59 protein-coding genes (1 of these 59 cut by a window edge) are annotated in these 55915 nt (G+C 68.8%); 24 read left to right on the forward strand and 35 right to left on the reverse strand.

Going from position 1 to position 55915, the window contains the following annotated elements; genetic code table 11:
• On the forward strand, positions 1–963 hold a 963-nt coding region (locus tag ABZ193_RS20370), incomplete at its 5' end, for a type IV secretory system conjugative DNA transfer family protein (protein ID WP_354711000.1).
• Between the two features lie 107 nt (positions 964–1070).
• Here ABZ193_RS20370 and ABZ193_RS20375 read toward each other — a convergent pair.
• Entirely contained in the window at positions 1071–1484 is a 414-nt protein-coding gene (locus ABZ193_RS20375) for a hypothetical protein (protein WP_354711001.1), read from the reverse strand.
• 386 nt (positions 1485–1870) lie between these two features.
• Between ABZ193_RS20375 and ABZ193_RS20380 the strand changes: the two genes are divergently transcribed.
• Together ABZ193_RS20380 and ABZ193_RS20385 are read left to right on the forward strand one after the other, a co-directional pair.
• Positions 1871–2923, forward strand: coding sequence for a replication-relaxation family protein (locus ABZ193_RS20380; protein WP_354711002.1), 1053 nt, complete (start codon positions 1871–1873; stop codon positions 2921–2923).
• 33 nt (positions 2924–2956) lie between these two features.
• Positions 2957–3940 carry a C40 family peptidase gene (locus tag ABZ193_RS20385; RefSeq protein WP_354711003.1) on the forward strand — a complete coding sequence of 328 codons (984 nt, stop codon included), beginning with the start codon at positions 2957–2959 and terminating at the stop codon, positions 3938–3940.
• A 25-nt stretch (positions 3941–3965) separates the two neighbouring features.
• Here ABZ193_RS20385 and ABZ193_RS20390 read toward each other — a convergent pair whose 3' ends face one another.
• The gene (locus ABZ193_RS20390) at positions 3966–4703 is read right to left on the reverse strand and encodes a hypothetical protein (protein WP_354711004.1); all 738 of its coding nucleotides are present in this window, start codon (positions 4701–4703) and stop codon (positions 3966–3968) included.
• 375 nt (positions 4704–5078) lie between these two features.
• Here ABZ193_RS20390 and ABZ193_RS20395 point away from each other — a divergent pair, with 375 nt between their 5' ends.
• Positions 5079–5894: a hypothetical protein gene (locus tag ABZ193_RS20395; protein ID WP_354711006.1), complete on the forward strand. Its 816-nt coding sequence runs from the start codon at positions 5079–5081 to the stop codon at positions 5892–5894.
• Between the two features lie 111 nt (positions 5895–6005).
• Positions 6006–6746 carry a hypothetical protein gene (locus tag ABZ193_RS20400; protein ID WP_354711007.1) on the forward strand — a complete coding sequence of 247 codons (741 nt, stop codon included), beginning with the start codon at positions 6006–6008 and terminating at the stop codon, positions 6744–6746.
• A 221-nt stretch (positions 6747–6967) separates the two neighbouring features.
• Here the strand turns inward: ABZ193_RS20400 and ABZ193_RS20405 are convergent, their stop codons facing one another.
• From ABZ193_RS20405 to ABZ193_RS20425, 5 genes are all read right to left on the reverse strand, one after another.
• On the reverse strand, positions 6968–7285 hold the full coding sequence (locus ABZ193_RS20405) for a hypothetical protein (protein WP_354711008.1): 318 nt from the start codon (positions 7283–7285) through the stop codon (positions 6968–6970).
• Positions 7286–7311: 26 nt separating this feature from the next.
• Complete coding sequence (locus ABZ193_RS20410) at positions 7312–8667, reverse strand: hypothetical protein (protein WP_354711010.1); 1356 nt, start codon at positions 8665–8667, stop codon at positions 7312–7314.
• Positions 8668–8850: 183 nt separating this feature from the next.
• The gene (locus ABZ193_RS20415; protein ID WP_354711011.1) at positions 8851–9159 is read right to left on the reverse strand and encodes a hypothetical protein; all 309 of its coding nucleotides are present in this window, start codon (positions 9157–9159) and stop codon (positions 8851–8853) included.
• Between the two features lie 231 nt (positions 9160–9390).
• Positions 9391–9834, reverse strand: a complete 444-nt coding sequence (locus ABZ193_RS20420) for a hypothetical protein (RefSeq protein WP_354711013.1) — start codon at positions 9832–9834, stop codon at positions 9391–9393.
• A gap of 328 nt (positions 9835–10162) precedes the next feature.
• Positions 10163–10321 carry a hypothetical protein gene (locus ABZ193_RS20425; RefSeq protein ID WP_354711015.1) on the reverse strand — a complete coding sequence of 53 codons (159 nt, stop codon included), beginning with the start codon at positions 10319–10321 and terminating at the stop codon, positions 10163–10165.
• Positions 10322–10344: 23 nt separating this feature from the next.
• Between ABZ193_RS20425 and ABZ193_RS20430 the strand changes: the two genes are divergently transcribed.
• Entirely contained in the window at positions 10345–10731 is a 387-nt protein-coding gene (locus ABZ193_RS20430; RefSeq protein ID WP_354711016.1) for a hypothetical protein, read from the forward strand.
• Positions 10732–11357: 626 nt separating this feature from the next.
• On the opposite strand, the gene ABZ193_RS20435 is transcribed toward ABZ193_RS20430, so the two are convergent.
• From ABZ193_RS20435 to ABZ193_RS20515, 17 genes are all read right to left on the reverse strand, one after another.
• Positions 11358–11585 carry a hypothetical protein gene (locus tag ABZ193_RS20435; RefSeq protein WP_354711017.1) on the reverse strand — a complete coding sequence of 76 codons (228 nt, stop codon included), beginning with the start codon at positions 11583–11585 and terminating at the stop codon, positions 11358–11360.
• A gap of 18 nt (positions 11586–11603) precedes the next feature.
• On the reverse strand, positions 11604–12095 hold the full coding sequence (locus ABZ193_RS20440) for a hypothetical protein (protein WP_354711018.1): 492 nt from the start codon (positions 12093–12095) through the stop codon (positions 11604–11606).
• Between the two features lie 357 nt (positions 12096–12452).
• Positions 12453–13130, reverse strand: coding sequence for a hypothetical protein (locus ABZ193_RS20445; RefSeq protein WP_354711019.1), 678 nt, complete (start codon positions 13128–13130; stop codon positions 12453–12455).
• A gap of 132 nt (positions 13131–13262) precedes the next feature.
• Positions 13263–15020 carry a VWA domain-containing protein gene (locus ABZ193_RS20450; protein ID WP_354711020.1) on the reverse strand — a complete coding sequence of 586 codons (1758 nt, stop codon included), beginning with the start codon at positions 15018–15020 and terminating at the stop codon, positions 13263–13265.
• A gap of 24 nt (positions 15021–15044) precedes the next feature.
• A complete protein-coding gene (locus ABZ193_RS20455) occupies positions 15045–16193 on the reverse strand; it encodes an AAA family ATPase (protein ID WP_354711022.1) in 1149 nt (382 codons plus the stop codon).
• Between the two features lie 33 nt (positions 16194–16226).
• Positions 16227–16715, reverse strand: coding sequence for a hypothetical protein (locus ABZ193_RS20460; protein ID WP_354711024.1), 489 nt, complete (start codon positions 16713–16715; stop codon positions 16227–16229).
• Between the two features lie 990 nt (positions 16716–17705).
• Positions 17706–20276, reverse strand: coding sequence for a BTAD domain-containing putative transcriptional regulator (locus tag ABZ193_RS20465; RefSeq protein ID WP_354711025.1), 2571 nt, complete (start codon positions 20274–20276; stop codon positions 17706–17708).
• Positions 20276–20692 carry a hypothetical protein gene (locus ABZ193_RS20470; RefSeq protein WP_027932209.1) on the reverse strand — a complete coding sequence of 139 codons (417 nt, stop codon included), beginning with the start codon at positions 20690–20692 and terminating at the stop codon, positions 20276–20278. The genes ABZ193_RS20465 and ABZ193_RS20470 overlap by 1 nt, the downstream gene beginning before the upstream one ends.
• Positions 20693–20722: 30 nt before the next feature.
• On the reverse strand, positions 20723–21154 hold the full coding sequence (locus tag ABZ193_RS20475) for a pilus assembly protein TadG-related protein (protein ID WP_354711026.1): 432 nt from the start codon (positions 21152–21154) through the stop codon (positions 20723–20725).
• Positions 21151–21555, reverse strand: coding sequence for a TadE/TadG family type IV pilus assembly protein (locus tag ABZ193_RS20480; protein WP_354711027.1), 405 nt, complete (start codon positions 21553–21555; stop codon positions 21151–21153). The genes ABZ193_RS20475 and ABZ193_RS20480 overlap by 4 nt, the downstream gene beginning before the upstream one ends.
• A gap of 80 nt (positions 21556–21635) precedes the next feature.
• Positions 21636–22028: a TadE/TadG family type IV pilus assembly protein gene (locus ABZ193_RS20485; protein WP_354711028.1), complete on the reverse strand. Its 393-nt coding sequence runs from the start codon at positions 22026–22028 to the stop codon at positions 21636–21638.
• Positions 22029–22057: 29 nt separating this feature from the next.
• A complete protein-coding gene (locus ABZ193_RS20490) occupies positions 22058–22258 on the reverse strand; it encodes a hypothetical protein (RefSeq protein ID WP_027932213.1) in 201 nt (66 codons plus the stop codon).
• Positions 22259–22285: 27 nt separating this feature from the next.
• Complete coding sequence (locus ABZ193_RS20495) at positions 22286–23179, reverse strand: type II secretion system F family protein (RefSeq protein WP_354711030.1); 894 nt, start codon at positions 23177–23179, stop codon at positions 22286–22288.
• Complete coding sequence (locus ABZ193_RS20500) at positions 23176–24084, reverse strand: type II secretion system F family protein (RefSeq protein WP_354711031.1); 909 nt, start codon at positions 24082–24084, stop codon at positions 23176–23178. Before ABZ193_RS20500 ends, ABZ193_RS20495 begins: the two co-directional genes overlap by 4 nt.
• Positions 24081–25451, reverse strand: coding sequence for an ATPase, T2SS/T4P/T4SS family (locus ABZ193_RS20505; RefSeq protein ID WP_354711032.1), 1371 nt, complete (start codon positions 25449–25451; stop codon positions 24081–24083). The genes ABZ193_RS20500 and ABZ193_RS20505 overlap by 4 nt, the downstream gene beginning before the upstream one ends.
• A complete protein-coding gene (locus ABZ193_RS20510) occupies positions 25448–26359 on the reverse strand; it encodes a carbon monoxide dehydrogenase maturation protein (RefSeq protein WP_354711033.1) in 912 nt (303 codons plus the stop codon). The genes ABZ193_RS20505 and ABZ193_RS20510 overlap by 4 nt, the downstream gene beginning before the upstream one ends.
• Entirely contained in the window at positions 26359–27057 is a 699-nt protein-coding gene (locus tag ABZ193_RS20515; RefSeq protein ID WP_354711034.1) for an SAF domain-containing protein, read from the reverse strand. Before ABZ193_RS20515 ends, ABZ193_RS20510 begins: the two co-directional genes overlap by 1 nt.
• A gap of 151 nt (positions 27058–27208) precedes the next feature.
• Here ABZ193_RS20515 and ABZ193_RS20520 point away from each other — a divergent pair, with 151 nt between their 5' ends.
• A complete protein-coding gene (locus ABZ193_RS20520; RefSeq protein WP_354711035.1) occupies positions 27209–27715 on the forward strand; it encodes a hypothetical protein in 507 nt (168 codons plus the stop codon).
• A gap of 436 nt (positions 27716–28151) precedes the next feature.
• On the opposite strand, the gene ABZ193_RS20525 is transcribed toward ABZ193_RS20520, so the two are convergent.
• Positions 28152–28760: a hypothetical protein gene (locus ABZ193_RS20525; RefSeq protein ID WP_354711036.1), complete on the reverse strand. Its 609-nt coding sequence runs from the start codon at positions 28758–28760 to the stop codon at positions 28152–28154.
• Positions 28761–28901: 141 nt separating this feature from the next.
• Between ABZ193_RS20525 and ABZ193_RS20530 the strand changes: the two genes are divergently transcribed.
• Positions 28902–29552, forward strand: coding sequence for a prepilin peptidase (locus tag ABZ193_RS20530; protein WP_354711037.1), 651 nt, complete (start codon positions 28902–28904; stop codon positions 29550–29552).
• 28 nt (positions 29553–29580) lie between these two features.
• Here ABZ193_RS20530 and ABZ193_RS20535 read toward each other — a convergent pair whose 3' ends face one another.
• The 3 genes from ABZ193_RS20535 to ABZ193_RS20545 all read right to left on the reverse strand — a co-directional run bounded on the left by ABZ193_RS20535 (position 29581) and on the right by ABZ193_RS20545 (position 32954).
• Entirely contained in the window at positions 29581–29835 is a 255-nt protein-coding gene (locus ABZ193_RS20535; RefSeq protein WP_354711038.1) for a hypothetical protein, read from the reverse strand.
• Positions 29836–30112: 277 nt separating this feature from the next.
• The gene (locus ABZ193_RS20540) at positions 30113–32359 is read right to left on the reverse strand and encodes a helix-turn-helix transcriptional regulator (protein ID WP_354711039.1); all 2247 of its coding nucleotides are present in this window, start codon (positions 32357–32359) and stop codon (positions 30113–30115) included.
• 271 nt (positions 32360–32630) lie between these two features.
• Positions 32631–32954, reverse strand: coding sequence for a winged helix-turn-helix domain-containing protein (locus ABZ193_RS20545; protein WP_354711040.1), 324 nt, complete (start codon positions 32952–32954; stop codon positions 32631–32633).
• Between the two features lie 288 nt (positions 32955–33242).
• Between ABZ193_RS20545 and ABZ193_RS20550 the strand changes: the two genes are divergently transcribed.
• Together ABZ193_RS20550 and ABZ193_RS20555 are read left to right on the forward strand one after the other, a co-directional pair.
• Complete coding sequence (locus ABZ193_RS20550; protein WP_354711041.1) at positions 33243–34109, forward strand: helix-turn-helix transcriptional regulator; 867 nt, start codon at positions 33243–33245, stop codon at positions 34107–34109.
• 33 nt (positions 34110–34142) lie between these two features.
• Positions 34143–35006 (forward strand): pyridoxal-phosphate dependent enzyme, encoded by an 864-nt coding sequence (locus ABZ193_RS20555; RefSeq protein WP_354711042.1) that lies wholly within the window; start codon positions 34143–34145, stop codon positions 35004–35006.
• A 7-nt stretch (positions 35007–35013) separates the two neighbouring features.
• On the opposite strand, the gene ABZ193_RS20560 is transcribed toward ABZ193_RS20555, so the two are convergent.
• Positions 35014–36066 (reverse strand): hypothetical protein, encoded by a 1053-nt coding sequence (locus ABZ193_RS20560; RefSeq protein WP_354711043.1) that lies wholly within the window; start codon positions 36064–36066, stop codon positions 35014–35016.
• A gap of 224 nt (positions 36067–36290) precedes the next feature.
• Here ABZ193_RS20560 and ABZ193_RS20565 point away from each other — a divergent pair, with 224 nt between their 5' ends.
• The 5 genes from ABZ193_RS20565 (at position 36291) to ABZ193_RS20585 (ending at position 39639) form a co-directional block, all read left to right on the forward strand.
• On the forward strand, positions 36291–36563 hold the full coding sequence (locus ABZ193_RS20565; RefSeq protein WP_354711044.1) for a hypothetical protein: 273 nt from the start codon (positions 36291–36293) through the stop codon (positions 36561–36563).
• A 10-nt stretch (positions 36564–36573) separates the two neighbouring features.
• Positions 36574–37677 carry a radical SAM protein gene (locus ABZ193_RS20570; RefSeq protein ID WP_354711045.1) on the forward strand — a complete coding sequence of 368 codons (1104 nt, stop codon included), beginning with the start codon at positions 36574–36576 and terminating at the stop codon, positions 37675–37677.
• Between the two features lie 30 nt (positions 37678–37707).
• Complete coding sequence (locus tag ABZ193_RS20575; protein WP_354711047.1) at positions 37708–37839, forward strand: hypothetical protein; 132 nt, start codon at positions 37708–37710, stop codon at positions 37837–37839.
• A gap of 67 nt (positions 37840–37906) precedes the next feature.
• Positions 37907–38788, forward strand: a complete 882-nt coding sequence (locus tag ABZ193_RS20580) for a GNAT family N-acetyltransferase (protein WP_354711048.1) — start codon at positions 37907–37909, stop codon at positions 38786–38788.
• Positions 38785–39639, forward strand: coding sequence for a hypothetical protein (locus tag ABZ193_RS20585; protein ID WP_354711050.1), 855 nt, complete (start codon positions 38785–38787; stop codon positions 39637–39639). Before ABZ193_RS20580 ends, ABZ193_RS20585 begins: the two co-directional genes overlap by 4 nt.
• A 146-nt stretch (positions 39640–39785) precedes the next feature.
• Here the strand turns inward: ABZ193_RS20585 and ABZ193_RS20590 are convergent, their stop codons facing one another.
• Entirely contained in the window at positions 39786–40115 is a 330-nt protein-coding gene (locus ABZ193_RS20590) for a hypothetical protein (protein ID WP_354711051.1), read from the reverse strand.
• Positions 40116–41274: 1159 nt separating this feature from the next.
• On the opposite strand from ABZ193_RS20590, the gene ABZ193_RS20595 reads away from it, so the two are divergent.
• The 6 genes from ABZ193_RS20595 (at position 41275) to ABZ193_RS20620 (ending at position 48347) form a co-directional block, all read left to right on the forward strand.
• On the forward strand, positions 41275–42408 hold the full coding sequence (locus ABZ193_RS20595) for a hypothetical protein (RefSeq protein ID WP_354711052.1): 1134 nt from the start codon (positions 41275–41277) through the stop codon (positions 42406–42408).
• Between the two features lie 8 nt (positions 42409–42416).
• The gene (locus ABZ193_RS20600) at positions 42417–43070 is read left to right on the forward strand and encodes a hypothetical protein (protein ID WP_354711053.1); all 654 of its coding nucleotides are present in this window, start codon (positions 42417–42419) and stop codon (positions 43068–43070) included.
• 214 nt (positions 43071–43284) lie between these two features.
• Positions 43285–43686, forward strand: coding sequence for a hypothetical protein (locus tag ABZ193_RS20605; protein WP_354711054.1), 402 nt, complete (start codon positions 43285–43287; stop codon positions 43684–43686).
• 15 nt (positions 43687–43701) lie between these two features.
• Positions 43702–45321, forward strand: coding sequence for a hypothetical protein (locus ABZ193_RS20610; protein ID WP_354711055.1), 1620 nt, complete (start codon positions 43702–43704; stop codon positions 45319–45321).
• Between the two features lie 12 nt (positions 45322–45333).
• Positions 45334–46293 carry a polyprenyl synthetase family protein gene (locus ABZ193_RS20615; RefSeq protein WP_354711057.1) on the forward strand — a complete coding sequence of 320 codons (960 nt, stop codon included), beginning with the start codon at positions 45334–45336 and terminating at the stop codon, positions 46291–46293.
• On the forward strand, positions 46290–48347 hold the full coding sequence (locus ABZ193_RS20620; RefSeq protein ID WP_354711058.1) for a lycopene cyclase family protein: 2058 nt from the start codon (positions 46290–46292) through the stop codon (positions 48345–48347). Before ABZ193_RS20615 ends, ABZ193_RS20620 begins: the two co-directional genes overlap by 4 nt.
• 243 nt (positions 48348–48590) lie before the next feature.
• Here ABZ193_RS20620 and ABZ193_RS20625 read toward each other — a convergent pair whose 3' ends face one another.
• Positions 48591–49763, reverse strand: a complete 1173-nt coding sequence (locus ABZ193_RS20625) for a hypothetical protein (RefSeq protein WP_354711060.1) — start codon at positions 49761–49763, stop codon at positions 48591–48593.
• A gap of 438 nt (positions 49764–50201) precedes the next feature.
• Positions 50202–51065, reverse strand: coding sequence for a LysR substrate-binding domain-containing protein (locus ABZ193_RS20630; RefSeq protein ID WP_354711061.1), 864 nt, complete (start codon positions 51063–51065; stop codon positions 50202–50204).
• A gap of 142 nt (positions 51066–51207) precedes the next feature.
• On the opposite strand from ABZ193_RS20630, the gene ABZ193_RS20635 reads away from it, so the two are divergent.
• Positions 51208–52065 carry an NAD-dependent epimerase/dehydratase family protein gene (locus ABZ193_RS20635; RefSeq protein ID WP_354711063.1) on the forward strand — a complete coding sequence of 286 codons (858 nt, stop codon included), beginning with the start codon at positions 51208–51210 and terminating at the stop codon, positions 52063–52065.
• Positions 52066–52275: 210 nt separating this feature from the next.
• The gene (locus ABZ193_RS20640) at positions 52276–52482 is read left to right on the forward strand and encodes an RNA-binding S4 domain-containing protein (RefSeq protein ID WP_020418550.1); all 207 of its coding nucleotides are present in this window, start codon (positions 52276–52278) and stop codon (positions 52480–52482) included.
• An 84-nt stretch (positions 52483–52566) separates the two neighbouring features.
• On the opposite strand, the gene ABZ193_RS20645 is transcribed toward ABZ193_RS20640, so the two are convergent.
• From ABZ193_RS20645 to ABZ193_RS20655, 3 genes are all read right to left on the reverse strand, one after another.
• On the reverse strand, positions 52567–53511 hold the full coding sequence (locus ABZ193_RS20645; protein WP_354711065.1) for an NADP-dependent oxidoreductase: 945 nt from the start codon (positions 53509–53511) through the stop codon (positions 52567–52569).
• A 318-nt stretch (positions 53512–53829) separates the two neighbouring features.
• Positions 53830–54465 (reverse strand): response regulator transcription factor, encoded by a 636-nt coding sequence (locus ABZ193_RS20650; RefSeq protein ID WP_354711066.1) that lies wholly within the window; start codon positions 54463–54465, stop codon positions 53830–53832.
• Positions 54456–55661 carry a sensor domain-containing protein gene (locus ABZ193_RS20655; protein WP_354711067.1) on the reverse strand — a complete coding sequence of 402 codons (1206 nt, stop codon included), beginning with the start codon at positions 55659–55661 and terminating at the stop codon, positions 54456–54458. The genes ABZ193_RS20650 and ABZ193_RS20655 overlap by 10 nt, the downstream gene beginning before the upstream one ends.
• A gap of 151 nt (positions 55662–55812) precedes the next feature.
• Here ABZ193_RS20655 and ABZ193_RS20660 point away from each other — a divergent pair, with 151 nt between their 5' ends.
• Positions 55813–55915: the 5' portion of an ABC transporter ATP-binding protein gene (locus ABZ193_RS20660; protein WP_020418555.1), read on the forward strand. The gene runs 641 nt beyond the window's last position; 103 of the gene's 744 nt are visible here — the first part of the coding sequence; the start codon lies at positions 55813–55815; its stop codon lies off the right edge, out of view.

The following is a 55915-nucleotide window of genomic DNA, read 5'->3' on the forward strand; positions in this document are numbered from 1 at the left end:
TTCTGGGGACCACGCACCGACGACCTCATGCGCGCCGCCTGCCTCACCCTGCGGGCCCAGGACGGCGTGCCCACCCTGGCCGACCTGCCCAAGCTGCTGGCCAGCGAGGCGTTCCGGTCCCGCATCACCGCCGGCCTGACCGACCCTGTGCTCACCGGTTTCTGGCAGTGGTACGACGACCTCACCGACAGCTCCCGCAGCCAGGTGATTTCGCCACTGATGAACAAGCTGCGCGCGTTCCTGCTGCGCCCCTTCGTCAAAGAAGCGATCGCCGGCGGCCGCTCCAGCGTGGACATGGGCCAGGTCCTCGACGAGGGCGGCATCTGCCTCGTCCGCATCCCCAAAGGCTCACTCGGCGAGGAAACCACCCGCCTGGTCGGCTCCCTGGTGGTCGCCCGCACCTGGCAGGCCACCACCGCCCGCGCCCGCGTCCCGCAACGCCTGCGGCCCGACGCCAGCCTCGTGGTCGACGAATGCCACAACTTCCTCAACCTGCCCTACCCCCTGGAGGACATGCTGGCCGAAGCACGCGGGTTTCGTGTGGCGATGACCCTGGCGCACCAGCACCTCGGCCAGCTGCCCCGCGAACTCAAGGAAGGCATCTCCACCAACGCCCGCTCGAAGATCTTCTTCTCCGCCAGCCCCGAAGACGCCCGCGAACTCGCCCGCCACACCACACCCCGGCTCTCCGACCACGACCTGTCTCACCTCGGCGTCTACCACGCAGCCGCCCGCCTGGTCGTCCACGGCGAAGAAACTGAACCCTTCACCTTCACCACCACACCCCTGTCCGACCCGATCCCCGGACGAGCACGGGAAATCCGCTCCGCACTGCGCGCCCAACGCCGCGCACACAGCACCGGCGCACGCCCGCCCGCCACCATCACGCGACCCCGGCCGGCCACACGACCGGTCGCGCCGACCCGGGCACGCAAAACCGACCCGCGCCGCACCCGCCCCTGAGCGCCCAATGTCCCAGTCCCATGCTGATCCCGTCCAGGCGCGACGTCCGACCTCTCACAGGACCTACCAATCCGGCAAAGGAAGTTGGCGCCCCCATTGCGTAAACTTCATCCAGCGGCAGAGACAACACAGCAATGGTCCGACTGATCTTCCTCAACGGAAACCCATTCCTCCTGCCGTTGAAGACGCGCACCGCGCCGCTCCCAGCGAACACCCGCGACATCAGTAAAGACAGTCCGAAGACGGATGTTCTTGAAAGCAGTCTCGAACCCTGGCAAAAAGAGGACCTCATGATCACGCTCTTTCAGTGCTTCGAGACAGTGAGCGGCACCTTCTCGAATCCATTCACCGACGCCGTCCTCGCATCGAGGATTCAGGGTCGGCCCCACGTTCCCAAGCTCCCACTCACCTAACAGGCTTAGGCGCTCACCTTCCGGAACATCGGACAGTTCGCCGATAACGCCAGACCATGTCGCCGGATCAGGGAGGTGCCACGACAGGTAAACGTCGTAAACCGGCATGTTGCCCGCATTGTGGACCATCACAGCCCACGAATCACCGATCTCCTCAAGCCAGACGCAGAACTACAAGGTCTGCTCTCGCGCCCGAAGCTCCGTCGATTCTTGCCGTTGCACCTTGTGTAACTCGAAGCTACGCCACGCCGTGTGGACACCACGGAAAGCGAAGCCTGCAGCGATAACCGAAAGAAGCGTCGACGCCGAGGAAGCGAAAGCCGACAAAACCTCTGTCCACTTCACAAACATGCCTCTTACTCTAGCTGAGGACACACCCACTCAGGACAACCGCATCCAGCCTGGAAACCGCACCATTCTCCGCCCATTCCTTCGGTGAGGATTACGAATCCTCAGGCGCAGTTCATCTTCTTCTCTACCTTCCAGGAGCGCCCATGATCACGACGACCACACGTCAGCACACGTTGCGCGGACACCTGCCCGGCCGCCGCAGCCCCCGCGCCGCCGGCTCGGTCGAGCACCAGGCCATGCTCGCCGCCCGGCTCACCGCCCGCGACCGATGGATTCTCGCGCTGCTGCACGAACACCGGGTCCTGACCAGCAGCCAACTCCAGGACGCCGCATTCCCCTCCGGCCGCTCGGCCCGGCAACGGCTGCGCGATCTCTATCTGTGGCGGGCGGTGTCGCGGTTCCAGCCGTTCCGGCAACGCGGCTCCGCCCCGATGCACTACGTCCTCGGGCCCGCCGGCGCCGCCGTCCTCGCCGCCGAACACGGCCTGGAGGTCAAGGAACTGGGCTACCGCCACGACCGCGCCATGGGCATCGCCCACAACCAGCGCCTCGCCCACACCGTCGGCGTCAACGACTTCTTCACCTCCCTCATCGCCCAGACCCGCACCACCCGCGGCGAGGCGCTGGTGGCGTGGTGGTCCGAAACACGCTGCGCCCGCCACTTCGGCGACCTCGTCATCCCCGACGGCTACGGCCGCTGGCGCACCACCGACCGCGAGATCGAATGGTTCCTCGAATTCGACACCGGCACCGAAGCCCTCACCAAAGTCGGCCGCAAACTCATCGGCTACGCCCGGCTGGCCGAGGTCACCGGCATCGCCACCCCCGTACTTGTCTGGCTGCCCACCAGCCGCCGCGAAGCCGGCGCCCGCACCGCGCTGGCCCGCGTGCACGCCGACCTCGACAACCATCACGCCGTCCCGGTTGCCACCGCCGCGGCCGACCAGCTCAACCCGCGCACGGCGCACCCGAGCCCCGCCGAAGCCATGTGGCTGCCGCTGACCACCGCACGCGCCGACCGGCCCGGCCCCCGACACACCCTCACCGACCTGCCCGACGTTTGGCCCGACCTCCCACAACCGGCAGACCCCACCACCCCCGACGATGACGCCGACACCGCGGCCGCCGCGCCCTACCGGCTACCACCGCCCAGCCCGATTCCGCCGCGCGCGACGCCGAACCGGCTCGCCCGCTAACCCGCCGCCGCGGAAAGGAGCCCGAGCCGGATCATGGGAAGCAGACTCGCGGTCGGCGTCGCCGCGCTCGTCCTGGCCATCCCGCTGCTCCTCGCCGCCGGAATCGCCGGCGTCGTCAGCGCCCTCACCGGCAGCAGCGCCGCAGGCTCGCTGATCTGCACCCCCGACGGCACACCCACCGGGACGATGCCGGGCTTCACCGCCGAGCAGATGGGCAACGCGGCCGTCATCGTGGCCGTCGGCAAGCAAATGCGGGTGCCCGAGCAGGGCTGGATCGTCGCGATCGCCGCCGCCATCCAGGAATCCGGGCTGCGCAACCTCGACTACGGCGACCGCGACAGCCTCGGCCTGTTCCAGCAACGCCCCTCGATGGGCTGGGGCACACCCGCACAGATCACCACACCCACCTACGCCGCGACCCAGTTCTACGAACGCCTGCTCACCATCCCGAACTGGCAAGCCATGAGCATCAACGCCGCCGCCCAAGCGGTCCAGCGCTCCGGCTTCCCGCACGCCTACGGACCACACGAAACCGACGCCCGCCGCATCGTCGCCGCCGTCGCTGGCATCCGCTGCGAACCAGCACCCGCCCTCGTCGGCACCGGAGACTGCACCAACATCCAAGCACCCACGTCAGCGGCGCTGACCGCCATCAACTACGCCTGCGGCCAACGAGGACTGCCCTACATCTGGGGCGGCGACGGACCCGGCAGTGGCGATCGCGGATTCGACTGCTCGGGGCTGACCAAAGCCGCCTACGACGCCGCCGGAATCAGCCTCCCCCGCACCGCCCACGCCCAATTCCACACAGGAACCCGCGTCCCGGACGCCTCCCTACTACTGCCCGGCGACCTCGTCTTCTACGGCACACCAGCCGCCATCTCCCACGTCGCGCTCTACCTCGGCAACGGCAAGATGATCAACGCGCCCACCTTTGGCAGCCCCGTCCAGATCGACAACTACCGCCACCCGAACGACACCTACGTCGGCGCCACGCGGCCGTCATCAGACAACTAAGGAACGCAACAACGTTGCGTTGCGATCACTCGTTCTTGGTGGCGCGCTCCTGTAGCACGCTGAGAATGTTAGGCCGATAGCGCGCCTTGATGCGGTGCCGAATACCGTCCCGCATCTCCCTGATCAGCTTCGCAACCTTCGCAGCTTCCTCGAACTCGCCGCCTGCTGCAAAGAAGGCGCGCAGCCAAATCTCAGCATCGAGCGGATAGCCAGCGGCGGTGAACACGCGCAGTAACTGCACGACGGCACCCTTACCGTTGCCACTCGACAGCCCGTTGTACTGCTCACTAACCCAGCACTTCGCGGCCTCGAGTTGCACGGCGTCCGGGGCCTCAAGCACGGACCCGGTGTGCAGGTTTAGAGCACGGACGCCATCGAGCCAGGTACGGACCATGTCCCGCGGTGACCAAACGATGACGAACATCTTCGCGACCGAGTCCGCCGAAACAACTTCGCGAAGAAGATCGCAATCCCGCTCCTTGTAGGGATGCATGACGACCAGCGGAGCCGTAAGCTGTTTGTCGCTGCGTCGGAGCTCGTTGAGGTCTGACAGGTCGATGACGTGCCGCTCGTCGGCGCTAGGGGCAACGTATGTCATGAATTCCGCGTCAGCGCTCTGGTCCAGCTCGTGCGTCTTCCGATCGGCCGCAGCGAAGACGTATGGTGGCCTCCCAAGCCACTCTCGAATCACGGCACTCTGTTCTCCCATCGTGGTGCCGTACTGAGCCCAATCTTCACGAACCATGTATGCAAGGTCGGTCATAGGCCAAGTTTGCCGCACATCTCGAACTTGAGGTTCGTGACCCGCCCGGGGCGTCCTCATCAACTACATTTGACCTCCCGTCCCGCCCGGTGGTTCAGCTCTGCCTCGGCCCCTCGACATGACCCCGAGTGGAGCCAGTAATCGCCGAGTTGGGGCGACAGCGGCCCCGGCTCCAGGCCAGACATCGATCGCCTTCTCCAGCAATCGCACCAAGCTCCGACTGACAATGGTCTTTTTTGGACAATCGCTTGACATGGAGGCGGTGACGAAGCGTCCATAGTCGTGTAGCCCGAACCACCGGATGCACACCGGCGGGCCACCGCCCCCGGCCAGGCATGACCACCCAATTCCATCCCAGCACACCTGGAGTTTGTTATGTCCCGAAAGAACCGGACCACCTCCGACACCGCGGAGCACCACCTCCACGTCGTCGGCGACGGCCTCGATCAGCAGCCCACTGCAACGACCGCTGACGGCAAGGTCCGCGCCGCGTTGGCCGACGATCCCGGTGTCACCGCGGCCGAGCTGGCGCTAGCGGCCGGGGTCGGCCGTTCGACCGCAAGGAAGATCTTGGCCCGCTGGGACCGCGACGGTGTGGTGATCCGCACCGCTGGCGTCGGTCCGCGCGACCCCGACACGTGGTCTCTCGCACCGTCGGACATCGCCATCGCGCTAGACGTCGAGCAGCCCGTCACCTCGGAAACGGCGCCCACCACCGACTCGGGAACGGATAGCACCAACGCTGCCGGTGACCCTGCTGAGGCCGCCGACGCGCCCTACGACGCGGCGACCCCAGCAGCGAACGACAGCACACCCGGCGACGATGCTCCCGCAGCGTTGCCCGAACCGCCGTCGGCCTCTCCTGCAGAGAGTACGCACCCGACCGGGCCGTTGGCGGAAGTCTCCACTACGGACGCGGAAGCCGCCGACACCGCACCGACGGCCGAGAAGAGGTTGCCCAAGGGCGGGCTGCGTGCCCTGGTCGAGGAGTACCTCACCGAGCATGCGGGCCAGAGTTTCGGGCCCGCCAAGATCGGCAAGGACCTCGGCCGCTCTGGTGGTGCGGTCAACAACGCCCTGGAGAAGCTCACCGCCGACGGGTACGCGATCAAGACCTGCGAAGCGCCCAAGCGGTTCGCGATCAATTCGGCCAAGACCGACGTCCCGCAGGAGGCCCGGGACAGGGCGTAGGCCGAGCCCCATCCGGAACGCCGTGTGGGTCGTCGCCCCTGCAGGGCGACGACCACACACAAGGTTGTCGCTGGTTGGTTAGAGCAGCCAGAGCGCGACTAGCATGGTCGGATGGAACCAGCCTGGGTGGCTGCGATCGCGGCCGGAATCAGCTCAGTCGTTGCATCTGTCAGCGCAGGTGCTGCCGTATGGTCGGCGCGTAACGGCAAACGAACTCTGGCACGGGCCGATGCCGACAGCCGCGCTCGAACCAGACCGATGGTTGCTGCTGAGTTGCGAGACGAGCCGTATGCGCCCGCAACACAGCTGCTAGTGATCAAGAACTACGGGCCAACGATCGCGCGTAACGTCACAGTCACCTTCGACCCACCGCTCGGCGACCCTCCTCCAGGGCAAGAACACGAGAGCGTCGCCCCGTTCCTGAAGCGGCGCAACGCCAAACCGATTCCCGCCCTTGTTCCGGGTATGGAGCTGGACAACATCTACTACGATGGCACCACCGACGGGCGGGACAACCGGAACCCATTTCCCGATCAGGTGACTGTAACGATCGAACTGGACGCACCCGATGGTGAACACTACGTCGACCGGTTCGAGCTGGACGTGAGCGTCATCCGAAACCGGACATTCGTCACTTCATCCACACATCCTGAGCAGAGGATGAAGCAAGCGGTCGCGGCGCTGAAGAGGATCAACGGGTCGTTGTCTCGGATCGCTCGCGCGTTGCCCGCCGATCGCTATGCGGGAGCGCCACCGGAGTGGAGCGCTGAACTGGAGCGTCGCCTACTCGGCAAGCCGACAGAAGGCCCTCCGGCAGTCGACGAAGATCACGACGGTGCCACGAAGAGCTGACGCGGAGAGACTGGCTGATCCCCGCTCTATAGTCCGATCCCGCTCAGGGCGTTGTCGGCACTGGTCGGCCTACCGGAAGTAGCTGTGGAGCGCCGCACTGTTGGGCCGCCATCCGCCCTGCTGGGCGATGGTTTTCGCATCGTGCGCCGAGTCCCCGATGAGACGCACCTCGAACCCGGCCCGCGCGCCCACTCGCTAGATGACGTCGGCGACCGCCTGGCTCAACATGCCGCCCGAGGACGCTGCCGCAGGCCGACGACCGCACCGATGGTGCTCGGTGCCCGGCCGAGCTTCTCGAGGTACACCACGCACCCGAGGAGCGCGCCGAGGTTGGCCGAGGTCTCGGGGATCCCCAGCCCGGCAGCGGACTCCTGCCACACCCTCCAGTCGGCCTCGTAGGCGCATTTGGTGTTGCCGGCCGTTTCGCCTTCCATGTGCTCAGCCGGCAGCCGGTCCAGCTCGACGAAGCATTCGGTAGCGGTCGCCCGCTCGTGAGAGGCAGTGGTGTCGAGGGTGGATACAGCCTGTTCCCGGCTCACGATAGCCCCACGATCGTCAGCCAGGATCAGGCCGCCATAGCTCGAATGTGACCTCTCAGCTCGCGCAGATTCCGGAACACAACTGCCCCTGGCGTCGTCCTCGCCTCGCCAGTCGTGAGGTGGTGCGCTAGGTCCTTCTCGATCACCACGGCGTCCGCGTAACCCGCAGCGCATGCGAGATACATGATGTCGTTCAGGTCGTTCCGTTTCCATACACGCTGCGGATTTCGGAGACGCTGGTACGTGATCTCCATGATTCGACCGACGAACGGCAAGGCGGCGAACAGTTCAATCGTGCGCTCCGACTGGAGCCAAGCCGAGAACTGCTGACGCGTCAGGTTCGCAAGGTGTGCCTCTGCCGAAATTTCCTGCATCAGATCAGCGGCCGTTCGTGCCGCAGCAACGAGACGGATGTCCCTATCGGCAGGATGATCCCTCATGTACTCCGCAAGTTCCTGATACGAGGCCGCCCATCCGCCGATGAGTGCGTCGGCATGGTCTTGTTCGGCTGGGGTCATCGTCTCGGTCAAGAGAATGGCTGCCCACGCATCGCGCCAGGAGCGAATCTCAACTTGACGCCGGGCCCATCCAGGCAGGTCAGAATCCTCCGCCTTGTAGGGCACGTACTCCTCCGCGCGGAAGGGGGTGCCCGGCTTCTGACTGAAGACGTCATCTGCGCGGACAGCGTCGCTACTGGCTCCGCGAAGAGACCACGACAGCTCGGTCCGACGCACGTCGATCGGGTGGCGCATGTGCCACCCGTCGTACGCATCGAGCATGGCTTCCGCCAGCATCCTGCGTCGATTCGCTGCCCCCGCATGCGCGGTCTCCGCCAGGTGCGCACTCGACAACGGCAGTCTCACATAGCCCTGGCGCACATACCGCCACAGCGCGTCCGCCGCGGCAAGCTCATCTTTGTTCAAGATCTTCTCGGGGCTGAACATCGAACGCGCCATCGTAACCCAGTGACATTGATCGAGATACACCGTCAACGGAGTCACGACCGACCAGCCCTGCTGCAACCCGCAAACGTCCGATGTGGAACTGCACGTCTCCGGAATCGTGATCGAGGAGCACTGCGTTACGAGGCACGCACGATAGCGGGAAGGACGGCCAGACGGCCTGGAATGGCTCAAGTAGTCAGAGCCTCGCTCCTCCTTACAAAACGTCGACCAAAACGCCTGGTTCGCCTTGGTCCACACGCCCGAAGTCAGGTCGAAGGTGGTGGGCAGCGGCAAAGCCTGCTTGGACCGGTACACGCTGTACGACCCGCCCCCGCCGCCGTTCAGCAGCAGCTCGTTCCCGATGCCGCTTCCGGTCGACGAAGGTTTCAGCGAGGTCCGCTGGCACGCCTCGCCGAACTGGTGCGGCAGCAAAGCCACATCGTGGTCTCTACCCAATCCCCGGTGCTGCTCGCGCTACCTGACGCCCCAATGTACGAGATCGCCGAGAACGCCATCGTCGAGTTCGACGCCGCGATGCCGGTGCGGCTGCACGCGACTTTCTCGCCGCATGCAGCGGTGCCTGCAACACCTCGTCGCTGGCGATTGAGCGTCCACAGCCGATCAGTGAGTGCGGGCGAGCAGCTTTTCGAGGTTGTGCCGTGTCCTCGGTCCGGTCTTCGGGAAGGCGGTCAGATAGGTCAGCATCTCCGGCGTGGCGCGTGGCGGAGCGTCACCTGCCAAGATCGCACGCGCGGCCTGGTGGCGGCATCCGAGCGCGGTCGCCAGCGGCGGAGCGATCGGGAACCATACGTCGTGGATCTCGTAGCGGCCATGGTCGTCGGGGAGGATGACGCGTGGTTCGGGTGCGAATCCCCACGGGTGGTCGTAGATGTGCAGGGCCTCGCCTTGCCACTCGTAGTGGACCTGCACGCCGCCGTAGATCGATTCCAGGTAGATGCCGATCCAGCGCGCAACGGATCGGCGGCATCGGAGCCCGGTTTCCCGCCAGCAGCCCTCGCTGTGCGGTTCGGGCCCGATCTCGGGAGTCGTGATGACGGCGGGCGGGAGTTCGCTGGCGGGAATCCCGGGAACACCGCCTGATACGGCGAGGCGACCAGAGTCTCGCCGGGCGGAAACGCGGGCAGCACGGCGCGCCCTCCTTTACTTCGTGCAGGGCGACGTCTGGACGAGGTGGAAGGTCCACTCGTCGCCGTCGATGGCGTAGTTGCCGTCGGGGTCGGGGTTGATGCGCCGGGGCAGGTAGTTGTCCTGGACGCGCAGGTGCTGGTGCACGTGGACGAGGGTGTGGCCGTCGAGGTAGACCTGCGGGTAGTCGTCGGGGGCGAGGTCGTGGTGGGTGGTGCAGAAGGCGGCCACGGCTTCGGCGATCTCGGACCGGAACACCGGGGTCAACGGCTGCTCGGGGCGGGTGTCGATCCGTGCGGGGAACGCGCTCGCCGCTGCGTTGGCGGGGTCGCAGGTGACGAGGGTTTCCCCGAGGTAGGGCTCGCGGCGGGTGAGATCGCCCAGCACGGCCAGCTCGTGCGCGATTCGGGCGGCGGTGCGAGTCGGGGTGGACAGGAACCAGCGGCCGAGGTGGGCCACGGGTAGCGGCCGCCCTCGTCGGGTGGGATCTCGTGGCGCTGGTGGGCGGCCTCGCCGGTGAAGACGACGAGCAGGTCGTTCTCGAAGCGGGCCAGTGGATACCAGTCCGGGTCGGTCGGGTACACCAGGTTGAGCCACTCGCACAGCGCCTGCGCGACCTCGCGGCGCAGCCGGGGCCGCACCCACAGACCGTGGCGCCGGGGTTCGATCACGGCGGGGAAGCTGGCCTGGTGATGCTGGGTGCGTGCGGCGGGCACGTGTTCGATCCAGTGCTCGCCGGCGGCGAGGCCAATGTCCGCGGACGAGTCGGTGGAGGTGGTGAGGGTGTTCATCGGGTGTCTCCTTCGGCGGTCGGGCGGGCCCAGCGGTAGGCCACCGGGTCCCAGGTGGCGGTGGTGAGCAGGCGGTTGAAGTCGGGCAGGCCGGGGCCGAGCATCCAGCCGAATTCGGCGCATTCGGCTTCACTGGGCCACCGCCCGGTCCACACGTCTTGGGGGCAGCGGCAGCTCCGTGGCCGAAGCGCTGCAGTCCGGTGGCCAGACAGCGGGCCACGTCGCAGCCCTCGCGGTGGGCTTGGCCGATTCCGGCGTGACAGTCCGGGCAGCGCTCCTCGAGCGGCGTCTGGTCGGGGTGGGTCATGTCGGCCTCCTTGTGGGTGTCGAGGTGGTTTGCAGGAATTCGGCCCACTGGCTGGTCGCGGAGTCAGGTGGTGGTCAGCAGCGCGCGTGTGTGCGGGTCGGCCAGCACGGGGTGGGTGCGGTGGCGTTCGTCGTCGGCGAGGAGCACGCGTACGGCGAAGCGGGGTGGCCCGGCGTCGGGGTCGGTCCATCCATAGAGGGCGGGCAGTCCGGTGAGGGCCTGTGCTGCCGCGTCGGCGGCGGGGTCGACGTCGTGTAAGCAAAGACCTCGATCTCCAGCTCCACCGTGGTCTCGTCGCAGGTGATGGCATACCGCAGGTGTGGTGGGAGTTGCGCGCGGAGCTCGGCGAGCTGAGCGGGTGCCGGTCCCGGCGGCGACGGCAGGGTGAGGTCGGCCGGGATGCGCACTCCGAGCTGGGCGAGGTCGTGGCGGTGGGTCTCGCCCAGGAGCGCTCCGTAGCGGCGGCGGGTGGTGTCGGTGGCGTCGATCCCGGTGGTGTTCCCGCACGTAACGCGACCGTGCGGGAACACCACCGGGGTGTCGCCCGGTCGCGGCGGGATGTACTCGCCCGCGCGTATCGCCCAGCGCTGGCCCTGCCGCGCTGTCCACACGGTGCCCGTGTCGAAGGCATGGGTGTAGTCGGCGCCGTGGCTGGTGGGCCAGGTCCACGGCCACGGTCGGCCTCGGGTGGGTGACCTCGCCGGCCTGGCCGACCTCGGCGGCGTGCAGGAAGGAGTTGACGAGGTCGGTGAACTCGTCCGCGGCGCGGGCCCGCCAGATCCCGTCGACACTCTGGCAGGCGCAGGTGCCGAGGTGGATCGATCCGATCCATTCGGCATCGGGTCCGCGCCCGAGGTAGAAGTCGTGGGTGGTCGAGCGGCTCATCACACGCCTCCGGTGGTGTAGGAAGTCCGGTTGCGCGGCGGCTGGTAAGGGTTCGACGTGGCCGGGTCGGGTGGCAGGTTCGGCGCGGGACGGGCAGCAATGTCGGTGTCCTGGTCGCGCTCGGCGGCGCGGCCGAGGAGGTAGGCCGCCACGACGACCGGGGTCCACGGTCCCGGCAGCAGCACCGCCAGCACCGTCCACAGGAGCCTTTTCTTCCTGTCTCGCACGGGTTTCCTTCCGGAGTGTCAGGGTTGGTGCCAGAACACGCGGGCGTAGTCGGTGGGCGAGTCGCCGGGTGCGCGGAACACCGGGAGCGCGACCGCTGGCGGTGCGGCGGGGTCGCGTGCCCAGGCGGCGAGGTCGGGCGGGCCGCACTGCAGTGGCGGGCGCGGGTCGTCGGGGTCGAGGTGGTGCCAGCGGGCGCCACCGCCCGCTGTCAGGTGCACGCCGCCGCCGGGGCCGCTGAGGAAGGTGATGATCCAGTCGTTGCAGTGGCTGGTGTCCCAGTCCCACGGCCAGCCGTGGCGGGGCGGGTGGCCCACCCCGAGGCGCTCGATGGGCCACCTCGTCAGCAGGTCCCGCACCGCGTCGCGGTAGCGCGCCAGGGCGGGCGCGGTCAGGACGGCGCGGCCGTGGTGGTCCTTGAGCAGGTTGTCGGGATGGCAGGCGAACTGCAGGGACCCGATCCACTCCGCCCTCGGGCCCGCTCCGAGGTAGAAGTCCGTGCGCGTCACCATCACTGCTCCCCCGCGGCGGGCGCGGTTCCTGCGGGTGGTGTGGGTGGCGGGACGAGCACGGGTCCGCCGAGGGCGAGGGTGAGGCGGCAGCCCGCGGACTCGCGGCGTGGACGTCCCAGAAGCCCCGGCACAGGGCCTGGGTGCCGCGCGGGTTGCCGGTGTCGGGAAGTGTGGCGTGGCAGACGATCCAGCTGTCGCGGGCGAGTGCCTCCCGCACGAGCTGGTCGCGGTAGCCGGGCGGGAGGAACATCAGGTTGCCGGGCCGGAAGATGCAGGTCGCGCACTTGGTGGTCAGCAGGCGCGGGAGGCCGCTGTCGGCGTCGCGGACGTCGCCGTGCCGGGAGGGTGCGTCACGGGTCATCGCTGCACGCTCAGGGGCGCGATGGCGAGCTCGGCGCGAAGGTCGGCGAGGAGGCGGCCGTCGCGGGCGCGGCGCCACAGGTACCAGCCGTTGACCGTGGTCGGTGTGGCGAGCCGGGTCGCCAGCGCGGACACGGCGGTCGGGAACACCGGGGCGGGTTCGGTGCCGTGCAGCAGCGCGCCGCCGTGGCCCACGATCGCGGTGTGCCCGTTCCACACCAGCTCGTCGCCGGGCGCGAGCAGTCCGGCGTCGATCAGCTGGTCAAGCCCGTCGGGGTACGGTGGCGCGCCGACCGACGAGGTGAACAGCCGCTGCCCGATCGCGCGCTCGGCCTCGTCGGCGAGGGCCCGCATCCAGGCCACGAGCGTGGCGGCGAGGTGGTGTGGCCAGCGCGCGTCCATCGAGGGCAGCGTCAGCATGTTGTGCCAGCCGTAGGCGGTCGCGGTGAGGATCTCGACCTTGGTCTTGCCGGGGTCGTGGTTGGCGGGCGGGTGCAGCCGCACCGCGACGTCGCCCTGGTGCACGTCGGCGGAGGGCTGGGCGGGCAGCCACACCCCGGCCATCAGGTCGGTGGGGCGGGTGGACCAGGGCCGGCCGAGTCGGACGGTCGTGATGACGAGTGCCCATGCGTCGGTGGGGTTGCGCAGCGGCACCGTGTCCGGGGGTGCGGGCACGAGGGTGACGGCGTCGGGGGGGGCAAGGTCGGGTACGGGTCGGTGGTCATGGCTGGCGTGTCCTTTCCCTTGTGGTTGTGGGGTTTGGTCCGGCGGCGGGAGGGTTGGTTGCCCCCGCCGCCGGGTGGTGGTTCAGCGAGAGGCGCGCAGGGCGGCGGTGGCGGCCTGTCCGATGGCGCGGGCGGTGGTGGTGGGGTCGGTGAGGGTATGCACGGTGGCGCCGGGCATGGGTTCGTTGAAGGGTGCGTCGGGCGCCAGCCACAGCACCGCGCATCCGCTGGCGCGCAACCGGTCGAGCATCTTCTGGCCCGGTTCCTTGGTGGTCGCTTCGAAGCAACCGTCGGAGACGATCACGAGCAGCCGGGCGGCGTCGGGGCGGGTGAGGTCGAGCGCGCCGTCGAGCGCGCTGATCGCGGTGTCGATGTGGTGTTCGCCGTCGTTGGTGTCGAATTCGGTCACGCGTGGCGGGGTGCTGCCGGGGCGGGTGATGGGGCGCACGTGGTAGCCGAAGATGACGGTGGCGGTGGTGGCGGGCACGGAGGTGTGGCGGGTGGCCTCGGCGAGAATCCACGCGGCGGAGGCCACCGGTGCGGCGAAGGCGCTCATGGACCCGGACACGTCGCAGGCGATCCCGATCCGCAGCGGTGGGGCGGGCACGGTCGCGCGGGTGGTGCGGGTGAACGGTTCGGCGGTGGGGATCGCGCCCGCCGCGCGTTGCGCGTCGGCGGTCATGGCGCCGCGCATGCGCAACCGTCCCGGCGGTAGGGCGGAGCGGGTTTTGGTGGGGGTGCGGTCGCGGGCTCCGGCGGTGGTCAGCGCGCGGGCGAGGTGCCGCGCGGCGGTGCGTTCGGACGCGGTGGGCGGCCGGGTGCCCCGGATGGTGGTGCCGGAGGTGGGGGGTGCGCCGCGGCCGTCGAACACGGCGCGCGCGTCGCGCTGGGCCCGGTGGTGGGCGGCGTCCTCCCGCGCGGCGGCCTCCAGCGCCTCGGTGGTGGGGTCGGTGGGTGCGGGCTCGGCGGCCACGGCGTGGTCGATGGCCGCCACCGCGTCGGCGAGCGCTGCCGCCAGCGGCGACGGGGTGCCGCTGGTGCCGCCCTGCGCCGGTGCGGTGTTGCCGGGTTCGGGGGGTGCGTCGTTAGGGTCGGTGCCCAGGGCTTCGCACCAGCGGCGGCCGAGGTCGATCATCGTGTCGGTGTCGTCGTCGGCGGTGCGGTGGGCCTCGCGCCAGATCTCGCGCAGCGTGTCCAGGGTGCCGGCGTCGAGGACCCGGGCGACTTCGCGGCGCACGGTGGCGGTTTCGCGGCTGTTGAGGACTCCCCCGTCCACCCGGGCCAGCAGCAGCGCGGCGCAGCGTGCGGCGTCGGCGATCGTCATCTGCGGGGCGGTCGCGGGGTCGTCGAGGTCGACCTTGAGATCGGCGAGCAGGAGGTTGGTGGCGCTGGCGCGCAACCAGTACCGGTCGCCCGGGCGGCGGCGCAGCTGTGCCGCTTCGATGCGGGACTCCTCCAGCAGTTTCGCCGCCGCTGCCGCGCCGGGTGGCGCGTCGTCCGGGGCGCGCCACACCGAGTGTTTGGCGTGCGCGCATTCGTGGGTCAGCAGTCCCCACGCGGTGCGGTAGCGCTTGCGGTCCCCGACCCGGTGCGGGGCGACCGTGGCGGGGTCGACCCCGCTGTCCACGTGGCCCCCGTCGACCTCGATCGTGGCCGGGTCGTAGAAGAAGCACGCGGGGGCGCCGTGGCCCGCTCCGGGCGCGACGGTCACCACGATGTCGTCGCGGTCGGCGATCACGGGGACCTCGTCGCCGAACGCGGCGGACAGGGTCAGCCACCCGGGCGCGGCCGGGAACACGGCGGTCGGTGTGGCGGTGGCGGTGGCGACGTGGGTGCTCATGTCCTGTCCTTTCCGGACTGTCCGTTAGAACTGCGGGCCCAGTGACAGCGGGGCGACGTGGGGGCCGAACACGTTGCGCACCACGTCGGCGACCACGTCGCGGTCTTCCTCCGGTGCGATGCCGAGCAGGTTGCCAGCGGCGGCGGCGGTGCCCAGCACGTCGGCGATCCGGGTGAACGCGATCAGCTCACGCAGCTGCGGCGCCCACCCGATTTCGCCCTTGTGCTGCCGTGCGGCCAGGTTCCGCGCGACCCGCACCGCTTTCGGTTCGATCCCCAGCTGGGTGGCGAGGTCGTAGTCGGTGGACACGTGGATCTGCGCGGCGAACCGCGACGAGAGCGCGTCGGTGAGGACCGCGCCGTGCACGCCGGGGTTGTGCCCGGCCACGACGTAGAACCCGGGCGCGGCGTCGACCACCTCGTTGCGGTGGGATTTGATGATGATCTGGCGGCGTCCGTCCATCGCGGGATATACCACGGCGAGCACGGTCGGCGGGATGAGGGTGGCGTCGTCGATGAACAGCGCCCGCCCCTCACGCATCGCGGTCACCAGCGGGCCGTAGGCGAATTCGTAGCGCCCGTCCGGGGTTTGGGTGTAGGAGCCCACGAAATCGTCGGTGACGGTATCGCTGTCGCCCTGCACCGTGATCAGGTCATCGAACGCGGCCTCCACCACCGACGTCTTCCCGGTCCCGGGTGGGCCGTACATCAGCGCGGACACCCCAGCGGCACGCAACCGCCGCAGCGCGGTGACATCGGACAGCCCGGACAGCTTGCGCGGGTGGTACATCTGCCCGTTCGGGCGACGGACCGGGGTGGTCACCATCGCGGCCCGAGCGGAAGAAGCCGGAGGCACCGACGCGGTGGTGGTGCGTGGGGTGATGGTGACGGTTTTCGCGGCGTCGGCGGTTTTCCCGGTCGCGCGGTAGGTGACCGGGCTGGTGCCGACCTGCTCGGCTTCCCCGCGCGCGGCCAACGTCGCCAGCGCGTTGCCCACCGCGCCCGATGATCGTTTCAGGGCCTGCGCGATCGTGGACGGGGTGACCGTGGCGGTGGGGTTGTGGGCGAGGTGTTCGGCCACCATGCGGCGCAATTCGCCGTTGCGCAGCCGGGTTGTCGCGCCGGAGGTGGCGGGTGTGTCGCCCCGGGCGGACGTTGTCGCGGGCGTGCTCATCCCGTGTCCCTTTCAGACGGTCGCGGTCACGGACTAGAGGTTTTCGCCCCATTCGGCGTGCCGCCGATGGAAGTTCAGGTCGGCGCCGCTGCCGCACGGGCAGGGCGCGAACGCGTCGCGTTCCCACTGCTGGCGGGTGATGGTCAGCGGTCGCGAGCAGCCGCCGCATTCCACGGTTCCCGTGTCGGGCCCGCCGGGGGTGGTGGCGGTGGTGGACAGCCATTCGACGGCGTCGAATTCGCTGGCCGCGCTGTAGTGCGTGCCGTCGGCGGCGACGATGCGCCAGTGCTCACCGCGCACCCGGTCGGCCGGGTAGTAGGTTCCGGCGAGCGTTCCGTCGGGGCGGGTGACCGCACCGTACAACGTTTGTTGCGCGTCGGCGGGGTCGATGACCACGCACACGACCGCGCACCCGTTTGCCATGAAGTGGTCGACAGCAATTTCCGGCTGCGGCGCGGGATCGGCCATCGGGTCGATGGCGTGCACCGCCGGGGTTCGCGGGGTGCTGGCGTTGCGGCTCACGGCGTGGCCCCCTTTCCGGGATGTGGCGCGGGTTTGGGCGGTTCAGCTGTACGCGAATTCGGTGGCGTCGTGGTGCGCGTCGGTGGCGGCTGCGGCGGCGTCGTGGCTTGCGTGTTCTTCGGTCCATCCGCAGCAGCAAAACGCGGTGGCGGTTCCGTCAGCGTGGGTCGTGACATCGGTGTAGCACATAACGGTCCCCATTCGTGAATTCGCTGGTTCCGGTTTTCCGGGATTCCCGGTGACACAACAAACGTAACTCGATCCCGGGCGGTGCGCAATAGGTTTCCCGCGTCAATTTCGGCGAATTTCGGTGATCCTGACGGACTGCTGGCGTCGGTTTCCTGCAGACATTTGCGCAGGTCAGAGCGGCTCGGGTCGCGATTGGATAGGGCAAAGAAAGCCGGCCGCGAATAAAGAAACCGCGGACAAGAATTGCCCAGAGGAAATATGTGAGCAAGTACGAGACGGATGGGGTGAGCGGAGTGCACTTGTGCACAGCCGACAACAAGGGTGACCACGGGCGACACCGCCGCCGGGCCTGATGTGCTTACCCGCTTGGTATCAAGCGAGTCTGGGATACCGGTGGATCCCCCGTCATCCTTGGTGACCTGCGAGAAGGCTTGACACGAGGGGATCCGGCTTAGCCGGATACCGGAGGGCGAGGCGGATCGGCCGGGCCGACGGCCCCACGGTTGGCCGTCACGCTCGGCATCGCCTCGCCCAGTGCCCGTGGCATTGAGTGGTCGCGTACGGGCGCGGCCACGGCTGCGACATGGGAAACGACGCAGGCGCGCACGGCGCTCGACGTGGAGCAGTGACAGAATTGCCGCAGAATGCAGGGGCGCGCTCACAGAGTTCTTCTTTTTCCGCGTCGGCGATGCTATTACCGCGGTCGACGCTAGCATCCGAGCGCGCGTGATCGGGGCAAGTAATCGAGGCATTTCGCCGCTCCACCCAAATGCCTTTGACGCTGACGGGAGGGGGTGTGGTTCATTCATTCGCTGGGGCGCGAGACGGGCCGTCGAGGGGGATTCCGGTGTGGCGGGCGCGGAGTCGCTGGGCGAGGTTGATGGTGTCCGGGGTGGGTTCGTTGTCGATTTCGGCGAGGCGGGTGTGCAAGAGGGTGAGGGTGCGGGAGATGGCGTCGTGCCGGCCGAGTTTGTGTTGCAGGCGCATGATGTCGCGGTAGAGCAACTCGTTGTGCGGGTCGAATGCGCGCGCGGTTTCCAGCAGATCCAGGGTGTAGTCGGGGTCGGTCTCCACGCGGGCGCGGGCGAGCGCGGCCACGGCGTCGAGGGCGTCGCGGCGGGTCGCTTCCCGTGCGGCGGCTAGCCATTCGGCTCTCAGGCCCTCGGCCAGGAAGCCGCCGTAGTGCGCGACGATGGCCTCGTAGGCGTTGATGCGCTGCTCAGGGGTGGTGGCGGTGCGGCGACGGGTGACCGCGTCGGCGAAGGCCCAGTAGTCCACCTGCACGATGGCCGGGTCGAGCCGGTAGTGGCCGTGCTCGGCCAGCACCAGTTCGCCGACGGCGCCACCGGTGGCGGTGTCGAGGGCGCGGCGGATCCGGGACAGGATGGTGCGCAGCACGCTGGCGGGGTTGCGGGGCGGTCGATGGGACCACAGGGCGTCGATGATGGCGTCCCGTGACGCGCCGCCGGGGTGCAGGGCCAGAAACACCAGCAGTTCCGTCAGCCGACCGCTCAGTTCCGCGGACAGGTCCTGCAGCCGCGTGGGGTCGGGACGCCAGTGCAGGGCCGGGGCGCCGAACACGGTCAGCATCAGCGCCGCCGTCGCGTTCTCGGACTGCGCGACCGCGGTCGGCGGGGGCTCAGGAGCGCCCTCCTCTGGTGGTGGCTGTACTGGTGGTTCGGCGGTGATTTCCAGATGATCGGAATCGTGGTTGAGGCTGCTGTCCTCCGCTGGTGCTTGGGCGGTGCGCAGGAAGGTCAGCAGGTCGCGGGTGGCGGTCTCGGGCAGGGTGAAGGCCCTGGTGCCGCGCAGGGGTTCGCCGAGGCCGGGGTCGGTGGCGGAGATGACGCCGCCGGCGGTGACGTAGGCGGTGACGCCGGGGCGCCATTGGCCGAGCAGCAGCGCGGTCAGCCCGTGCTGGGCGTGGTCGTCGAGCAGGTGCCGCAGCCGCTCCTGCTGCCCCGCTTCGGTCGGTGGCGTGGCGACGAGGGTGCACCCGCGCGGCGGGTTGTCGGATTCCAGGGCGGCCAGGGCGGTGTCCAGGTCGGATACGACGGTGACCGTGTCCGGGAGGTCGGCGGGCGGCACCGGGACGCCGAGCAGCCGGTTGAGGTCGGCGGCGGGCACGAGCACCGCCGGCGCTGGACCGTCGTCGCGTCGGGCGGTGAGGAGGGTGAGCAGCAAGGCACGAGCGGCGGCGTAGGCGCCGGGTCCGACGAGTCCGAGCCCGTGCACGCGGGCCAGATCGAGGGCAACCTGGGTCCCCTCTCCCTGCAAGGGAACGTCGAGGCCGATGTCGACCACCGACGACGAGTCCTCCGGCCCGGCGCCGCCCACTACCCGCACGCGGTGCTCGATCGGAGCTGCCGGTTCGGCCGATTCGGTGTCCAGTTCGGTGTCCTCATCGTGCTGGGTGCGCAGGTGGGCCAGGCGCAGCTGGTAGACCACGGGCGCGACGGGCAGTTGGTCGCGTCGGCCGCTGCCGGGCCGGTAGCGCGCGTTGTGGCGGCGGCGCGCGAGCACCAGCAGCGCGCTGACCGCCGCGGCCAAGCCCAGGCTGACGAAGGTCTCGCTACTGCCCCACGTCGCGTCGTCGGCTGGTTTGCTCCGGCTCCCGGAGTCGGCGGCGGGCATGGTGCTCGGAACCGGGCTCACGAGTGAGGTCGGCGGCGCCGGTGTCCCGGAGGCGCTTTCCGGCGGGGCGGGTGGGGTGCTCTGGGGCAGGCGGAGCAGGTCGCCGGGGTGGATGAGGTCGGGGTTGGTCAGGAGCCGTCCGCCGGGTTGGGTGCTGCCCTGGTTGAGGGTCCAGATCTCCGGCCACCGGTTCCCGTCGCCCAGTCGGCGTTGCGCGATCCGCCATAGCGAGTCGTGGACCCCGGCCTCCGGTGCCCTGACTCGCTCCGTCGCGGACTCGGGCACTGGCTGATGGACGGCCGCAGCGACGATCGGCGCGTGTCCTGCGGGTGTGGGTGCGGCGGTCGCGGTGCGGCCGAGGACCGCGATCAGCAAGGTTCCGACGAGCACGGTGGCGACGCGCCGCACGGGACCGCTCTGTATTCGCAGGTCCGGCCACCGCGCGCCGCGGGCGACGTCGAGGGTGCAGGCGGCGACGTCGATGACGAACATCAGCCACAGCAACCAGGCCAGGCAGGCGATCGCATCGAGCAGGAACTTGCTCGTCATCGGCGCCATCAACACGCTGCCGATCTCGTCCAGGCTCGGCAGGTGGTCCGGCAGCGGCCATCCCACGCCGTGGATCAGCGCCCACGGAAGCCCGGCCACCAGCGCGGCCAGCAGCACCGCGGCGAGCAGCCCACGCACCGCCCGGCCCAGCAGCCGCGCGATCCCGATGCCGCCGACCGGCGTGTTCATCAGGTGCTCGCCGCGCCGACCGCGACCGCTGTGGAGTCCGGCGCGGCCGGTGTCACCGTGCGCGCGGCCACTGTGCTGGTGGGTTGCTGGGGTTCCTTGCCGCTGGCGGGTTTCTGCTTCGCAGCGGGGCGTTTCCGTTTGCCGCCGCGGTGGGGTTTGGCCGCGTGGTCGCGCCAGCGCGCCAGGTCGGCGACGGGGATGTCGGTGACCTGGGACAACTCGGCCACGTCGATGACGTCGCCGGCCGCGGTGAGCGTGTCGCCGAGTTCGCGTTCGAGCTCGGCGAGTTGGCCGGCGAGTTCGGCGTGCCGGCGGGCGAGCTGGCCGACGGTGGTCGCGGCGTGCGCGCGACGGACACTGCGCGCGGAATCAGTTTCCCGGAGGCGGCGGGTGATTTCGTCTTCGGACGTGACCATGCGGCTTTCCTTCCTTGTCGGTGCCGGGTTTCAGGGCTCGATACCGGTGACTCCGCGCTGGGGGTGTGCGGCGCCGCGGCCGTGGGTGTGGATGTCGGTGATGCCGATCAGCGAGAGCAGTTGGGGCCGATAGGTGTCGGTGACCTCGACCGTGACCGTGTCCCCGGCCACCTGGACCGTGCCGGTCGCGCCGACACCGGCCAGGTACCGCTGCGCCAGGTCACGCGCTCGCGCGGGGTCGAGCCGGAGGGTGCCGTCGGCGCGGTAGGCGGCGAGGTCGAGGGCTTGCGCGCCGGCCCGCGCCGCGGACTCAGCGTGACCGCCCACGCGGACCTTGCTCGCCAGCGCGAGCCCGCCGTCCAGACTCAGACCGGCCAGGGCAAGCAGCCCGATCAGCAGCGCGAGCACGAAGGCGGTCACTCGCCCGTGCTCGGCACGCCACCAGAAACTTGGGCCGGTCATGGCGTCGCTCCGGCAGCGGGTTGTGATCGGTAGGTGTCGACGACCTCGCTGGCGCTCGATTCGAGGGTTTTCCCGCCGGGCACGCCCAGCAGCAGCGCCTGCCCGAAGTCCACGGTGCACCGAACGTGGACGGTGACCGCCTCGCCCGGGGTCAGGGCTCCGGACAGAGTGGTGGCGACGTCGCGGCAGACCAGGCCGGCCTGGGCGAGTGCGGCGCTGGCGGTGTCGCGGGCGGCGGTGGTGGCGGCCGTGGTGCTGCGTTGCAGGGTGGCTGCGCGGGCGGCTTGGTGGGCGGCGTCGTCGAGGCGCAGCCGGGCGTCGACGCCGCGGTGCACCACCACGGCCACGAACACCAGTAGCATGACCAGCACCGGCGCCACGAGCACGGCCTCGGCCGTCACCGAGCCGCGCTCGGCCGCCCACCAGCGTCGCCACCTCGTCGCGGAAGCTGAACTCGGTTCAAACAATAGACTTCCTCCGCTCAAGAGCCGTGCGCTGTGGTGAGGTCGGGTAGGAAGCGTTCGACCTCGCCGTAGGCTTCGGCGTGCACGTGCAGATGCACGCCGGGCAGCACCGCCGCGGCCTGGCCGCGGATGCTCACCGACACCGTGGCCGCGCTGCGGGAGACCGCGAGTTGCGGCTCACGTAGGGGCCCGGCGGCGAGGTCGTCGAGCAGGCGCTGCCCGGCGGCCTGGCCGGCGCCGGCGGTGCCGTTCTGGGTGCGCGCGGCGGCCAGGGCTTGGGACGCGGCGGCCTGGGCGACGTGGGTGGCGTGGGACCACAGGGCGAACTGGACGATCGCCAGCAGTGCCAGCAACAGCAGCGGGGTGGCCAGCACCAGCTCGACCGTGACCTCACCCCGGTCTCCGCGCATCGCCCGGCGAACCCTCCCGGCCGGCATGCTCAGCTGCCGAGGCCGAGATCGATCGAGTTCGCCTTCTGCGTCAGTTTCGCCACGATGATGGCGATGATCGCGATCGCGGCGATCGCCATCAGGGCGGTGACGATGACCGTGGTGGTGATCTCGCCGCGTTCCGGTTCGCCCCGCAGCAGCGCGAGCCGCGCGGCCATCAGCTCCCAGACGATGCGGATGTGGTTCACCATCGTGTGCCTTCTTTCCTTTGCAGCAATTCACAGTCCATTGAGGACTTGCGTGACGGCGGGATAGGCGATGAATCCGAGGAAGCCGAGGAACAGCAGCGCCACCGGCATGGCCATGCGTTCGGTGGCGGCTTGGGCGTCGGCTTCGGCGTCGGTGACCTGGTGGGTGCGCAGCGCTTGGGCTTTCGCCGCGAGAGACGCGCGGACACGGGCTCCTTCGGTGCCGGCCAGGGAGACCGAGGCGGCCAGTTCGGACAGTTCGGTGATGTCGAGTTCCTCGCCGAGCCGGCGCAGGGTCGCCCAGGGGGTGGTGCGGGTCAGCTGGGCGGCGTTCAGGGCGCGGCGGATCTGGTCGAACGCCGGGCCGCGCCCGACGGCGGCGGCGTCGCCGAGGGCGGACTCGATCCCGGCGCCGCCGGCGAGGGTGATCCACACCAGGTCGAGGAAGGCGGACAGGGCGTCGCGGAATTCGCGCCGCAACCGGGTGGCCTTGGTCCGCACGTCGAGGTTGGGCATGAGGAACCCGAGCGCGGCCAGCACGAGCCCGGCCAACAGCGGCACCTCCAGGCCCAGGGACAGCCCGCCCAGGGCCAGCAGCGCCTGCGACAGCCACGGCGCGAGCAGTCCGCTCAGCGCGAGGAGGGCTTTCGACGCGAGGTGGGTGTCGACGCCGCGTCCGGTGACCCGCAGATCGTTCTCGATCCTGGCGCCGGGCAGGCCGAGCGCGCGCAAGGTCGGCACGAACGCCCGTCCCCACTTGGTGACCCAGGCGGCGTCGGCTACGGCCACGATCGGCGGGGCGGCCGGTCGGGTGGTGACGTGTGCGAGGCGGGCGCCCAGCGCGGGCCGGGGTGGCAGCGCCCAGATCAGCAGGAGCCACAGGCCGACACCAGCCCCGGCGCCGAACACAAGCGCAGGGATCATGCGCCCTCACCCCCGGCAGCGATCGCCACGCCCTCACCCGACGGTGGGCGCGGGGTGTCGAGCGCGAGCACGCGGGCTTGGCCGCCGCTGGTGGTGATGCGCGCCAGCCAGGCGAATCCGGCGGCGAACACGCCGCCGAGCAGGAGCAGCACGACCTGGCCGGTGGCGGAGTTGTAGACGTCGAGGTAGGCGCGGTTGAACAGCACGACCCCGGCGGCGAAGGCGAGGGTGGTGGCGACGATGACCCGGACCGAGGTGCGGGTCCGGGCTCGCCCGGTTTCCACGCGCATCCGCATCGCGGCCTGCTCCCGGGCGGTGGTGGCGAGCGAGCCGAGCAGGTCGCCGAGCTGGCGGGCCTGGTGCTCGGCGGCCAGGACCAGCGCGGCGAGCACCAGGTCCGCGGTCGCGTCGTCCAGCTCGCGCGCCAGTCCCCGCAGCGCGGGCGCGAGGCGCTGCCCGCTTTCCAGCCTCGCCGCGAGGCCGGTGATCTCGCCACGGATCGCCGCCGGCGCGAGCGGCGCAGTGGCGAGGATGGCTTGCTCGAGCCCCGCCGCCGCGGACAGCACATCGCGCAGCATCTCCGTCCACGACGCGATCGCCTCGATCCGCGCGACCCGCCGGGTGTGGGTGCGGTCCGGCCCGACCAGCCGGGGCAGGAACCACACCCCCGCCGCCGCAAGTACGCCACCGGCCAGCCACCCGGTCACGGCAGCGGTCAGCAGCCCCGCACCGACCGCCACCGCCAGCCGCACCAACACTTGCCGGTCGCGGCCCCTCACCCGCGCGGCACGGACAACCCGGCGACGTGACGGCGCCGCGCGCCAGCCGGCGAGGATGAGCAGGATCCCGGCCGCGGCGCCCAGGCCGAGCGCGGCGGCCACGAGGACCTGGGGGTCGAGCGTCATGGCGTCCACCACCCCTCCGGCTGGGCCAGCAGGTCCGGGTCGAATCCGGCCGCGACCAGGTCGTCGAGGGTGTCCGCGCGCAACGCGCCGGGCACTGGCACCGCGCGGCGGTGGGGGCCGCGGCGGTAGACCTCGTTGGAGATCACCGAGCCAGCCTCGGCGTCGACGACCTCTCGGATCGAGGCGATGACCCGCGTGGTGCGGTCCGCGGCGCGATCGAGGTGCACCACGAAGTGCACCGCACTCGCCACCAGCAGGGCGGTGGCCTCCAGCGGCAGCCGCTCCGGGCCCTGCGCCGCGTAGGAGGCCAGCCGGGTAAAGGCGATCTTCGAGCTGGAGGCGTGCAGGGTCGCCATGGAGCCGTCGTTGCCTTGCGACATGGCGTTGCACATCGGGATGACCTCAGGCCCACGGATCTCGCCCACGATCACCCGGTCCGGGCTCATCCGCAGTCCCCACCGCACCAGCTCGGCCTGATCGATCGCGCCCTCGCCTTCCACGTTGGGCTCGCGCGCCTGCAACGCGGTGACGTCGGCGTGCAGCTCCGGGTCGAGGCCCAGACCGAGTTCGAAGGCGTCCTCGACGGTGACGAGGCGTTCCATCGGGTCCATCTCCGACGCGAGCGCCCGCAGCAGCGTGGTCTTCCCGGCCCCGGTGCCGCCAGTGATCAGGACGTTCTTGCGGGCCCGCACCACCGCGCGCAGGAACCGCTCCAGCCCAACATCGAGCGTGCCGCGGCGGCGCAACTGAGCGAGGGTGGCGGTGAGGTAGCCGTGCCGGCGGATCGTGCACGCCGTCACCCCGCCCGCCGTCAGGCCCAGCACCGCGAACAGGCGTTCGCCGCCGGGTAGCTGCAGGTTCAGCGCGGGCGAGCCGCGGTCGAACCGGCGCTCCTCCGACGACGCGCGCGCGGCCAGCGTGCGGATCAGATCGGTGAGCTCCTCATTGGACCCCGCCACCGGGGCGACCCGCGCGCGGCGCCCGTCGTTGTACTGGACGAACACCTGGTCGTAGCGGTTGACCGCGATCGTCTCGACCGTCGGATCGGCCAGCAGGGGCTGCAGACCACCGAGGCCGAACACCTCGTCCAGCACCTGCTCGACGACCCGCTCCTCGGCCTCGGAATCCACCAACGTGCGCCCGGCGAGCAGCTCGGCCTCGCTGTGCGCGGCGATCGCGGCGTCGAGGACCTCCCGGCCGAGCTCGCGGCGCCGCTGCACACTCAACCCGCTGGCGCCGTTGGCCTCGACGCGGCCGGGCAGGTCCGTGGTCAGTGCCTGCCGCAGCCGAATCCTCAGCCGCTGCTCGGCATCGTCCGGGCCGTCGGCGAGCGGGGCCACCAGGTGCAGGTGATCGATATGGGTCATGCGAGTGGTTCCTTCCCCGGCTGCCGTCCGTTCCGCGACGGCTCACCGGCCTGCGGTGTCGGCACCGGCCGCAACCGGTAGAGGCCCGGCCCGGGCGGGCGGATGACCGCCCCGCCGGGCAAGCGCACCTGCTGAGCGGGCACGCCTGGCACCACAGCCAGTCCGGGCGGAGCCGCCTGAGCCGGTGTCGGGGGCGGAGTGGTCAGCGTGCGGGCGAGTGCGGCAGCGGCGCGCGCGAGACCACCGCCGCGGCGACGACCTGGTGACTGATGTCCGGCCAGCGCCGCAGCGGCGGCCGGGTCGTGCGGGATCCGGCCGATCGCCGGCACACCCAGCTCCCGCTCGACTTCGCTGGTCGGGTAGCCCTGCCCGGTCAGCAGCAGCCCCGGCCGCGCGGACCAGCGAGCCAGCTCGCTCAGGCGGGCGGCGGCGTGCGCGAGAGCGTCCGCGTGAGTGCCGGTGAGCAGCACCAGCGCGTCCGCGCGACGCGCGAGCGCTTCGGTTGGCGAGCCCGGGTCCAGGCGCCCGCAATCGGCCAGCACCACCACCCCCGGCTCGCGGGCGGTCGCCTCGAGCAGCGTCCCGTCCGACGCGGCCGCCAGCGTGGTGAGCGCGGCCCGGGCGTGCGCCCCTCCCGGCGGGGCGAGCAACACCCGAGCACCTCCCGGCAGCGGCTGGGTGTGCTCCCACACCAGCCCGGGCTCACACCGGCGGCGCGCGGCGGCGGCGAGGCTGACCAGGCCGGGCGTCGAGGACAGGCCGAACCGCATCACCAGATCGCCCCCGCTCGGGTCCACCTCCGCCACCAGGCGACGCTGCCGCGCGGTGTCGGGCCACTGCGCGGCCAACGCCACCGTCGTGGTGGTCACTCCGGGCGAGCCCTTCAGGCTCATCAGCGCGACGAGCATCAGCGACCACCACCTGCGGGCTGCATCACCAGCGCGAGCTGCCCGGCCGGCACCTGCGCCAGCTCGGTCGCCGCCGTGGACTCCAGCTCCAGCGACACCACCGTGGCCTGATCGGTCCCCGCCGGTGCGACGCCGATGACCGTCGCTTGCCACGGCACGGCACCCGCGCTGGATGTCGCCGTGCCGGCCGCGGTGTCGGCGATGACGACGACCGTCACCCGGGTCCCGGCGGCCAGTTCCGGCGGGAACTGGCCGGGCTTCACCGCGACCGCCGCCACCGCCCGCCCCGCCGTCGGGACCACGGCGGCGCCGACGCTGTCCGGAGTCAGCAACGCCCCGGCCCCGAGGCTGGTCGCCATCCGACGGCCCAGCACGGCCGACACCTGACCGGCGGGCACGGTGGCCACCCCCGGCGCCACGGCCACGTCGACGCTGCGCAGATCAGCGGCGGTCAGCACCTGGCCGACGCCGACCGGCCGCGCCACCACCAGCACCGCGACCCGGTCTTGGCTGCCGGTGGTCCACCACACCGCGCCCCCGACGCAGCACACCACCAGCAGCACACCGAACAGCAGATGAGGCAGACGACGGCGCCGACGACGAGGCGGCGCCCCTGGGGAACCGGTGGAATCCAACCAGGCCCCCGGCCGCTCGACCGCAGTCGTGTCACCGCCGGTGTGGATGTCGGTACTGGTCACGAGCGCCTCCACGCATAGCTCACCCGCACCACGCATTCCCCATGCGCAGTCGGGAAAGTAAAAGAACGAATTCAATTGAGAGCGCGGGAGTTATCCCGTTCCGAGTGCCTGCGCCTCGGCGACCCGGAAGGACGCTCCCGCGCTCGTGGTCATGTCGGGGAACGTGCCCGACGCTCCCGCACCAGACCACGTGACGCGCCACCGCACCGTGGCCGTCGACCGGAACCGCTCGCCCGGCGCCGAGGCCGAGGACCGGTGGAAGGTGTATCCGCAATCCGGCGACGCAGCTTCCGGGACGCCGTCGGCGGGAAACGGTGTCCCCGGCCCCGCACACGTCACCGTGGCGCCATCACCCATCGACCACGACACCGAGGTCGGCGTCGCCGTCGCGGTGACCGCCACCCCCGGCACCGACGCCGTCGCTGACCTCGGCTGCCACACCGCCCGGTCCACCCACAACCACGTCGGCAAGCGCACCAACTGCGTCCCCGCCGGACTCGACCCGATCACCGGACTAGGCAACCGCAACTGCGAACGCGCCTGCTCCGCCAGCTCCTCCGGCGACGGCAACGCCACCGCACCCGGCGCCTCACCATCCGGGATCCACACCGGCGACCGGAACAACGCATCACGCCCGCCCGGCCCCGAACACTGGTAGACGTACCAGGCCCCGCTCTCCCCCGGCGCCTGCGCCAACACCGCACCCCTGGACCGAACACCGCCCCGCGCCACGAATCGCACGCCGCCGGCACGCTCGTCGCGCCGATGGCTGACCGTCGCCACCCCATTCGACGGCGGCTGGTAGTCGCTGCGGACGTAGGAGCAGTTCGCGAGACCGGAGTCGCCACCGACGATCCGGTCCCCCGGTCTCGGCGCCGGCGCGCCGACGTCCCCAGCCTGTCCCTTTGAGGCGCCAGGGCGTGGCTTCGGCACGACCGGTGGAGCCCCTGATTGGCCCCCTCGTCCGGCTCCGAGGTCGCATGAAGGATTGCCGCCCTCCCCGCAGGTGACGTTGCCCCACCCGTCCGCGGACGCCGGGATCGTGGAGGTGAGAACGAGCCCCAAGACGGCTGCGGCTGTAAGGGTTCTCGTGGCTACCCGGTGCATGATCCGACCTCGTGCACGGCGAACGTGGTGACCTTCCACGAGCCGTCTACTGCCTTCTTGACCAGAGCCTCGATGTGGCGGTGCCCACCGGGAACGTCGTCGGCAGGCTGGCCGTTGTCGGCGCGGTACTTGAGCCAGTTCGTCGAGTCCCCGCAGTCGGTGATCGTGATCGAAGTCGGTTCGTCGAGCGGGTCCACGGAGGTCACTTCCGGGTGGTTGACCGGCCGCCCCTTCGTGACGAGCCCGTTGTAATGATCGGCATACAGGCTTCGCGAGATGGTCTGCATTGCTTCGCCAGTGGCGTTCTGGGCCAGTTTGGGTGATTGCCAGTCTGATGTAGTTGCCGCATCCGCCATGTCGCTCCACATTCCGATGTAGGCAGCGATGGCCTGCTGCTTCGCGGTGTCGGCAGGCGTGGCTGACCGGGTGGTACTGGCCGGCGGTGTAGGCGTCGCCGACGAGACCTCGCTGGCTCCCTCGCCGGAGCTGCAGGCGCTCAGGGTGATGAGGAGACCAGTTATCGCAGCGAATGCGGCCACGGTGCTACGGGTGTTGCCCTGGCTCATCCCATTCCCCCAGTCGATCGTTAGCTCCACTCGCTTCTCCCATCCGACCTTCGCGGCCCCTGCCTCCGCCGTGGTCCAGACGGCAGGAAGTTCACCCGTTGGTTTGAGCGAGCGAGCGCTCCGCGGCGAGCCGGGCACGATGGCGTGCAGGGTGACGCGGAGGGACGCGGGATGGTGCAGTCGGCAGGCGCGGTGTGGTGGACGCTCGGTGCCTCCGTCGCGGGGTTGGTATTGGGGGCCGCGGTGAGCACCCTGACCCGCCGGTTCCTGGCGCAGCCTCGCGCTCTTGCGGGAGCCAGATGGTTCGGCGGCGCGCTGACGGCGGTCGTGCTGACGGTCCTTGCCTGGCTGAACGGGAACCGCGACGAGTTGGTGGTTCAGAGCCTGGTGGCCGTCTTGGGCGTTCCGCTCGCGATCATCGACTGGTGCGAGCATCGCCTGCCCCGTGCCTTGGTCCTGCCGCAGCTGACTGTCGCGGCCGTCGGGTTCGCGGTCGTGTCCATCGTCCGCGCCGAACCCGAGCCGGGGCTCCGTGCCCTCGTGGCGGCGGTCGCGCTTGTCGCGGCCTTCCTGGCCCTGGCTGTCGCCACGGCGGGCGGAGTGGGTGCCGGGGACGTGAGCCTTGCCGCGGTCGTCGGCGTGGTGACCGGTTGGCTGGGGTGGCCACAGGTTCTCGGAGCGCTCGTCGTGGCGCTTCTGCTTGCCCTGTGCCTCGTGGCCATACCAGCGGGCCGCGGACGAGACGAGCGTGGAGCCGCGGTCGTGCCCTTCGGGCCGTGCCTGCTCGGCGGAACTCTCGCCATGGTGCTGGCCACCGGGTGATCTCGGCTGGGCGAGATCAGCCGCGACGTCAGTGGCTGTCGTCATCGTGCTGCTCCAACCGTGGTCGAGGGTCTCGAAGTGGACTGGTCATCGTCGGCCGCTCGGCTTCTTCCGCCGCCGAGGCAGGCAAGGTGGCATCGCGGGTGATCTCCAGGCCGGTGACTGGTTGCCATGTTGAGCAGGTGGCGCACCAGACGTAGGGCGGAACTCTGGCCGGCTCAGCGCTGCCCTGGTCGACGTCGTCGAGCTCGCGGATGTGGGCGCAAGCGAGTACGAACTGCACCACTGGCTTGTTCCTTCCGCGACTCGGCCTGCGCCGTGAGGGTCGGAGAGCCGGGTGCCACCCGGGGGCAGGGCGTCACCCGGCTAGCGCAGCCTGGCGTCGTCGGTCCCCCGAATGAACCGACGAGCTTCTCGTTGACCAAGGCCCGCACTACTCCACTGTGGACCACGAGTGAGCGACGGGGAACTCCGTTCGAGGGACAAGCTTGTGCTGTTTCCGGTGCTGTTTCTGTGCCGGTTCTGTCAAGTCGACAACGAGTTTCATCAACGAAAAATCGTCAGAGCGTGTCCAGTCTGGCGGCCCTGGCGCGGACGTCGAGGGTGCGAGGATCGTGCAGGGATTCGAAGATGCTCGCGGCCTCGTGGTAGCAGGAGCGGGCCAACGGGACATCGCCGAGCTTGACCAGAGCCTCGGCACGGGCGATGAGCGTCTCGGCCTCTGCCCAGCGCTCTCGGCTGACGCGCCGGAGCCGCAGTGCGGTGTCGAACTGAGTCAGCGCGGCGCGGTAGCTGCGCTGCTGCAACAGCAGCATTCCGTACTGATGGTGAGCTAGACCGAGCACGGGTGGCACCGCGACCTTTTGAGCGTGTGCAAGGGCGTCGGCGGCAGCGCGAGTGGCGGCGGACATGTCGCCCGCTGCTTGGTGCACGTGCGCCAGCGTGGCGCCCGTGAAGGCCAGGCCGAGGTCGAATTCCTGGTCGGTGAACAGGTCGCGGGCTTCGGCAAGGCACTCACCTGCCTCCACTCGCTCGCCTCCGGCCAGCAGCGCCGCCCCGAGCGCGAACAGCGTCCAGGCCCTGACGCGCTCGTCATCCCCGCGCAGCCGCGCTGCCTCCCGGAGGTGGGTGATCGCTTCCTCCCTACGGCCGAGTTCGTGCTGCGCCCAGCCCAGGCTGTGCAGGCACCAGGCGACGCCCCGGGTGCTGCCATTGCGCCGCGCGGCGGCCAAGCCATCGGTGGCCGCCGTCAGCCAAGTCCCCCAGTTCTTGGTCACGTAGAAGTAGGGCAGGAACAGGGTCGGCAAAGCCCACACCGCGTCGCGCACGAGGTGGCTACGCGCTTGACGGGCGATGTGGATCGCCGTCTCGGCCTCGGCATCGCACCAGGCGATCGCCGCGTCGTAGCCGCCGTTGTCGAACCGCAGCGGCTCGATCACGGCCTCGCCGCCGGCGGCCAGCTCACGCCCAGACCAGTCGGGCGCCAGAGCGTTTCCCGCATGCCAGGCGGTCGCGAGATACCAGTTGAGAACTCGGTCGTGCGCCCGCTCGAGTTCGGACAGGGGCTCCTCGACCACGGCGCGCTCGTGTGCGTAGGCCCGCAGCAAGTCGTTCATACGCAGCCGCCCGCCATGCGCGTTGTCGAGCAGGTGCGCATGACGCAGGACCTCCAGCATCGCCCGGGATCGCTCCGCGCTCAACCCGGTGAGCGCTGCCGTGCATTCCACGCTGGCCAGCCACGCCGGGCTGAAGCCGAGCAGCCGAAACACTCGACGAGCCTGCGGCGGGAGGGCGAGATAGGACAGGTCGACGACAGAGTGGATGCTGACCGACGGCTCCGGTGAAGCGAACAGGTCCAGCCGACGCGCCTCCGCAGCAAGCTCCTCCGCCAGGCCCGTCAACGAGCCATGGTGCCGTTGCCGGATGTGCTCGGCGGCGATCAGCACGGCCATCGGCAACCGTCCGCACCGCTGCACGACCGCCTTAGCCGCGGCCCGCTCGGCGGCGACCCGGGCGTCTCCGATGCGCCGCCCCAGCAGGGACAAGGCCTCCTGCTCGCTCAGAGGTGGCAACTCGATGTGGAGACCGCCGGTATGGAGCAACAGGCCAGGCTGGTGCTCCCGGCTGGTCACGACCACCGCGCTACCCGCTCCCGGCAGAAGGTGCCTGACCTGGTCGTAGCTGGCGATGTTGTCGAGCACGACCACCGCAGGCCGCTGGGCGAGCAGCGAGCGATAGCTCGCGGCGCGGTCGTCGATCGAGCCGCGCAGTGCGTCCGGACCGGCACCGAGAGCGTGCAGAAAAGCGTCGAGGACCTCGTTCGGCTGCGTGGCCGTGCCGGGCGCCAGCCCGCGCATGTCAGCGAAAAGACATCCGCCCGGGAAACGACCCTCCACGCGCGCGGCCCACTGCAAAGCCAGCTCGGTCTTGCCCACCCAGAACCCGCCCTCGATCACCGCGGTCACAGCCGTCCCCGGACGCGCCTGCGTGATCAACGCCGTGTCGAGCTGATGGAGGAACTCCTCCCGGCCGACGAAATCCACCGCGGCCGCCGGCAACTGCATCGCCCGCGCCGGTGGACGGCGGCCGGCATCCTGCTCACGGGCGATTCGTTCGAGCTCCCCGTCCGCTCGAAGAGCCGAATCGATCGCCTTGACCGCGTCCGGCGACAGCCGCCGATGCCCGTGCAGCATCTTCGACAGGTAGCTCTCGCTGTAGCCCACCGCCTGGGCGATGTCCCGCACAGACATGCCGCGCTCACGGCGCAGCCGGTGCACCGCCGTGGCAAAGCTGTTGATCACCCGCATACCTCTCCCCCACGGCGAAGCAGCTCCTCACCACACCGAATGAGAAGACCCACGCACAGCAGCCGCCGGGGACCGGTTCGACGCCCCACCCTGGGGCGATGACACACTGAACAGCTGAAATTCTTTTGTGTAAGCCAGCAGCTCGCCAGTGAAGATCTACTCGACACCTCCTGAATACGTCACCAAGCCACACCGAGCAACGAACATGACATCAGGTGCACCCGGACGGGTTATAAGTCCCGGTAGGACCACTCGCCCGGCCTAAGCAGAACTACTCAGAGCCCACTGTCCGAAGCGGTCGGCCCGCCCCGAAAGACCCGCCAAGCAGGTCGGCGCCAACTCCCCTCCTGAGCAACGCCGGAGCCTCAGGCGCGACGAACGTCCCCTTCGCGGGCACCGTGTAGAGCAAGCCCAAATCCCGGAGAACTCGAGTCCCATGACGGACCGTACCCAGCGCATACCCAAGCTCCTGCGCCAGACGCCTCTCCGCCGGAAGCGGCCGATGCGGCCGCCACTCGCCGGACTCGATCCGCGACTTGATCGCCTCCGCGACCAGCATGTACGCGAACTCGGGGGTGCGCTCGCGCTGGTTCATCGCCGATTCCGCCTAACCCGCCCCCAGCCGTTCTCCGCATTGAGCTTCGTCTTGATCCGCTCCGGCTTTGCATGGCGGCCTTCTCCGATACGCCGCGATCGCGAGTTCGAAGTCGGAAGCAAACCTCTAAAATACACTCGGGGCCACATGACCGACCTTCTTTCCATTACTGGTGCCAATCGGTGCCAGCGCTGGCACCACTCAGACCGTGCATTGCCCTAATGCAAGCTGGCAATAGCCCAAGCGGGTCGTTCGCACAAAGAGAGCGTGATCGGTACTCTTCACTTCATGGCGGGCGATGACCGAGAGGCACGAGCGGACAGCGAGCAGCCATTGGCCAGCCTGCTGCGCTCCCACTGGTCGGCCCGGCAGCCGCAGGACAGTCTGCGCTCAGTTGCCCAGCGACTGGGGGTAGTGCACACCACGCTCGGCCGCTGGTTGGACGGCTCGCGTGTGCCGTCGGAGGACCAGGTGAGAGCCCTTGCCGGCGTCCTCAAGATCACAGGCCGAGCCCGCGACGACCTCCTCAAGGTCGCTCAGTGGAGCAGCGCACGCGGCAGCGCTGTGGGACTCTTCGGCATCTCGGATGACGTGTCGGAAATCCTGAACCTCGAATCGCAAGCCACAACGATAACGGAGTGGTCACCCCTTCGCGTCCCCGATCTTCTACAAACCGCACAATATGCACGGAACACAGAGAAGGACAACGCCGCTCATGGCGCAACTCTGAAACTCGGACGCCAGACCGGACTCCTCGAGAACAAGACGATTCGCTACTGGGCCTATCTCGGAATACCGGCACTGACGTCCCGAGTGGGAGGCGAAAGCGTAATGGCCGAGCAGATTGAGAAGCTGCTCGTCACCTCTGACCGGACGACCACCGAGGTCAGGCTCGTGCCGGATGATCTCGACTGGCACGACGGCCAACTCGGCCCGTTTGTCCTGTATGAGCGCGAGGACGAATCCGCCGTCGTGCACATCCGGCACCTTGGGGCATCGACGTACTTGACCTACCCGGAGGTTGTCGGCCAATACCGTGCGCTGCTGGCCGACCTCGACACCTTGGCCCTGACACCTCAGCAGACACGGCAACACCTCGAGGACGTCCTCCAAGCCCTGACCAGGACGAACCGCCAGCCCTCCACCGGTCGCTAGGCTAGCGACGTGGTGGAAGGTAGGTCGCGTGAAATGCCGGAGTTGGCCGTGCGCCTGCCATCACCCCTGGACGTGGTGCAGGACCCGCGCCTCGGCGGGGTCAGACTGCTCCTGAAGCGGGACGACCTGATTCACCCAGAGGTTCCCGGCAACAAGTGGCGCAAGCTCAAGAACAACCTCGACGCAGCCCGCGTCGAGGGCTACGACCGCATCCTCACGTTCGGCGGCGCGTACTCCAACCACATCCGGGCCACGGCCGCGGCTGGTTATTATGCGGGTCTCGCGACGATCGGCGTCATTCGCGGCGAGGAGCACCTGCCACTCAACGAATCCCTGTCCTTCGCCATCGACCGTGGCATGCAGCTGACTTACCTGGACCGGACCACTTACCGGCGCAAGACGGATCCCGACGTGCTGGCGGGTCTGCTCGAGCGGTTAGGTCCTTGCTATGTCCTCCCCGAGGGCGGCAGCAACGGCCCAGCGGTGCGCGGCTGCGCCGAGCTCCCTGGCGAGATCGACGAACACTTCGACGTCATCTGCTGCGCCTGCGGCACCGGCGGAACCCTCGCGGGGATCGCCGCAAGCCTCCGCGACGGCCAGCGCGCGATCGGCTTCCCCGTCCTCAAAGGAGCCCAGTTCCTCGAGACGGAAGTGCGCCGCCTGCAACGTGAAGCCTTCGGCCGCGAGTGGGACACCTGGACGCTCGACCACAGCTTCCACTTCGGCGGTTACGCCAAACGCACTCCGGACCTCGACACGTTCATCGCGGACTTTCGCGCCCGGCACGGCATCACGCTTGACTGGGTGTACGAGGCCAAGATGATGTACGGCCTCTTCGAGCGGATCGCCACGGGCGCCTTCGCCCCGGGCACCACGATCGTCGCGGTCCTGAGCTGACGCGGTCTCATGCCTTGTGGTGGTAAGCGCGTTGGGCGGTTTTCGAGGTCTGCGCCTCGCACCACGTCAGTTCCCAAGTGCCGCTGTTGATTGCGAAGTCCCGGCCGAAACCGAGCCACATCCCGTTCATGCGGCGGCCCGCCGGATCGACCACCATCTGCAGCGTGCCGTGGTAGGTCGCGCCCTTGTAGTAGCCAGTCGGCGAGGTCTGTTCCCGCCACGTTCCGGTGGCGACCGCCTTCTCGACGGCGAGCTCCAGCCGCAGCTTGGAGCCGATCGAGTGCGGCAAGCTCTGGCCGACGAGGCGCGTTCCCTGTTGACGCAGCACGAGGTAGTGCTCACCGGTGAACGTCTTCCCGCGGCCGGTGCTCGGGTACACGTAGCGGCTGCGCCAGATGCCGGTTAGCTCCTCACCTGGCAGGGCCGGCACACGGTCGTGCGGTCCGGCATCGGCCAGCCCCGGGCTCGCGGAAGCGAGAGTCACGGCCGCGCTGACCTTGAGCAGCAACGACCGCCGATCCATCCCATCGCCGTTACCGCGCATCCACTCGGCCGCCAACCGCGCCAGTTCGTGGACGTCCAGGTGCTGCACCTCGTCGACGACATCACGCATCACCTGCTCCGGGCGTGTCCGCCCCTCGGGCGCGCCTGCAAGACGTGCCGGACCGGCCGGGCGGAAGTCGGCGGCGTCACTGACCAGGTCCGCCACGCTGCATTCGTACAGCTCGGCCAGTCGCCCCAGCACCTCTAGCGAAGGTGCGTGACCAGTGTCGGAGGGCCACAGCTCCCAGTAGGAGAAGTTCTTGAACGTCTTCGGATCAGCAGGCCACCGCACGTTCCACTGCTCCGCCGCGTCGCGCTGGCTCCAGCCATGCACAAGCCGTAACGCCGCCCGCATGTTGACCCGGTAGCGCACGGCAAACACGTGCGCGATCTCGGTCCAGGTCTTTGACTGAGCCCGCAGCTCAGCCGACAATTTCCGCTGCTCCTGACGGACGCTGCGTGTCGCAGAGGGCATGGTTTCCTCCCCGGCGGCGATGGTCGCACGGACGATACGCACCCGCGATCATGCCGCATTCTCTCCCCGTTGAACAGGGAAACATCGCTCCCAAGATCACGGTCGCGCAGGGTGGATCGATGGCTTCACCTGCTGTTTCGTGATAGGTGGCACCCGCCGCCCAGCCAGCCCCCGAGCCGCCCACAGATGCCGCTGGTTGTCTGTGAACGCACGAGCCGGGCGGCGGGTGCCGCATCACCGAGACAGTCGACCGGAAGGGCTCCGACATGGCGACCCGGCTTGCGCAACGCACCGTTACCACGAGGGCAACCAGCCCCGAGGGGATGCCCCCTCCCGAGGCGATCACAGAGACGAATGCGCTGGTCAAAGCGCTGGCCACCATGGCAGGCAACCTGCCCATCGCCGCCCTCGAGCTCCGCGAAGGCCGAATGTCTCCCGAACGTCAGCGTGCTCTCGGCGCTCTCATCGTCGAGCTCGGCGAACTCGTTCGCCTGCACGCCGAACTTCCCATCGCCCCGGCCGCATCTCCCACGGCTTGAGGAGCCTTTCGTGCATGACTTGATCGCCAGTCAGTTCCTCGAGGACTTCCTCCTGCTGCGTCCAGGCAGCCCGAGCGGGGTCAAGATCGGCCCGCGTCGCCACCGCGAGCTGGAACAGGCCGGCACCGGCCGGTGCCCTCAGTGGCTGGTGGACGCTGTCCGGCGCCGCTGGCCCGATCTCGACCTCACCGACCGGCGGGTCGGCGAGGCGGTACTGGTCCGCCCGATCTCACCCTACGGCTACGGGCGGGCGTCGTATGAGCTGAACCTGGGCTGCAACTACGACTGCGAGCACTGCTACCTCGGACTGAAGAGGTTCGAGGGGCTTTCCTGGCCCGATCGGGAGCGGCTGCTGCGCAGCATGCGCGACGCGGGCGTGCTGTGGCTACAGCTGACCGGCGGCGAGCCGCTGATCGACAAACTGTTCCCCGACGTGTATCGGCTGGCGTTCGAGCTGGGCATGATGCTGTCGATCTCCTCCAATGGCTCCCGGCTGCACAACCCCGCCATCCTCGACCTGCTGACCACGCTGCGCCCGTACCGGCTGACGATCAGCGTCTATGGCGCCACGGCCGAGAGCTACGACGGGCTGACCCGCCGCCGCGGCTCGTTCGACAAGTTCCTGCGCGGCCTCACCGCCGCCCACGAAGCCGCCCTGCCGATGAACCTCAACCTGATCGTCACCAACACCAACGCCCACGAAGTCGACGCCATGAAAGCTCTGGCCGAGCGCTTCGACCTGCCCCACCACGTGTTCTCCAACATGTCGCCGACCATCTACGGCGGCGCCGAGTCCCTACCCGCCCAGTCGCAGGAGTACCTGCGCAAACGCAAACCCTTCACCGGCTGCTCGGCCGGGCACACCTTCTTCCACGTCGACCCGCACGGCATGGCCAGCATCTGCAAAGTCGGCCGCGACCCGCAGATCCCCCTCATGACCGAAGGTGTCGAGGGCCTGACCCGGCTCGGCGGGATCGCCGACGCGCTGCTGCTCCGCCAAGGCGGCTGCGCCGGCTGCCAGCTCCAAGGCTCCTGCGGCACGTGCATGCCGCTGGTGCAGCTCTACCGCAAGGCCAAAGCCCCGCTTTCGGCCTACTGCCAACACGGATCCTGACGCCGAAACCTACGGAAGGAGGTGATCGCCGTGACCGCTGTCCTGCTGGAACTGCAGCCCCCGCGCGCCGAGTCCGACGAGCTGGAGTTCGTCGAGGACCTCGACGTGCTGGTCGAGTCCTCGAAGTGCTCCTGCAACGCAGGCGACGACAACCCCTACTGACCCAGCCGGTGGGGTACCGGCGTGTCCGCGCGCCGGTGCCTCACCACGCCGTCCTAGGCTCCAAGCCATGCACCTGCGGGCCGACTGGATGAGCCGGGTGCTGACCGTCCCCTACATACCGGTTCTGGGACCGACGCACCCCGACCTGTGCACCCCCGAGATGTTCACCGAGCTGTTCGCCGACGTGCTGACCGCCAGCCGAGCCGGCGTCGCCCTCCCGTTCGACAAGGACCGGCGCTGGTCACCCGCCAAGGCCGACATGGTGCTCGTCGACGAGATCCTTCACCGCCCGGACCACACGATTATCCCGGTCCTCAGTCGGCGCGGCGGCGGCACGGTGAAGACCTACTTCTACGGCGATTCCCCCGACTTCGACGCGCTACGGGCAGCGACACGTCGCTGGTGTCGCACCTTAGATGCCGCGAGTGGGCGCGTGATCTGGTTCAGCACAAACGTCACCGGCCAGGGGAACCACACCCGCGTGCTCCTCAAGGACTTCAACCACCCAGCACCCGAACCTCCGAGAGGACCGGCGGTGACCGATCTCGACGACTGCGACCTCGAGGTCGCCGCCACCTTCACCGCGTTCGCCACGGCGATGGCTCACCACGGCTTCGACTTCCTGCGCCAGCGACGCGACGCTGGCCACCCGGATGGGCCGATCCTCGTCACCCAAGCTGACCGGCACGTCGTCGGCGCGATCGGGCCGCTGACGATCATGCCCGACCGGTCCGGCCGAGAGATGCTGCTGCCACAGTACTTCGGCGTCGTGCCCGGACACCGCGGCCACGGACATGGGCGTGCCCTCTGGCGCGCCGTCGAACGATGGGCCGCTGAACACCGCGCTGATTATCAACTCCTCCAGGCCCGCACTGGAGGCGCATCCGACCAGCTATTCCAGTCCGAAGGACTCCGTCCGCTCGGCTATGTCAGCACCGTGCCCGCATGACTCCCACACCGAACCCGTCCGCCGCCCACGCGATGATCCCGGCTACCCCGCGCACCCAGTGGCACCAGCTGCCGGCGGCCGTCCGCGCCGCGGTCGAACAGCACACCGGCCGGGTACACCGCGGCGAAACGATCAGCGCAGGCCTCAACGCAGCTTTCACCGCCCGCCTGCACGCCGAAACCGGCCTCATCTTCGCCAAAGGAACACCCAGCGCCAAGGCCGCCGCGCAACGCCGAGAAGCCTTCATCAACCCCTACGCCCAGCCCATCGCGCCACGCCTGCGCTGGCACATTGACATCGCCGGGTGGCACATCCTCGGGTTCGAACACCTCGACGGCCACCCTGCCGACCTCTCCCCCGGCTCAGCCGACCTCCCCGCCGTCACCCGGATGCTCACCCACCTCACCAAACTGAAGGCCCCCACGACCGGATGCCGACGCATCGAAGACCGCTGGGCCGACGCCGCTCTACAGGCCGGCGTCGACCCGACCCTGCTCGCCGGCGACCACCTGCTGCACACCGACCTCAACCCACACAACATCCTCATCACCAACTGCGGCGCGCGGCTCGTCGACTGGTCCTGGCCCACGCTCGGCGCCCCCTGGATCGACACCGCCTGCACCACACTCTGGCTCATCGCCGAAGGACACACCCCAGCGGACGCTGAGCGTTGGGCATCCACCCACCCCGCCTGGTCGACAGCGCCGTCAGAGGCGATCGACACCTTCACCGCGTCCAGCGCTGCACTCTGGAATCAGATCGCCTCCAGTGAACCGCGCCCCTGGAAGCTCCGGGTACGCGACGCCGCAGCAACGTGGGCGCAGCACCGCGTGAGGCCGAGGCCGACGTAATACCCTACGAACCGAACCTGCCGACTCGTTGTCGCCGCCGGCGTTGTAGTCCCACAACTGGACGACCGTGCCGTCGATCGTATTAAGGTCTGCATCGAGGTAACGGCCGCTGGCGTCGTTCTGCAACCGATAATAGCCCTAAGGAATTATTTTCCAGATTTATCATGACGTGGTGCGCTGGTCGGGTCGCACGTCCACCAGTGCACTGTCGTTCCGTTCGCGTTGATCGTGTCGGCATCGGCTTCAAGGCAACGACTCGTGTTGAAGACCGGACCGAGCACGTAAGCCTGTTCATCAACGGCGGTCGTGATGACATCGTCTTCCGTCGGCCCGGGTTGCGCTGGACGCAACGTTAGACCCGATACGGGCGCCATTTCCGCCCTGGTGGGCGTCGCGTCGATGTTTGGCGCCAGCCACACCGGAAGCAAGCTCGCCAGCAAGGCCGCGGTTGCCCCCGACCGTTCGAATCTCATCATGATCTCCCAGGTTCCGGTTCACCCACGGTAAGTGACTGCGTAATCGTTACCTGATGCTCCCTGGCCCTTACTCGAAACAAAATACCGTTGTCAAGTAACGGTTGTGTGCACCGGCCGCGTGGCAGCTGCGACACAGGTACGCAACCGTGTGTTGACCGAACAGCGGGCGCTACTCCAACGGTGTGAACATGAACTTGTGGTAGCTAAGTGCTTCCGGGGCGCCGTTGAGCGTGGTTAAAGTGTCGACGTCTGGATGTGCCTGACACATCCGCTTCTGGGGAGGGGCATCAATGATTGTTGTTCATCAGATAAACCACCTGACATTGGACGTGTGCGTCGCACGAGTGCCGGCAGACCCGGCACCGCGGCGGCAGCGAGACGCTGCACACTGTGGACCTTTGTCGTTTTGCCGAGTGCAGCACTGACACTGCAGTTACATCCCGTTGGCCGGATAGCGCGATATCACGACCGTAAATCGAAGCCGAGGGCTAAAGCTGCACGTCCATCTGACACCTCTTGAGCGAAGTGTCAGGCCGTCGTTCGAGAATCCGAGGTACGCCATCTCGCGGCCAAGCTTGACGGCTGAAACAGGCCTACGATATTGGCTCCAACCAACCGGACATTTCCATCATACCGGCTCTGCGCACAACGCAAAACTGTCCAATTGGCGTGTCGCACAGAAGAGCCAGGTCGACGCAACCCCCGGCGGCACGTAACTCGGTGACGCTGAACGGGCGAACACCTTGTATCGCGTTCGCAGCCGAGGTCGAGGTTGCTGAGCCGAACGTGCAACACCCTGCATCGTTCGACGACCTCAGACGAATCGTGGCGAACACCGGGTTTTCAGTTTACCGCGTGATCTAGATCACGCGTGTATGCCCAGCTTGCCTGAAGGGAAGAAATGCTGATGTTTAGTACTGCACGAAGACGAAGTTACTTCCTTGTCCTAGCGTCAATGGCCCTTCTAGTGCTCACTAGTTCTGCACTGGTCTTCTCCTACAAGGCCGACGCAGAACCGACATCAGTCAGAATAGCTGACAACGCCAATAACCCGCACACCACCTGCACGCCAGGAGAGCGACCCGGCGAACGATTTTGTGCCAGAGTGACCCACCTGCGGGGTACGAAGCCCGGAACCGACAAACAAGGCTCAGCGCCAATGTCGGTCGCCGCGATCATTGGACCCGTCGCTTGCCAGTTCGAGGAAGGCCAATGGTACGTGGAGAACCCCGACCGGTTCACCACCTGCTCGAACACGATCTGGGAACTGTTCACCACCGTGACCGAGAACGGCGTGACCACGGTGACCGGTTCGATGAACCTCGAGAACCACCAGTGGGCGCAATTCTCATGGAATAGTTTGTCGTGGGGTCATGCAGCCCGCGTGACGGTGCAGAAGGCGGGCGTCGGCACGCTGGCTGGCGGGGTGCGCGCTCGAGTGGATCCCTTGTGCCGGGACAGCTCGGTGTCGAGATGCACGGCGGTCGCCCTGTCGCAACCCGATGACGGACGTCTGATCACTCTCGCCGCCGACAGTGTGTATGAGGTCACATGGACCGAGACGGACACGAGCATAGTGTCTACCGACGGCGAAGCTGTCCTGGTACGCCCTGACCTCGGAATCCGCATCTCCGGGCCGGCGAAGTTCCCCAATGTGCAGGCGTGGTCATTCATCGATGACTACCTGAACGGACGGTGTGACGCCCGCACCTCAAGCACCGGCAGCAATGTGTCCCGAGGCTGTGTCAATCATGCGTTCACACCCACCTTGAACCTTTCGAGGGCTACGAGTGGCGCCTCCGCCGGAATGGTGGCCTGGGCTCAGGAGCAATTGAACTGGCATCCCGGTCTGCAAGGACGAGGCGGGCCGCTGCACTACAAGCGCTACTACGACCAGGACCGACGAATCATGTGTGGCTCGTTCAAGCAGGACGAGGCCATGAACCTGGCGCTGGAGTCTTACAGCCCGCCTGATAATCCCGCTCAGAGGGTCGTCGACTCCTGCGACGAATATTCCTTCGCCGCCACGCGCGAGAACCCGGCAAGCAGCGGCGGGATCGACGATGGCGCGGAGTGTGCTCAGCTTACAGCGGTGCAAACCGGATCCACGGGCGTCCTGGCTGCAGACTGGTCTGATGTCGTGCCGGTTGGTACTCCGACCAGGACCGAGCTGTGCGTCCGAGCGCATGTGCCCAGTCTGCTCAACTATCGGGCTGGTAGCGATTTCGGCAACCTTGTGCGCGGCGCCCGACTCATCGACACTGATCCTTTCTGGGTCGCTGTCGGCGCTTAGAGTCGTGGATGGCCACAGCGCAGAGGGGCAGAAGGGCGGCCGAGATGACGGACAATGACCTATCTCCCGAGACAGCTGGTCAGGACGACTGGGCGTGGGTAATCGAGCATCCCACGGTCTTCGACGACGACGGGCGGATGAGCTTCATCCACGGCATCACGCCGGACGACGTCTTCGCGGCCTACGGTGTCCCACCCGCAGCGGTCCGTGAGATGACGCTGCTCGAGAGCTGGGGTTACGACACCTCCGCCGACGCGGAGACCGCATGCGTGCGGGTTGCGCTCAGCGGTGAGTGGGTGGTGGTGATGGAGCCGGTCCGGGCAGGATCACTTCCCACGGAGCCCTTGGGCCGTGCGGCCGTCAACCACGACTTCGTGACGGTCACCTGCAATGAAATGGGTCCAAACCAAGTCAGCTGTCACTCACCCGACGGTCGCAGTGCGGTCTTTCTCCTGAATCAGCCCTATTACTCGCTGGCTGGACCCTCTCGGGAGTATTTCGACAGGCTCATGCACGAAGTCGGGCTACTCCCGGTGCCGACGCCGTACTCGACACGCGAAGAGGTGGTCCTGGCGCTGGCGATGATGTCGCGGGAGTTCGGTTTCACCCTAAGTCCAGAAACCGTTCGAGGCCCGCTACCGACCGCCCTACTACCCGGTTAACCGGGGCCCGAAGTTTCTTAGACCTGACAGAACGTTTGGAGCGAATATGTCGGATTTCTCGTCCCGACAGGGCCCGTCCCCCGGTCGAGGTTCAACCGGCAGGCTGAACCGGCGGTGGTTCTTGGGAGCTGTTGGAACCAGCGCGGTCGCCGGCGGAGCCCTCATCGCCCCCGCAGCCGTAGCCGAAACGTCCGGGGCACTGACCGCGGATCAGGTGCGTGTCCTGCTAGCGATCGCTCGCACCGGCGCGGTGTTTCCGGTCCCGTTCCCGGACAACGGCGAGCCGGGCCCCGCGACCACGCGGGCGACCGAGCCCCGCCTGCAGACCGCCTACGCCCGCGTCGAACCGGCGAGGCAGTCCGACGTGCACCAGGCGACCACCACTCTGCTTATCGCGAACATCAACTTTGAAGACCAGAACGACGTTCTGAGGACCCTGGCGGAGCAGTACGCCGCGCAGGATTCGACTGCGAGAAGGGCGATCACGGCGGCCGTCGCCGTTGCGGTCACGACCATCTCGCCGAAGTTCGATCCCAACAGCGACGCTCAGGCTCGCGTCTGGCTGCTGGGTCTGCGGATCCTCAACGACAGACATTATTTCGCTCGCGCCAGATGAGGAGCTGACGAGATTATGAAACCTACGAACGTACACATCGCCTCCGAGGTGCGGGAAAAGCTCAAGCTGGGGAAGAAGCAGATCCTCACCGACTACGGGGATGACCCGAACGTCACCGGCGCCGGGGTCAGCTTGCGCCGCCGGAACAACCAATGGACCGACGAACCAGTGGTCGTCGTTCTGGTGCAGAAAAAGCGCGTCGAAAACCTGGTCTCGCGGCGGCGTCTCCTTCCGAAGTCGCTCAATATCGAGGGCGAAACGTGGGGCGTGGACGTGGTTCAGGCTGGTCCGTTTCGCAATAGCACTCTGCGCGACAACGCTCCTGATTACGCGAAGACGCCAGTCACCACCGCCGCCACTGGTGATCCAGCTATCACCGAATTCATGCGACCGGTGCGCCAGGGCGCAGGAATCTCCAATCTTCGTGACGGGCGCGCTGTCGGTACAATGGGCTGTTACGTCAGGGACAACACTGACGAAACCATCTGCATCCTGTCCAACAATCACGTCATCGCCCGGCTCAACCAGGGTGTTCCTGGTGACCCTGTACTGCAACCGGGCGGTTACGATGGCGGCACCGCCGCCGACCAGGTCGCGACGCTCAAACGCTTCGTGCCGCTCACCGAGCGTTCTACCGTCGACGCCGCCATCGCGCAACTGAACAACCAGAGTGCCTCCACCGAGCTGGTGGCGCGTGATCTCATGCAGCAGATCACCCGCAACCATCCCGTCGTCGGTATGGCGGTTTCCGGAGACGCGATGGGAAACTGCTTCCTCACCCGCATGGACGCCACAATCGCGGCGTTGAACGTGCGTCCGCTGGTCAGTAGGCCCGTCGGCCCGGGTGGTGGCGCCGTGGCGGGAGTCGTCGCGCCAGACCTGTTCATCAACATTGAGAAGGTCGGCCGCACCACCGGCTACACGTCGGCCAGCATCGTCGGCGTCGACATGGACATCTTTGTCGACACCGAGGGCCCGCTCGGGATTGTGCAGTATGAGGACTGCTTTTGGACGCTGTTCTTCCACTGGGCCGGAGACTCCGGTTCAGTGGCGTGCCTAGGAGGCAACGGGAACCTTCCGCTGTTCATCTTCCTGTACTTCCTGCCCTGCATGATGCTCGCTTCGCTGGAGAGTTACTACGACATCCCCGTAACCCAGGACGAAGCACTGTCGGACAAGCTCCGCGACGACTTCCTCGCCCAGACGCTCGTCGGCCGGCTGATGATATCCACCACCTACGTCAACACCGAGGTCGTCCAGAACCGGCTCGCCTCCCGCGAAGGCCAGGACCACTCAGGCGAACAGGCCTACGCGCAGTCCTACTACGCGCAGTACCACGACTTCGTCGCCACACTCCTCAACGACCCCAACTCCGCCGAGGTCGTCACCCACGAGCAACTCGAGGACGTCGCAAACATCATCTGGGGCCTGTACTCGACCGGCACCTTCACCTACGAAGAATATGCCTGTGCACAGAATCTCCTGGCGTACGTCCTCGTGCCGACCGAAGGCATGAACCGGTCCCAGATCATCGACTATCTCAACCAAACCGACACCTACCAGACCGTGTACGACCTGATCTCCCAGGTACCCACCATTGAGGTCATCGGACCGATCTCGACCGACCACAACTAGGAACCCACTCGCGTGTCGACCGATGTCTCCTTTCCTTCTCAGTCCCAGGAATTCTCCGACCGCGTCACCAACCGGCTACGTTACCTCGCCCGCGGGATACCGGCGAACCTGCAGCCTGCCGTGACGACACTGCTCGACCGGCCTGGGAAACGTCTGCGGACACACCTGCTCTACACCTGCGCCGGATTCGGGGCGTCCGCGCCGGGCAGGCTGGAACGCGCCGCAGCAGTGGTGGAGCTGATGCACGTCGCTTCTCTGCTGCACGACGACATCGTCGACTGTGCGGCGGAGAGGCGTGGCGTGCCCGCCGCCCACGCGCGCTACGGGCCGCAAATCGCGGTCCTGGCCGGGCTCGCATGCTTTTCCGCCGCAGGTATGGAAGCCGCCGATCTAGGACCAGGGGCGTATCGGGTCGTCACCCGCGCCGCGGCACGCCTGGCGCATGGACAGGTGCTCGACCTCGAACGAGCCTTCGACACCCAACTGGATATCGAGGACTACGTGGAACTCGCCGCGAGCAAGACCGGCGAACTGTTCGGACTGTGTGCCCACCTCGGCGCGGCCGAAGCACGCTGCCGCCCGGAAATCCTGCGCACCGTCGTCACCGTTGCGCGGCACGCCGGAGTGGCCTTCCAGATCCTCGACGACTGCCTCGACATCGAAACCGCCACCACCGGTAAACCCCACGGCACCGATCTGCTGCGCGGCCTGCTCGGCGCCCCGGTCGTGCTCGCCCTGGCCGCGGACAGCGCACGCACCCTTCAGCGCAACCTCCTCGACCCTGACCTCACCGACTCCGGTCTTCCTGCCCTCGCCAACCAGGTCGAGCGACTCGGAGGCCTCGCCGCAGCACACGCCCTCGCCACCGAACGCCTCAATGCGGCCAACGCGGAGCTGAACAATCTGCCCGAGAGCCCCGCCCGCGCAGCCCTACACGCACTCCTTGCCAGCCTGGAGAACCCACCAGCATGACCGCCACCCCAGCCCACGCCGAAACCACCGTCGCGGTACTCGGCGCTGGACCATCCGGTACGACCGCCGCGCTCGCCCTAGCCCGCCGCGGCCACCACGTGACCCTCATCGGGCCACCACCCTCCCACGCGGACCGGCGCATTCTGCTGTCCGGCTCGGCTATCGCAGCCCTGTCCAGCCTCGACATCGACCTGGCCGCGGTCCCCGGAGCCCGGCAGATACACCGAATCCGGCTGGCGACACGAGCGAATCAACCGGTCGAATCCCTAGATTTCCCCGGACTCACAATCGGCGACCATCAACTCCGTGCAACCCTTGTTGACGCCGCTCGCTCCGCCGGCGCCACCTGCGTCGAGGACTCCGTCACGACGATCACACCGGCAGACCAGGGCGCTGACCTCGCACTGGCCTCCGGACGACGCTTTCGCACCCGGCACGTGGTCGACGCCCGAGGTCACAACGACTCGGCGAACAAGCTGGACAGCGCCCATAACGTTGGGATGAGGTGGGCGAGCACCCAAACCTTCCACACGAACGCACCCCTGAACTCACCCGTCCTACACCTGGCCATCCCCGCCCAGCACACGCCGGACCAGACGCCGTTCGCGGTCTGGCTGATACCCGCCCACGACAACGCCGTCACCATCACCATCATCCACAACCGCCAAACCGTCCCTACCGACGAACAAGCACTCAAGCTCGCGTTGGACCAACTCGACCTCCACACCACGACCCCACCCGGCCTGACACCCGCCAACTCGGCCTCCGGCGGCCCGCTCGCCACCACCTACAACCCCGCCACCATTACCATCGGGCCTGCGCTACCAGTAGGCGACGCCGCAGGCCTGGTCAACCCGTTCACCGGCGAGGGGATGAGCTACGCCCTCGACAGCGGCCGCCATGCCGCCACCGCCATTACCACACACCCCACCGACGCCGCCAACAGCTATTCACGAGCATTGGAACGCTCGTTCGTCGGCTACTTCGAAACCTCGCGGCACGCCGTACGCCGCTACCAGCTGGCCTGGCGCGTGCTCGCTGCCGCAGCCCACAATGACCACCCCTTCATCGCCAAGACCCGCCGTGCGATCCTGCTCCCCGAAGGCGTCACCGGCCTCGCCGATGTCGCCCGGCTCGATCTCGACGATGCCGACACACTCCCCCTGAAGCCATTCTTGCTGGCCTGCGACGAGGTACTCGCGTCCACGGTCCGTCACGACTGGCCTTTTCTCGCCCGCATGCTGCTCAGTGACATCGGCGATACGCGACGTCGGCTCCGACCCGCGATCCTATTCGCCGGCGCCACCCTCACCAACGGACACACTCCCGACCCCAGTCACGCGACCCTCGTCGCCGCGGTCGAACTGGCCAGCCTTGCCGCCCTCACGTTCCTCACCACCGCACGCGCCCCGACCACGTGCCTCCGCGGCATCGACTGGGCCACCACCACGGTCATCCTCGCCGGGGACTACCTCCTGGCCGAAGCATCCCGACTCGTCGCCGCACACAGCCCCGCCTACTCCTTCTCCTTCGCCGAATGGCTCGACGACCTCGTCGCGTTCCGCTCGAGCGGTGACGCCATCACCGCAGCCGGGATCGACATCTTCGAAACTCTCTACGAATTCCCCGCCCGCCTCGGTGCCGACATCGCACAGTGCGACGCGCAGCACGGACAAGCCCTTCGCGACTACGCTCGCCACACCGGGCGCACATTCCTCCACGGCGAAGAAGTCCTCGCACTACAACACCAACGCACCCGCCTCGACACCACACTCGACACCTTGATCCGCCACCACATCAGCGCAATCCCGTCGAGCGCCCTCCACGACAACGACGAACGCCGCCGCCAGTACCACCGGCAGATCAAAGCCTGCAAGTCCGAACACGCCCACGTCCACGACCATCTCCGACGCCTCCCGGACAACAACGGAGGGCGCCTGCTCGCCGCCTTCCTAGATGCGGCCGCCACACCCGGTCTCGCTGGCCTTAACCGCCCTGCTTCCGGATGCTCGTTCAATAAGTCTCGCCAGCCTGATCACCGGCCCACCAGATGATGGAGAGTCGTGCACGAGCTTCGAGCGCAGCACCGCAACGGGGTTGAGTATTCAAGACCTACCAAACTCATCAGCCAGCCAGCCAGCCGGAGGAGGACCAGCGCCCCTCGAATGATCTGCGGCAGGCCAAGCCCACGCGCGGCGGAGATCTGGGACGCCGAGCATCGGCGCTGGAGAACCTGCGAGGCGACCACCGCGCTCGCGCACGTCGGGAAGCGACGCGGCTGCGTGAACCTCGAAAGTTCAGGCCATGTGTCGTGGGAACGCTTCCCCGACCGGCCAGTCCTGGCCAAGGCGGACCGCAGTACGGGCAGGGGTGGCAGCCGGCTTTTGATCGATCTCGTCCCTAACGAGCCGGGCGCTTGCCCACGTCGGAAGGATCGGAGCCGGGATCGACCTCGGATCGTTGCTATGCCATAGAACGGGAGTGACCGTAGCCCAGGTCCAGGGCGCCGGGTTGTCGACGACGAGCACCCCGCTAACCCGGTGGTGACCGTTGTCGCGGAGAGGGGACCAGTAGCCGTCGGAAAGCCGGCTGAACGTGGAGCCGTTCCCGGTGTGGGCGTACTCGACCGAACTCCCGTAGAGCGAGGTCACGATGTCCTCGTCGTCAGGGAACAGCGCCGCCTGCCCCAAGGCGACGACGAACGGCAGCGCAAGGTCGCCGTACTTCCCGCCCTTCCTTTTCACCGCGTTAAGCACGTGGTCTGATCTGTCGCGCATCCAGATCATCGGATAGATGCCGATCGCCCTGGCCGAACGCCGCCGTGCACCGGGACTACGTGGCATCGCCGTGAACGACAACGACCATCCGGCCTCCTGCCAGATATGACTCGGCAAGGGGACCTGGCGCTGCTCGTAGTCGGCCTGGATCTGATCGGGGTCCAAGCCGCCCAGCCATCGCGCAAGCTCAGACTTCAACCCCCTCTGCGGTGGCTCCGCCGACCCGACGCGAACGATCGAGACCGACAGGAAGAAATTGGGGCTCGGCACACTGTTGATGGCATCGAGCAGTCGGCCCGACATCGCGTCCTGCGTAGGGTCCCCGATACGCTGTGATGTCCAGATCGCCTCGAGGACGAACTGCTCACCATCGTGAGTCACCAGGAAGTCCGGGTACTTGCCCCGGGTACCAACCGCCTGCTCGACCTCCACGGTGCAGCCGGAACCGAGCAACATCTCGTGCAGGTACAACTCCCACAACGCGGAAAACACGTTCGAGCCGGAGTTCCGATCCAGCAACCGACTGCGGACACCAGACCGCGCCTGATCCGGAAGGTGAGACCACCACTCGTTGATCACGTCGCGAACTTGATCCCAGTACGCCCCGGCCACCCGATCGAGAAACGCAGCCTGCGACTCCGCCGCCCGTTTAGGGGACGAATCACGCCGGTGTCGACTCGGGTAGACGGTCATGGTCACCGAGGATAAAAGGTGCAGGGCCGGTAACCCCGTTTCAACTCGCCAGGGTCGGCGCTGAGCACACGGTCTCGCCCGGCGAGGACCGCTCGAACGCGGGGTCCGATCAGAACAAGGGCCGAGTTCACTACTCTCACGTTGCCGCCTCCTGCGGACGCTTCCGACGCTCCATCACCATCGGCACCCGCGCCTCGAGGACGAGCGGCCGCTCCCCCAGCGCCGCGGACCACGACCCGGCGGTGCCGCGCACGTCAGCAGCGCCGAAACCGGTGTGCATCTGGGTGGAGCCGCCCCGGGGGCACTTCGCTTGACGTGACACGAATGGCCCCTCACTTGGGAGACCTCGTGCCGGGCCGATCGCGTCTTCTCCGGGCTACTCCGGGTCGACCCTGCCCCCTGTTCGCCCCCGGAAGCCGACCGGAGTGCTTGCCGAGACTAGGGCGCCAGGTTTGCCGCGGCGGCGAGGAAAGCGTCGATCAGCGGCGACCGGCGCGTCGCGAGCCAAGCCAGGCACACCTGGTTCGGCCCGATGTCCTCGACCGGGATGCCGATGACGTCCGGGCGGGTGTAGAACGTCGCCGTCGACAGCGGGATGACGCTGATCCCCGCTCCGGCGGCGACGAGTTCCAGCTTCTCTTCGACACTGTTGATGCGAGGCACTTCGGGGCGGTCCGGCTTGCGCAGTTCGAGGGCGATGTCCCGCCACTCCGGGACCGCGTCGGGGTCCTGCAGCAGGTGCTCGTCGGCGAGTTCGGTGACCGACACGGACTCCTTGCCCGCCAGCCGGTGCCCGGCGGGCACCATCACGACGCGGGGTTCGGTGAACAGCGGCCGCACGGTCAGCCCGCGCTGGTCGATCGGCAGTCTGACGATGCTCACGTCCACGCGGCCGTCGTGGACGACCTCCACCTGATCGTGCCAGCTGGTGCGCAGCAGCCGGACGCTGACGTCCGGCCGCCGCCGGGCCAGTACCTGCACCGCGGGGGTGACCACGATGCCCGGCATGAACCCGACGGTGAGCACCGGTTTCGCCTCGGCCGCGGCCGAGACCCTCCGGTGCACGGCTTCGGCCGTCGCCAGCAGGCCCCGGGCATCGGCCAGGAGCTGTTCGCCCGCCGCGGTGAGGACCGTGCTCCGGCGGTCGCGGACGAACAGCGGCGTCTTCAGCTCGTCTTCGAGGGCGCGGATCTGGCGCGACAACGCCGGCTGGGCGATGTGCAGCCGCGCCGCTGCCCGCCCGAAGTGCAGCTCTTCGGCCACCGCGACGAAATATCGCAGCTTCCGCAAGTCGAAGTCCACGCTGAGGCACCTCCCGCTCCCGCCCATCATCGCAGGTCTGTGATGCCGTCACGGCATCACAGCGCGCGGAACGGGTCTTGGACGCACCCCGGGTGCCCGGGTCACCGTGGAGGAGGAACGGAACACGAGTGATGGGACAGTGATGAAGATCTTCCTCACGGGCGGCTCGGGCTACATCGGCCGCGCGACGATCGGCGAGCTGGTTCGGCAAGGGCACACCGTCGAGGCGCTCGCGCGCAGCGAGCGTGCGGAGGCGGCCGTGGTCGCCGCCGGGGCGAGCGCGGTCCGCGGTGACCTGACCGACCTCGACGTGCTCAACCAGGCAGCGGCGCGGGCACAAGCGGTGATCCACCTCGCTCAGGCCACCAGCGGCGAGGAGGACCTGGCGGCGGCCACCGCGATGCAGGACGGCGTCGGGGGCGGCACCTACGTGCACACCGGCGGCAGCTGGGTCTACGGCGACACCGACGGGGTCCAGGACGAAACCGCACCGTGGAACCCACCGGCCATCGTGGCCTGGCGGCAGGCCGTCGAGAACGCGGTGCTGGCCCGGGCCGCCGACGGCGGACGGCCGGTCATCGTCCAGCCCGGCCTGCTCTACGGGGGCGACAACCGCCTGATCGACATCTTCTTCGTCCAGCCGGGGAAGGAAAGCGGCGCGATCCCCTACATCGGCGACGGCGGCAACCACTGGGCCCTGATCCACCTCGACGACCTCGCCCGGCTGTACGTGGCGGCGTTGACGGCTCCGGCGGGCTCGGTGTACCTCGGCGTGGGCGGCGTCAACCCGACGGCCAAAGAGGTCGCCGAGGCGTGCGCTCGCGGCGCCGGGCTCGACGGGAAGACCGTCTCCCTGTCCCTGGACGAGGCCCGCGACCGGATGGGCCCGATCGCCGACGCGTTCGCCCTCGACCAGCAGCTCACCTCGGCCAAGGCGCAGCGTGAGCTGGGCTGGACGCCCGCGCACACCGATCCGCTGTCCGAGTTCGCCGCGGAATGAGCCGGGAATGGACCGCGAAGCGGTGCTGTAGTCCGAAGTGGAGCGTGCACGCGAGTCACGGCCACTGCTGGTGATGCTGCACGGCTGGAGCTACGACGAGACGCACCTGTACCGGCGCCTCGATGGTCTCCAGCCACGACAGCATCGTTGTGAGCGTGAGGATGCACGGTGCACCGCGCTGGGCCGGCGGGCGTGCGGGACAATGGCGTTATGCGCGAGATCGCCACCAGTGATGGGTCCATCCGGCTCGGTCAGTTCCTCAAGCTCGCCAACGTGGTCGAGTCCGGGTCCGATGCCCGGTCACTCCTGGAGGACGGGCAGGTCCAGGTCAACGGCGAGGTCGAGGAGCGCCGGGGACGGCAGCTGCAGCGTGGCGACGTCGTGACCGTCGGCGGCGACGAACTGCGCGTGGGATAGGCGAGCTCCGGAAGGATCCGGGCTCGGACAAGGCGGCGTGGCGCCGTCGTCCGCGGTCGCGTGGTGATCGCGACCGGGAGGGCGTCAGGCGGCGGGGGGAAGGACGACGACCTTGCCGTGCACCGCGCCCTCGGCGGCTCGCGCGTGCAGCGCAGGCAGCTCGGCCAGGGGCACCCGCTCCGCGACGTCGACGCGCAGGTCGCCGCGGTCGATCAGCGTCACCAGCGACGCCAGTTGTTCCGCGTCGCTGCGGACGAAGAGGTCGATGCCGCGCACGCCGCGTTCCTCGTCGCCCGGCGCGGGCATCCACACGGTCGTGTTGACCAGGACGCCACCCGGCCGGACCAGGGTGACCAGCGCGGCGAGTGCGGCCGGGTCGACCGGGGCGAGGTTCAGCACGACGTCCACCGGCTCGGTCACCGCGTCGGTGACGCTCGTGGTGGTGTGATCGATGACCTCGTCCGCACCGGCAGCCTTGACCGCCGCGCTGCTGCGCCCGCCGGCGATCGCGACGACATGCGCCCCGGCGCCTTTGGCCAGCTGCACGGCGTAACCGCCGACCGCTCCCCCGGCGCCGTTGATCAGCACCCGCTGCCCGGCCACCAGCGAGCCGTGGTCGAACAGCGCCTGCCGGGCGGTCAGCCCCACCACCGGCAGCGCCGCGGCGTCAGCCAGCGGGACGCTCTTCGGCGCGGGCGTCAGGACCCCGGCCGGGGCGAGCGCGTACTCCGCGGCCGCGCCCGGCTCGTCCATCGGCAGGAAACCGATGACCTGGTCGCCGACTGCGAGGCCGTCGACACCCTCCCCCAGCGCGTCGACCGTGCCCGCGACGTCGAGGCCGGGGGTGTGCGGCAGCCGCACCGGGATGGGCCCCTGCATGAAGCCACCGCGGATGTTGCCGTCGACGGAGTTGAACGACGTCGCCGCCACCCGGACCCGGACCTGCCCGGCCGCGGGAACCGGCAGGTCCACGTCCTCGTAACGCAGGACGCCGGGGTCGCCGTACTCGTGGAAACGCACTGCCTTCATCGGGGTTCTCCCTTTCGATCGTCTTGCTTCGACTTCGAAGCAACTGGAAGCGACAGTACCCCCGCTTCGAATTCGAAGCAAGTGACGCGGCTCACCGGGAGCCGGCGGTCACGGGATCAGCGGCAGTTTCCCGGTCGCCGCGCGACTCGAGGGCCGCGTGCGCCCGCGCCGCCTCGGCGAGCGGGTCGCGGCTGCCGATCCGCGCGATCAACTCTCCTTTGTGGACCATCGCGAGCCGTCGCGGTGCGACTGGTGAAGCGCTGGCAGGAGTGCGTGCGTGCCGGCTTGCTGTCGTGAGCCGCACGACCGCTGGTGGGCTCAGGCGTTGACGTACGCCAGCACCGCCAGCACCCGGCGGTGTCCGCTGTCGCTCGTGGGCAGGCCCAGCTTGCGGAAGATGTTGCCGATGTGCTTGGTCACCGCGCGCTCGGTGACCACCAGCTCGCCGGCGATCGTCACGTTGTCCAGACCTTGTGCCATGAGGTGCAGCACCTGCCGCTCCCGCGCGGTGAGGCTCTGCAGCGGGTCGCGTTTGTTCATCAGCTGCGACACGACCTCGGGGTCCAGCGCGGTGCCCCTGGCCGCGACGCGTTCGAGCGCGTCCAGGAACTCCTCGACCCGCCCGACGCGGTCCTTCAGCAGGTAGCCGGTGCCGGCCGCGCCCGTCTCCAGCAGCTCCTTCGCGTAGGCCTGCTCGACGTACTGGGACAGCACCAGCACCGGCAGCCCGGGCAGGTGCTCGCGAGCCTCGATCGCCGCGCGCAACCCCTCGTCGCGGAAACCCGGCGGCAGCCGGACGTCGAGCACCGCGATGTCCGGGCGGTGTTCCAGCAGGACCGGCAGGATCTCCGGACCACTGGCCGCGACACCGACGATCTCGTGGCCCGCGCTCTTGACCAGCAGCGAGATCCCCTCGCGCAGGAGGGCGTTGTCCTCGGCGAGCACTATCCGCATGGCAGCAGCACCTCGATCGTCGTTCCCGCGTTCACCGGGCTGTCGATCCGCGCGGTTCCGTCGAGCGCCGCGACCCGGCGCCGGATGCCGGACAGCCCGCTCCCGGCGCCGGCGTCGGCGCCGCCCTGGCCGTCGTCGCGCACCGTCACGCGCAGGCTCCGCCCGTCGCCGTCGAGGACGACCTCGGCGTGCTGGGCCGTGCTGTGCTTGGTGACGTTGGTCAGCGACTCGGCGACGACGAAGTACGCCGCCGCCTCGACCGCCGCCGGTGGCCGCGGCAGGTCGCCGGGGACGCGGACGGTCACCGGGATGCGCTGGCTGCCCGCCAGCGCGTGCACGGCGCCGGCGAGGCCGCGGTCGGCGAGGATCGGCGGGTAGATGCCGCGGATGATGCTGCGCAGGTTGCCCAGTGACTCCTCGATGCCCTGCTGGGCGTCCCGCACCAGCGCGGCCGCGGGGGTGTCCGGCTCGGCCGCCAGGGCGCGCGCGGCGAGCCCGAGCCGAACCGAGACCGCGACCAGCTGCGCCTGGATCCCGTCGTGCAGGTCGCGCTCGATGCGGCGGAGCTCGGCGCCATGCGATTCCAGCGCTTCGGCCCGCGTCTCGGTGAGCCGCTGGACCTGCCGGGCCAGCAGCTCCACCTCGTCCGGCCCGAGCAGCGACCGCGCGAGCAGCAGCTGGCCGCGCGCGATCAGGGGCACCAGCCACACCACCGCGGCGGCGTAGAGCGCGGCCTGCAGCAGCGGCAGGGTGAGCGCCTCCGGCCACGTCCGGATGTCGACGAACAGCCCGGTGAAGGTGTCCGGCGGGAACAGCCACCAGTACAGCGGGATGGTCGCGCTCGTCACGATCGCCGGCCACAGTGCGATGCCGAGCAAACCGAGGAACGTGCCGGCGAACCCGTGCACCACCATCCACAGTAGAGCGCGCCAGGTCGCCGGGTCCCGCACCGCGCGCAACCGGCCGCCGCTCTCGGCATGGACCTCCTCCGGCAGCGGGAACCCGAGGTGCCGCCCGGCGCGCTCGCGCTCCAGCCCGGTCAGGACGCGCACCGGCTTCAGCACCGCCGGCGCGAACGGCGACAGCAGCACCAGCAACGGCAGGACGAGCACGCCGGCCAGCGCGGGCAGCGCCGTTTGCAGCCCGGACGCGAGCACCGCCGTGGCGCCGGCGCTGCGCTTGATCGCTGTCCTCATCGCCGCTCCCCCGGTCCTGCCGCGACTCTACTGAAACCCCCCGGCGGGGTGTACCTGGCTACACCCCCGGTCCGGGTGCTCAGGCCAGTGTGCTGCGCCCGTCCCGCTCCTAGCGTCGGAGGCACCGGACAACAGGGGAAGGACGACAGCGATGACAGTCGCGAACGGCCTGGAGTACGCGGTGCGGATGGAATCGGTGGTCAAGACCTACGGCAAGGGGGCTGCCGCGGTCCACGCGCTCGACGGCGTCACGC

The organism is Amycolatopsis sp. NPDC006125, from assembly GCF_040614195.1.
Classification (GTDB): domain Bacteria; phylum Actinomycetota; class Actinomycetes; order Mycobacteriales; family Pseudonocardiaceae; genus Amycolatopsis_E; species Amycolatopsis_E tucumanensis.

Excerpts from the sequence above, each read along its gene's own strand:
- ABZ193_RS20375 (WP_354711001.1), bottom strand. The coding sequence starts at position 1,484 with ATGCCGGTTTACGACGTTTACCTGTCGTGGCACCTCCCTGATCCGGCG.
- ABZ193_RS20380 (WP_354711002.1), top strand. The coding sequence starts at position 1,871 with ATGATCACGACGACCACACGTCAGCACACGTTGCGCGGACACCTGCCC.
- ABZ193_RS20385 (WP_354711003.1), top strand. The coding sequence starts at position 2,957 with ATGGGAAGCAGACTCGCGGTCGGCGTCGCCGCGCTCGTCCTGGCCATC.
- ABZ193_RS20390 (WP_354711004.1), bottom strand. The coding sequence starts at position 4,703 with ATGACCGACCTTGCATACATGGTTCGTGAAGATTGGGCTCAGTACGGC.
- ABZ193_RS20395 (WP_354711006.1), top strand. The coding sequence starts at position 5,079 with ATGTCCCGAAAGAACCGGACCACCTCCGACACCGCGGAGCACCACCTC.
- ABZ193_RS20400 (WP_354711007.1), top strand. The coding sequence starts at position 6,006 with ATGGAACCAGCCTGGGTGGCTGCGATCGCGGCCGGAATCAGCTCAGTC.
- ABZ193_RS20440 (WP_354711018.1), bottom strand. The coding sequence starts at position 12,095 with ATGGTGACGCGCACGGACTTCTACCTCGGAGCGGGCCCGAGGGCGGAG.
- ABZ193_RS20450 (WP_354711020.1), bottom strand. The coding sequence starts at position 15,020 with ATGAGCACCCACGTCGCCACCGCCACCGCCACACCGACCGCCGTGTTC.
- ABZ193_RS20455 (WP_354711022.1), bottom strand. The coding sequence starts at position 16,193 with ATGAGCACGCCCGCGACAACGTCCGCCCGGGGCGACACACCCGCCACC.
- ABZ193_RS20465 (WP_354711025.1), bottom strand. The coding sequence starts at position 20,276 with ATGAACACGCCGGTCGGCGGCATCGGGATCGCGCGGCTGCTGGGCCGG.
- ABZ193_RS20470 (WP_027932209.1), bottom strand. The coding sequence starts at position 20,692 with ATGGTCACGTCCGAAGACGAAATCACCCGCCGCCTCCGGGAAACTGAT.
- ABZ193_RS20475 (WP_354711026.1), bottom strand. The coding sequence starts at position 21,154 with ATGACCGGCCCAAGTTTCTGGTGGCGTGCCGAGCACGGGCGAGTGACC.
- ABZ193_RS20485 (WP_354711028.1), bottom strand. The coding sequence starts at position 22,028 with ATGCGCGGAGACCGGGGTGAGGTCACGGTCGAGCTGGTGCTGGCCACC.
- ABZ193_RS20490 (WP_027932213.1), bottom strand. The coding sequence starts at position 22,258 with ATGGTGAACCACATCCGCATCGTCTGGGAGCTGATGGCCGCGCGGCTC.
- ABZ193_RS20495 (WP_354711030.1), bottom strand. The coding sequence starts at position 23,179 with ATGATCCCTGCGCTTGTGTTCGGCGCCGGGGCTGGTGTCGGCCTGTGG.
- ABZ193_RS20500 (WP_354711031.1), bottom strand. The coding sequence starts at position 24,084 with ATGACGCTCGACCCCCAGGTCCTCGTGGCCGCCGCGCTCGGCCTGGGC.
- ABZ193_RS20505 (WP_354711032.1), bottom strand. The coding sequence starts at position 25,451 with ATGACCCATATCGATCACCTGCACCTGGTGGCCCCGCTCGCCGACGGC.
- ABZ193_RS20510 (WP_354711033.1), bottom strand. The coding sequence starts at position 26,359 with ATGCTCGTCGCGCTGATGAGCCTGAAGGGCTCGCCCGGAGTGACCACC.
- ABZ193_RS20520 (WP_354711035.1), top strand. The coding sequence starts at position 27,209 with ATGTCGGGGAACGTGCCCGACGCTCCCGCACCAGACCACGTGACGCGC.
- ABZ193_RS20530 (WP_354711037.1), top strand. The coding sequence starts at position 28,902 with ATGGTGCAGTCGGCAGGCGCGGTGTGGTGGACGCTCGGTGCCTCCGTC.
- ABZ193_RS20540 (WP_354711039.1), bottom strand. The coding sequence starts at position 32,359 with ATGCGGGTGATCAACAGCTTTGCCACGGCGGTGCACCGGCTGCGCCGT.
- ABZ193_RS20545 (WP_354711040.1), bottom strand. The coding sequence starts at position 32,954 with ATGAACCAGCGCGAGCGCACCCCCGAGTTCGCGTACATGCTGGTCGCG.
- ABZ193_RS20550 (WP_354711041.1), top strand. The coding sequence starts at position 33,243 with ATGGCGGGCGATGACCGAGAGGCACGAGCGGACAGCGAGCAGCCATTG.
- ABZ193_RS20555 (WP_354711042.1), top strand. The coding sequence starts at position 34,143 with ATGCCGGAGTTGGCCGTGCGCCTGCCATCACCCCTGGACGTGGTGCAG.
- ABZ193_RS20565 (WP_354711044.1), top strand. The coding sequence starts at position 36,291 with ATGGCGACCCGGCTTGCGCAACGCACCGTTACCACGAGGGCAACCAGC.
- ABZ193_RS20580 (WP_354711048.1), top strand. The coding sequence starts at position 37,907 with ATGCACCTGCGGGCCGACTGGATGAGCCGGGTGCTGACCGTCCCCTAC.
- ABZ193_RS20585 (WP_354711050.1), top strand. The coding sequence starts at position 38,785 with ATGACTCCCACACCGAACCCGTCCGCCGCCCACGCGATGATCCCGGCT.
- ABZ193_RS20590 (WP_354711051.1), bottom strand. The coding sequence starts at position 40,115 with ATGATGAGATTCGAACGGTCGGGGGCAACCGCGGCCTTGCTGGCGAGC.
- ABZ193_RS20595 (WP_354711052.1), top strand. The coding sequence starts at position 41,275 with ATGTCGGTCGCCGCGATCATTGGACCCGTCGCTTGCCAGTTCGAGGAA.
- ABZ193_RS20600 (WP_354711053.1), top strand. The coding sequence starts at position 42,417 with ATGGCCACAGCGCAGAGGGGCAGAAGGGCGGCCGAGATGACGGACAAT.
- ABZ193_RS20610 (WP_354711055.1), top strand. The coding sequence starts at position 43,702 with ATGAAACCTACGAACGTACACATCGCCTCCGAGGTGCGGGAAAAGCTC.
- ABZ193_RS20620 (WP_354711058.1), top strand. The coding sequence starts at position 46,290 with ATGACCGCCACCCCAGCCCACGCCGAAACCACCGTCGCGGTACTCGGC.
- ABZ193_RS20625 (WP_354711060.1), bottom strand. The coding sequence starts at position 49,763 with ATGACCGTCTACCCGAGTCGACACCGGCGTGATTCGTCCCCTAAACGG.
- ABZ193_RS20635 (WP_354711063.1), top strand. The coding sequence starts at position 51,208 with ATGAAGATCTTCCTCACGGGCGGCTCGGGCTACATCGGCCGCGCGACG.
- ABZ193_RS20640 (WP_020418550.1), top strand. The coding sequence starts at position 52,276 with ATGCGCGAGATCGCCACCAGTGATGGGTCCATCCGGCTCGGTCAGTTC.
- ABZ193_RS20645 (WP_354711065.1), bottom strand. The coding sequence starts at position 53,511 with ATGAAGGCAGTGCGTTTCCACGAGTACGGCGACCCCGGCGTCCTGCGT.
- ABZ193_RS20650 (WP_354711066.1), bottom strand. The coding sequence starts at position 54,465 with ATGCGGATAGTGCTCGCCGAGGACAACGCCCTCCTGCGCGAGGGGATC.
- ABZ193_RS20655 (WP_354711067.1), bottom strand. The coding sequence starts at position 55,661 with ATGAGGACAGCGATCAAGCGCAGCGCCGGCGCCACGGCGGTGCTCGCG.